Genomic DNA, 57310 nt, shown 5'->3' on the forward strand with positions numbered 1-57310 from the left:
GCGTCCGGCGCGTCCGTCCCCGAGGGTTCCGCCGTGTCCGCCCCCCCGGGACCCAGGGCTCCCACCGCGTCCGGCGCCGCCGTCCGCTGGGCGACCAGGGCCGCCTCCCTGCTCGTGGCGGCCGGCCTCTGGCAGGTGCTCACCGCCGCCGACGCCCGCCTGTGGCTGAGGTTCGACCGCCTGCCCTCGCTCGGCGAGATCGCCGGGCGGTTCGCCGAACGGCTGGCGACCCCCGTCTACTATCTCGACCTGGCCCAGAGCCTCGTCCGCATCCTCACCGGCTTCACCCTCGCCGCGCTCGCCGGCGTCGCGGTGGGCGTCGTGGCCGCCCGCTCCCGCCGCGCCGCCGACGTGCTGCTGCCGCCGCTGGAGGCGGTCCGGCCGATCCCCGCCATCGCCCTGGTGCCGATCGCGATCCTGCTCTTCCCCGCCGACGAGCAGGGGATCGTCTTCATCACCTTCACCGCGGCCTTCTTCCCCGTCATGGTCAGCACGCGGCACGCCGTACGGGCGCTGCCGACGATCTGGGAGGACGCGGTACGGACCCTCGGCGGCGGCCGCCGTCGCGTCCTGTGGCACGTCGTCCTGCCCGGAGCGCTGCCCGGCGTCTTCGGCGGCCTCTCGGTCGGCATGGGCGTGGCGTGGATCTGCGTGATCTCCGCGGAGATGATCTCCGGCGAGTTCGGGGTCGGCTACCGGACCTGGCACGCCTACACGGTCGTCGACTACCCCGGGGTGATCGTCGGCATGGTCACCATCGGCGTCCTCGGCTGGCTGACCTCGGCCCTCGTCGAGCTGGTCGGCCGGCGGGCCACCCGCTGGCTGCCCCGCGCGGAAGGAGCCGGCGGATGACGGCGCTCACCGGGAAGACCGGCCGGCCCGGCCGGGCCGCGACGCGCCCCGCCACCCGTCCCCCGGGCCTGGGGTTCCGCCTGGAGCGGGTCGCCCTCGGCTACGGTCCGGACACGGTGCTGCGCGACGTCGAGCTGGACGTCGCCCCGGGCGAGGTCATGGTCGTCGTGGGCGCCTCCGGATCCGGGAAGTCGACGCTGTTGCGCGCCCTGGCGGGCCTGCTGCCACCGCGCGAGGGACGCATCCTCGCCGGCGGCGAGCAGGTCACCGGCCCCTCGGCGGACCGCGCCATGGTCTTCCAGGACGACGGGCTGCTGCCGTGGCGCTCGGTCCGGCGCAACGTCGAGCTGCCGCTGGGCATCCGCGGCGTCCCCAGGAACGAGCGCGGGAACGCCTCACGGGAGTGGATCGAGCGGGTCGGGTTGTCCGGATCCGCCGGCCGCCTGCCCCGGGAGCTGTCCGGCGGCATGCGCCAGCGCGTGCAGCTGGCCCGCGCCCTGGTCGGCGCGCCGCGCGCGGTGCTGATGGACGAGCCGTTCGGCGCGCTGGACGCGCAGACCCGCGCCGGGATGCAGCGCCTGCTGCTGGACGTGCTGCGCGACACCTCCGCGACGGTCGTGTTCGTCACCCACGACGTGGACGAGGCGCTGCTGCTCGCCGACCGCGTGGCGGTGCTGGGCCGTACCGGGGTGCGGGCCGTCCTGGACGTGCCGCGCCGCCCGGACGGCGACGACGCACCGGCCGGCGGCGAACCGGCTTCCGCGGCCGGACCGGCCGCCCTCGACGACGCGGTCCGCGCCGAACTGCGCGACCGCATCCTGAAGGAGCTTTGATGGACGTCCCCCCGATCGAGGACCGCCTGGAGCTGGAGTGCGAGGTGCTCGTCGTCGGCGGCGGGACCGCCGGCACGATGGCGGCGATCACCGCGGCCGAGCGCGGCGCGCGGGTCCTGCTGCTGGAGAAGGCCCACGTACGGCACAGCGGCGCGCTGGCCATGGGCATGGACGGCGTCAACAACGCGGTCATCCCCGGCAAGGCCACCCCCGAGGACTACGTCGCCGAGATCACCCGGGCCAACGACGGCGTCGTCAACCAGCGGACCGTCCACCAGACCGCCACCCGCGGCCACGAGATGGTCCGCAGGCTGGAACGCTACGGCGTGAAGTTCGAGAAGGACGAGTACGGCGAGTACGCTGTCCGCCGCGTGCACCGCTCCGGCAGCTACGTGCTGCCCATGCCCGAGGGCAAGGACGTCAAGAAGGTCCTCTACCGGGTGCTGCGCCGCCGCGACCTGCGGGAACGGATCCGCATCGAGAACCGCGTCATGCCCGTCCGCGTTCTGACCGACGGCGGCCGGGCCGTCGGCGTGGCCGGGTTCGACACCCGCAGCGGGCGGTTCGTCACCGTCCGGGCCGGAGCGGTGGTCCTGGCCACCGGCGCCTGCGGGCGCCTCGGCCTGCCCGCCAGCGGCTACCTCTACGGCACCTACGAGAACCCGGCCAACGCCGGCGACGGTCACGCCATGGCCTACCACGCCGGCGCCGAGCTCAGCGGCATCGAGTGCTTCCAGATCAACCCGCTGATCAAGGACTACAACGGTCCCGCCTGCGCCTACGTCGCCAATCCGTTCGGCGGCTACCAGGTGAACAACCGCGGCGAGCGGTTCGTCGACTCCGACTACTGGTCGGGTCAGATGATGTCGGAGGTGGCCGCCGAGATCGCCTCGGCCCGGGGCCCCATCTACCTCAAGCTCACCCACCTGTCCGAGGAGACGATCAGCGCGGTGGAGGGCATCCTGCACTCCACCGAGCGCCCCACCCGCGGCACCTTCCACGCCGGGCGCGGCCACGACTACCGCACCCACGACGTCGAGATGCACATCTCGGAGATCGGCCTGTGCGGCGGCCACTCCGCCTCCGGCGTGTGGGTGGACGAGAACGGGGCCACGACCGTCCCCGGCCTGTACGCGGCCGGTGACCTGGCCTGCGTCCCGCACAACTACATGATCGGCGCGTTCGTCTTCGGCGACCTCGCCGGGGCGCACGCCGCCGCGCACCACGCCGTCCCCGAGACGCTGCCCGGGGAGCAGGTCGCCGCCGCCCACGAGCTCGTCTACCGTCCGCTGCGCAACCCCGACGGGCCGCCGCAGCAGCAGGTCGAGTACAAGCTGCGCCGGTTCGTCAACGACTACGTCGCCCCGCCCAAGACCGGCGCCAAGCTGGACATCGCGCTGGAGTCCTTCGAGCGCATGCGCGGCGAGATCGCCGCGATGGGGGCGCGCACCCCGCACGAGCTGATGCGCTGCGTCGAGGTGGACTTCATCCGCGACTGCGCGGAGATGGCCGCCCGCTCCTCGCTGGTGCGGACCGAGAGCCGCTGGGGCCTGTACCACGAGCGGGCCGACCTGCCGGAGCGGGACGACGCCGGCTGGCTGTTCCACCTCAACCTCCGCAGGCGGCCCGACGGGGCGATGGAGTTCGTCAAGCGCCCCGTCGAGCCGTACCTGGTGCCGGTGGAGGAGTTCCGTCCGGTCCCGGGGGAGCCCGTGGTCCTCGGCGCCCACACGACCGCCGCGGTGCGCCGTGCCGCCGGGACCGGCGCGGCGCGGGCGGCGGCGGTCGGGCACTCCCCGCGGATCCTGGAACTGCAACGGCTCGCCGAGGAGCAGCCGTCCGCGGACCGGTTCGCCCCCTACCTCGCCGACCCCGACCCCAAGGTCCGCAGGGCGGCGATCGCGGCGCTCACCGAGGCCGTACCTGAGGGAACCGGCGAGGCGCTGGTCACCGCGCTCGCCGACGACCGGGGGACGGTACGGCGCGCCGCCGCGGCCGGCCTGCGGGAACTGGTCGAGGTGCTGCCCGCCGCCCCGGGCCTGGCCGCGGGACTCACCGCGCAGTCGGGCAGCCCCGACCCGGTGGTCCGGAGCGCCGCGCTGGACGTCCTGCGCGCGCTGCGCCTGGGCACGCCGGAGATCTTCGCCGCCGCCATCGGGGACGGCGACCACCGGGTGCGGATCGAGGCGATCCGCGGCCTGGTCTCGCTGGACGAGTCCGGGCTCGTGGCCGCGGCCGCGGGCGACCCCTCACGCGAGGTCCGCGTCCGGGTGGCCACGGGCCTGGGCACGATCGGCAAGCCCTCGGCGGCGCTGGCGGAGCTCGCCGGCGACCCCGACCCGCTCGTCAGGGCCGCCGCGCTGGAGTCCTCGGGAGCCACCGGCTCCCCGCTGACGGCGCACGCCGTACGGGCGCTGGGGGACGACGCCTGGCAGGTGCGGGTCGGCGCGGCGCGCTGCCTCGGGGCGTGCGACCCCGACGAGGCCACCGGCCCGCTCGCCGCCGCCCTGGCCGACGGCAACCTCGACGTGCGCAAGGCGGCCGTGCTCGCCCTGGCGCCCTGGGCGGCCAGGCCGGGCGTCGCCGAGGCGCTGCGCGCCGCCCTGACCGACACCGACGCCGACGTACGGGCCCACGCCCGCCGCGCCCTGACCGGCTGAGGGGCCCACCGGTCCGGCCCCGGACCGGTGGAATCCGGACGAGGCGGACGAGACGGCCGGTGCGGGCGGCGGCCTCTCCCGCCGCCTCTCCCGCCGCGCGGATCACCTCCCGTAGGCTCCACGAAGGATCTCGCGAGGAGCCCCGCATGAGCGCAGTGAACACCGTCCGCGGCCCCGTCGAGGCGGACGCCCTGGGCCGCACGTACATGCACGAGCACATCTTCGTGCTCACCGCCGACGTCCAGCGCAACTACCCGGGGGAGTGGGGGGAGGAGGACCGGCGGGCCGCCGACGCGGTGGACAGGCTGCGGGCGCTGGCCGCGCAGGGGGTGCGCACCATCGTCGATCCCACCGTCGTGGGCCTCGGGCGCGACGTCCACCGCGTCCGGCGCATCGCCGAGCAGGTGCCCGAACTCAACATCGTCATGGCGACCGGGCTCTACACCTACGACAGCGTCCCGTTCTTCTTCCGCCACCGGGGACCGGCCCTCAACGAGGCGCTGGGCGCCGACGTGCCCGACCCGATGGTCGAGATGTTCCACGCCGACATCACCGACGGCATATCCGGCACCGGCGTGCGGGCCGGGATGCTCAAGTGCGCGATCGACCGGCAGGGCCTGACGCCCGGCGTGGAGCGCGTGATGCGCGCCGTCGCCCGCGTCCACCACCTGACCGGCGTCCCCGTCACCGTGCACACCCACCCGGAGTCACGGACCGGCCTGGACGTCAGGCGGGTGATGTGCGAGGAGGAGGGCGTGGACCCGGGCCGGATCGTGCTCGGCCACAGCGGGGACACCACCGACTGCGACCACCTCGCCGAGCTGGCCGAAGCCGGTTTCGTGCTGGGCATGGACCGTTTCGGCCTCAACCTCGACACCACCTTCGAGGCCCGCGCCGGCACCGTCGTGGAGATGTGCCGGCGCGGATACGCCTCCGCCATGGTCCTGTCCCAGGACGCCGCCTGCTACATCGACTGGATCGACCCGGACGTGATGGCGTTCCTGCCGCAGTGGCACTACCTGCATCTGGACCAGGAGGTCCTTCCCCACCTGCGCCGCAGCGGCGTCACCGACGAGCAGCTCACCGCCATGCTGGTGGACGTCCCGCGCCGCGTCCTGTCCCCGGCGGCCCCGTGAGCCGTCGTGCCTCGCCGGATCCTCGGGGAGGATGGCGGGATGTCGCATATCAGGATTCCGGCGGCCGGCATGGCGTCCGGCGCCGCGCAGACGGTCGACGAGACGACCCTGGTGCGCGCCTGCCGGGAGGGGCGGGCCGTACGGGCGCGGAACGGAGGGAGGCTCGTCGTCGAGGCCCGGCTGGTGCGCGAGCTGTGCCGGCGGGGACGCGAGGAGATCGACCCGCGAGGACTGACCGTCGAGGGCGCCAGGATCACCGGGGATCTCGACCTGACGGGGATGGAGGTGCCCTTCCCGCTGCGCTTCACCGGCTGCGTGTTCGACCGGCCCGTCGACCTGGACGGCGCCGACCTGCACCTGCTGGCACTCGACGGCTGTACGGTGCCCGGCCTGCGGGCGAACGGGTTGCGGGTCCGCCGTGACCTGGACCTGTCCAGGTCACGGATCACCGGCGACCTGCGGACCACGGCCAGCACCTCCCGCGTCGCGGCCGTGTGGCTGTGCGAGTCGGAGATCGGCGGACGCCTGCTCTGCCTCGACACGGTCATCGAGTCCTCGGACCGGGCGATCCAGGCCGACCGGATGCGGGTCGGCGGGACGGTCCGGCTGCTGCACGGATTCGAGGCGCGCGGCGGACTGCGGCTGCTGGGAGTGCAGGTGGCGGGGTCGCTGGACCTGACCGGCGCCCGGCTGACCCGCCCGGACCGGGGACTGGCGCTGGACCTGGGGGACGCGCAGATCGGCGGCAGCGTCTTCCTCATCGACGACCAGACCGGCCGCCGTCCGCTGGTCCGCGGCTGCGTCAACCTCGGCAACGCCCGGATCTCCGGGCGGCTCCTGATCCGCCACACCACCTTCGAACCCGCCGAGATGGTCAGGGGCGCCGGGTACGCCGGCGGACGCGACGGGGGAGACGCGATCAGCGCCCCGGGGCTCTTCGTCGGCGGCGAACTGAGCGTCGAGGGCGAGTGCCGGATCGGTGGCGGCGTGGACCTCGCGATGGGCTCCTTCGGCGCCGTCCGGATCCACCGGGGAAGCTCGTTCACCGTCGGCGGCGGACGCGCCCTCGACCTGACCAACGCCGAACTGCGCTCCGGTCTGCTCATCCAGGCGGGGACGGCGGTCGAGGGCACGCTGAGGCTGGCCGGGACGCGCATCAGGGGCGATCTGGTCGTCCGGGACACCCGGTGGAGCCGGCCGGAGAGGGACACGCTCATCGCCGCCCAGGGCGTCATCGTCGACGGCGTGGCCGACCTGCGCGGCGTCGAGACCGACGGCGGCAGGGCGGGGTTCCGCTCCGCGACCCTCGGCGGCGTCCTGGACGTCCAGGGCGCGCGCCTGCGCAATCCGGGCGGCGAGGCGCTCGCGCTGCAACAGGCTCTGGTCCGCGGTCCGGTGCTGCTCGGCGGCGGGTTCGCCGCCGAGGGCAGGGTGACGCTGAACCGGTGCACGGTGGAGGGCCGGCTCGACTGCGACGGCGGCACGTTCGCCGGAGGGCTGGACGCGGTCTCGGCCACGGCGCGCAGCGGCATGCGGCTGCGCTGGGCCGAGATCCCGCCGCGGGTGAACCTGACCGGCGCGTCCACCACGGTGCTCGCGGACGACCCGGCCCGGTGGCCGCGGGATTCGGCGATCTCCGGTTTCGTCTACGACCGGTTCGACGGCGGGTGGGACTGGCGGGCCCGCCGCGACTGGCTGCGCGCGGTCGTCCCCTTCGACGCCGGTCCCTACGAGCAGGCGGCCAGGGTGTTCCGTCAGCACGGACGCCCGGTGGAGGCCGAGAACCTGCTCATCGAGCAGCGGAGGCAGGCCAGGAAGACGCCCCCGCCGGGCGGCCCCTCGCCGAGCCGGTGGATCAGGAACACCCGTGACACGCTCTACGGCCTCACCGTCGGCTACGGCTACCGTCCGGGCCGGGTGCTGTGGATGCTGGGCGCCCTGCTCGCCCTGGTGGGCGTCATGACGATGAGTCCCGCCGTCCAGCAGACCCTCCGGGCCACCGACCCGCGCGGGAACGTCTACGCGGTGGACGGACGGCTGGTCACCGTGGACGAGGTGTCGGCGGCCCGGGACGGCACCGCGACCGCCGCGCCGCGCGGAGCCCGTCCCGGGCCGTGCGGGGACGGGCAGGTGCGCTGCTTCGACCCGCTGTTCTACACCGTCGACACCGTCATCCCGCTCGTCTCCCTGGGCCAGCGCGCGACGTGGTATCCGGAGACGCGCAGCGCGGCGGGGCGGTGGGTCTCGGCGTCGCTGAACGTGGCCGGCCTGCTGGGCTGGCTGCTGTCGACGGTGGTGGTGCTCTCCTTCGCCCGGCTCGCCCGCCCGGCCTGAGGCCGCCGACGCGCCGTCCCGCCCGGCCGGGAACCGCCGGGAACCGCCGCCGGTCCTCCGTGCCTTCGCCCGCCCGATCCGGGACCACCGTCCACGTCCTTCCTCACCCCCGCACGGACGCCGCCAGGCGCAGCACCTCCGGGTGGTCGGGGCCGAGGGCGAGGCGCTTGACGCGCAGGGCGTCCCGCCGCCGCCGCGCCGCCTCGCCGGCGCGGCCCCGGAGGGCGTCCAGGCGCGCCAGGTTCACCTGGCACACCGCCACCTCGTAGTGGTCGCCGCCCAGGTGCTCGCGAAGGATGCCCTCGGCCCGGCGCAGCGCGTCCTCCGCCTGGTCGAGGTCGCCCCGCTCGGTCAGCAGCGCGCCCAGCACGGTGAGGTCGGCGGCGACCTGGACGTGCCGGGGACCCAGCACCGCGCGCCTGATGCCGATCGCCGCCCGGATATGCCGTTCCCCGTCGCCGTCGCGCCGGGCGTGGGCGAGCCCGGCGAGGTTGTGCAGCGCGTCGGCCCGCGCCAGCGGGTCACCGCCGTGCCGCTCCAGCAGGGTCAGCGCCTCCCGGTAGAGGACCTCCGCCTCGCCGTACCGTCCGGTCTCCTTGCACAACACCCCCAGGGCCAGGCGCACCGCCACGAGCCGCCGCCGGTCGGCCCCGCCGGCCGCGCGGGCCGGTTCCTCCGCGCGGCGCAGGTACGCCTCGGCCCGGTCGTACCGGGCCAGCCTGCGCTCGACGTCGCCCAGCAGGACCAGCGCGTCGGCGAGCGGTCCGTCGCGTCCCGGGCCCGGCGGCGCGGCGGACAGCGGGCCCGCCGCCCGCAGGGCGCACTCGCGCGCCGGCCGGTGGCGGTGGAGCCCGTGCCACAGCGACGCGAGCTCCACCATGAGCGCCGGGTGCGCGGCGGGATCCATCCGGTGCGCGACCTCCTCCGCGCGCCGCGCCCACCGCTCGCCCTCGGCGTACCAGCCGCGTCGCAGGCAGTAGGCCCCCCGGAGGACGCGCCGCCGGGCCACGCGGGCCCGGCGGCGGCCCAGGAGACCGTCAGTCCTCGGCAAGGGACGGCTCGCAGTGGTTGGCGATGCGGATGCCGGCCTCCACGACATCGCTCGTCATGACCGCCAGGAACGGTACGGCCAGCACCGCGGCCGCCATCCGGACACCTCTGATCACTCGCATGGCTGCTCCTCGTCGTCGGGGATGTTCCTCCTCACGGTGGCCGCGGGGACTTGTGACCCGGTTGGAAACGGCTGTCACGTCCGACGCCGGTGCTCCCCGGGGGCCGGCGGCGTCCCGTGCCCGGGCCCCCGGCTTTCCACGGTCCCGGCTCCCGGCGGTCCGTCCCCGGCTGCTTTTCACGGCCCTCGGCCCCCCCGTCCCCGGCGGCCCGGTGACGGGGGAGGAGCCAGGGGAGCCGCCGTGCCCCGCGGCCTGCGGCGACGTACGATCGACCAATGACCGAAATGACCGAAACAACGCCCGGTTGGCTTTCCCGCGAGGAGCTGGAGCTGACGCGCGAGCGGATGCCCATCCTCTACGTCGACGCCGTGCCCGTGCGCGTCGACGACACCGGGGTGGTCACGCACGTCGGCCTGCTGCTGCGCATCGGATCGGACGGGACGGTCAGCCGCGCCCTGGTCTCCGGGCGGGTCCTCCACCACGAGCGGGTCCGTGACGCGCTGCTGCGCCACCTGGAGAAGGACCTCGGCCCGGTGGCGCTGCCCCGCGTCCCGCCCTCGCCGCAGCCCTTCACCATCGCCGAGTACTTCCCGACCGAGGGCGTCACGCCCTACCACGACCCCCGCCAGCACGCGGTCTCGCTGGCCTACATCGTGCCGGTCGCCGGGGACTGCCGTCCCCGCCAGGACGCCCTCGACCTGGTCTGGTTCACCCCCGAGGAGGCGGCGTCGCCGATGGTGCAGCAGGAGATGGCGGGCGGCCAGGGTGTCCTGCTGAAGCAGGCGCTGGCGCACGTCGGCTGCCTCACCTGACATCCCGGCGGCGCGGGCCGGGCACGCCAGGCAGGGAGGGAGCGACTTGATAGGTAGGGGATTTCCTACCTATAGTGGGCGCGTGACCGACACACGCGCCGGGTCCGCCCGGCCAGGCGGCGGCGTGCCGTCGAAAACCGCGGACGCGGCCGGGGACCGGGTCTTCTCGGCGCTGGCCAGCCCGGTGCGCCGGGAGGTGCTGCGACTGCTGCGCGAGGAGGGGCCCCAGCCCGTCCAGCGGATCGCCGGCCGCTTCGACATGGCCCGCCCCAGCCTCTCCGAGCACCTGAGGGTGCTGCGGGACGCCGGGCTGGTCAGCGAGCGCAAGGCGGGCAGGCAACGGCTCTACCGGCTGGAGGCGGTCCCGCTGCACGAGGTGCGCGAGTGGCTGGACCCGTTCGAGCGGTTCTGGCGCGAGAGGCTCACCGGGCTGCGCGACCTGCTCGACGACATGGACGAGTCTTGACCGCCCCCGGCCGTCCCGCCGGCCGGGAGCGGCGGGCTCCCCGCCGGAGGCACCGATGACCGGCGACGACCCGACCGCCCTCCACCTCGACCAGTTCCTGCCGCACCCTCCGGCCAAGGTGTGGCGGGCGCTGACCGAACCGGAGCTGATCGCCAGGTGGCTGATGCCCGGCGACTTCCGGCTGGAGGTCGGGCACCGCTACACCATGCGCGGCGTCGCGATGCCCGGAACCGGGTTCTCCGGCGTCGTCCAGGCCGAGGTGCTGGCCTTCACCCCCGGGCGGATGCTCCGCCTCGGCTGGCGCGACGCCGCCCCCGGAGACGGAGCCTGCGTCGACTGGACGGTCACCTGGACACTGGAGCCGGAGGGCACCGGCACCCGGCTGTTCCTGACGCACGAGGGCTTCGACCCGGACGACCCCCTCCAGCGGCGGGCCCACACGATCATGGGCGGCGGCTGGCGGTCCCGCGTCGTGCCCGCCCTGGCGGACCTCCTGGACCGCCTCCCCTTCCCGGACCCTTCCCGGGTGAGGTGAAGAGTCCCCCGGATGACCTGGGCGCCGACCTCGCGGCGGGACGGCCGGAGTCAGGACTCCCGGCTCCGGGCGGCTGGAACCCGAGTCTCCCGGTCCCGGACGGCCGGGGCACGGATTTCCCCGCCCCGGCAGTCCGGGGCGCGAACCTCCCCGCCCCGGACGGCCGGGGCGTACGAAAGGATGACGATGTCTGACATCGCGGAGAGATACGGCCGGCTCGCGGACGGCTTCCTGGCCCGGATCGAGGCGACGCCCGGCGACCGATGGGACGCCGTCAGCCCCTGCCAGGGGTGGACAGCCCGTGACGTCGTCGCGCACGTCGTCAACGGACACCGCGGGATCATCGCGGCGGTGCGCGGCACGCGCCCGGAACCGGCGCACGGCGTGGGCGTCTCGGGCATGGCGGGTGCCCCGGAGGTGGCTCCGGGCGCGGACCTGGCCGCCGCCTTCGCGGAGTGCCGGGCGGGCGTGCTCGCCGTACTCGCCGATCCGGACCTGGCCGCCGCGGGCTTCCGCGCCCCCGTCGGCTCCGTCACCGTGGCGGAGGCGGTCGACACGATCGGCGCGCTGGAACTGCTCGTGCACACCTGGGACCTGGCCCGCGCCGTCGGCGGGGACGAGACCCTGGACGCCGAGGCCGTCGTGCGGACCTACGAGGCCCTGCGTCCCCACTACGCCGCGCTGCAGGCCACCGGCGCGTTCTCCCCGGCGGTCGATCCTCCGGCCGGCGCCGGCCCGCAGACGAGGTTCCTCTGCTTCGCCGGCCGCCGGCCCTGACGGCGGACGCTCTTCCGGCCGCCGCGCCCGGCGAAGGGCGTTCCTCCGGCCCTTGCTCCCGGCGGCGGAGCGCTTCCCGGGGCAGGCGCCTGCGGGTCGCCGCCCACGTCAGCCGCCGTGCACGGTGAGGGCGTAGCCCTCGGGGCCGGTGAAGGTGAACATGCGGCCGAAGGGGCCGTCCTGCGGCGGGACGAGGATGGGCACGCCTGCGGCGGCGAGGCGGTCGTGCACGGCCTGGGCGTCGTCGGCGGCGAGCCACAGGGCGACGCCCAGGCCGGGCCGCCCGCCGTCGAGGTCGGTGCCGGGCAGAGGCTCGCGGACGGCGAAGGGGATCGGCCGGGTGTCGAACACGATGGCGTGCGGGGGCGCGGCGGGCGCGCGGACGAGGCCGAGGTGCTTCTCGAAGAAGGCGGCGGCGGTCTCGATGTCGCGGACCTGCAGGGCGAGGAAGTCGGGGCCGGTGACGGTGGCGCTCATGGGGTGCTCCCGGGCGGTTTCGAACCGGAGTCCTTATGTCAGGACTTTGACATGACCCAAGGTACACGCACCCTGTTGCCTATGTCAAAATATTGACATGAAAGAAGAGGCGCCGAATCAGACCGAGAAGGTCACGGACCATGTGGGATACCGGCTCAAGCGGGCCGCGGCGGCGTTGCGGTCCGCGATGGACCAGGTGCTGCGCGATCACGACCTGACCGTGCCGCAGTACGCGTGTCTGGAACTGCTGGACGAACGCCCGGGGATCTCCGGGGCCGAGCTGGCCCGGAGCACCTTCGTCACCCGCCAGTCCTCCAGCGTGGTGCTGCGCGGCCTGCAGGAGGCGGACCTGGTCACCCGGCCCGCGACCGCCGACCACGGCCGGGCCCTGCCGGTCCACCTCACCGATGAGGGACTGGCCCGCCTGGAGGCGGCGCGCGCCGCGGTCTACGCGGTCGAGCGGCGCATGATCCAGGCGGTCCCGCCCCGGCGCCTGGACGCCCTGCTGGCCGACCTCGACCGGATGGCCGCCGCCCTCGACGGCTGACCGGCCCCCGGCGGACGGAGCGGGCCGCTCACGGCCGGGCTCCGTCTCCGCGCCGCTCCATCATGGCCCGTGCGGTCCCGCCGGCTCCCGGAGGACGGCGGGGCTCAGCCCTCGATGGTGATGCCCATCGCGCCGGCCAGGGCGTGGACGAGCCCCTGGGCGTCCCGGTCGCTGACGGTGGCGCCCGCGAAGGCGGTCACGCCGCCGATGCCCAGCAGCACGCAGTCGGTGAAGCGGGCGCCGTCCATCCGGGCGCCGGAGAACTGGGCCCGGGTCAGGTCGCACCGCTCGAACCGTACTCCCCGCAGGTCGGCGTTCTGGAAGGTGGCCTCGGGCATGACGCAGTCACGGAAGACGACGTTCTTGAAGGAGGAGAAGCGGAAGCCCGCCAGATCGGCGCGGCAGCCGTCGAACGTCACCTCCCGGAAGACGCATTCGGTCCACCCCATGCCGGTCAGCCGGCTCGCCGACACCCGCGCCCGGTGCATCGACGACGTCACGGCCCGCATGTTGGACAGGTCGCACCGCTCCAGCTCCACGTCGGCGAACCCGCCACGCATCCGCGTGCCGGAGAACCTCGTGTCGGCCAGCCGGCAGCCCTCGAAGTCGACCGCCTCCACGTCGAGGGACGACAGGTCCGCGCCCTTGAACTCCAGTGCCCGGTAGGTGCCGTCGTCCACCAGGCCGTGCTCCGGCAGCCGCGCGGCGGCGAGCGGCACGGGCAGCCTGGGCGCGGCCGGCTCCTTCGGTCCGCCGGGCCGCGCGGACCGGTCACGGGAGGGGCGGGAAGGCATGGGAGGGAGCCTATAGCCGGCGCGCCCCCCGGGGGAAAGCCCGCGCCGGCCCGGCCGGCCCGTCCCCGGGACCCGTACGGCGGGCCGCGCCCGCCGTACGCCGGCGGTCCGCCCCATGATCTTGCGAAGATCACGAAGAGGTGTAAACCTGGTGCGCCGGTCCCCGTACCGAGGAGGCGTCCATGACCGAACCCGACCCGATCACCACCGCGGACCTGTGGGATCTGAAGGCCGATCCGGCGCGCCTCGACACCCTGGCCGGCACGTGGCGCGGCCTCGGCACCAAGGTGGGGAACGCGGAGGGCCTGATCAACGAGGCCGCGCACGCGGTGTTCTCCAAGGAGGACTGGACGGGGGACACCGCCCAGTCGTTCAACGACTATCGCAAGAGGCTCACCGCCGACGTGGAACGGTTCGGCCGCTGGGCCGCCAACGTCGCCGACCTCCTCTCCTACACCGCCACCGTGCTGCGTGTGCAGCAGGGACTCCTTGACGACGAGCGCAGAAAGCTCGGTGCGGTGCCCGTGGCCACCGACCTCGACGCCCTGACCTTCCGCCCGCGCGACGCCGGACAGACGAGCCTGGTCACCGGCGCGATCAACACGGCGAAGGAGATCCGCAGCCGGGTGGACGAAGTGCTGGCGGAGAAGAAGCGCGACATGAAGTTCTACGAGGACCAGTTCGAGCTGATCGCCAAGGAGTGGAAGCCGCGCATGGTGCGCATGCTCAACCTCAACATCGGCCAGGGCGCCGGCAACTCGCCCGGCGACTCGAAAGGCACCGACTCCGGTGACATCCCCAGAATCGCTCAGGTGATCGCCGACCAGGACGCGGACGTCGCCACCATCCAGGAGGTCTTCCGGCATAACACCTTCGACCTGGAGGAGGAGCTGGAGAAGCGGACCGGCGACAACTGGGAGGTCAGGTTCGAGGAGGCGAGCAAGAAGTACCACGCGAGCGACGACTGGCCCATCATCGGAGACGTCATCAACGCGCCGTTCGGCAACGCCGTGCTCGTCCGCGAGGGCGACGTCATCGAGGGGGCCGGCGACAACGAAAAGGTGAAGCTGGACGTCGACGGCGGCAACATCACGGTGCCCGCCAACGAGCCCGGCGCGGGCGACAGGCGGATCGACGACGGCGAGGGCCGATCCGCAGCCAGGACGGAGGTGCGGATCAGGCCCCGGTGACGCCGCCTACCAGTTGGGGACGTCCACATCGACCCGCTGCGCGTCATGGTCGGAGGTGGCCCCGTCGACCAGGACGGGCTGTCCGCTCAGGGTGAAGGCCGGCGAACCCGCGACATGGTCGATGCGGGTCCCCGAGGGAGACGTGCCGACGACCTCGCCGTTCCCGTCGACCGCGCCCGAGTAGACCGTGTACCCCTCCCTCTTGAAGTCGTGGATGGCGTCGCCGGAGGAGTTGTTCTTCGGGTTGTCCCCGTTGTTCGTCACGATGTTGAGGTCGCCGCCCAGCAGCGACGGCCCGCGGTTCATGGCATCGTGGAGCCGGTCGATCTGGCCGGTGCGGACGAAGTCGTCGTACTCGTGCAGGCCGTGGCTGTGCACGTGCGCGCTGTAGACGTCGAATGACTCGTTCGCCCCGGCGAACAGCCGGTCGGCGATCTCGTCGTCCAGCTCCCTGAACGCTTTGATGACCCTGTGGAGCCTTCCCTCGTCGGAACGGAGCACGCCGATGAGGATCTCCGCCAGGCCGTCGGCCGACGCCTGCAGGTCGGCGTGCGCGGAGCCGGCGGAGGTGGCCCCGCTTGTGCCGCCGAACGCGTTGGAACCCGGCATGCCGGGCACGGGAATGTAGGTCACGGCTCCGGGACCGCCGGCGAGGGCCACCCGCCCCCGTGTGACGGCCTTGTGGGCCTCGCCGACCTTCCCGGCCAGCTTGCCGACCGCGCCGAAGTCCATGCTCGCTTCGCTGCTCATGGCCGGACAGCGTAGAACAGATGATCATCCTGGCGCGAGGGGTTGTGGGCGCGCCGCCCACGGTGGCCGATGTAAGATCATTTGTGGTTGTCGTTGGGACGAAGGGGACACCGGATGGCAGAGGTGCTGCGCTTCGACAGGTCATCGCTGATCGGTGCCGGTCAGGGCATGCTGGACGCCGCGGCCGACTTCGAGCGGCACGCCGGCGGCCTGCTGGCGACCGTGCGCGGCACGGGGGGCACGGCGTGGGGCGGAACCTCCACGGGTGCGGAGATGGACCTGCTCGGCGACCTGCTCGGCGACGTCTGCCGTCTGCTGCACTCCCACCTCCACCAGACCGGCGGCGGCATCCGCGCCGTGGCCGACGACCTCCGCTGGACGGAGGCCGATACCTCCGCCGTCGTGCAGGGCTCCGGCGCCCCCGCCGTCGCGCACGGCCCCGGCGCCGCTCGCGCCGGCCGGCCGGTCTGACCGGCCGCATGCCCACATGGCACTGACCCTGCCCCCGGAACTGCAGGCCCCGTTCGGCCTGCTCGGCGTGCGCTGGCCACCGGAGGACGAGGACCACATCCGCGCCTGCGGGGCGGCCCTGCGCACGTGCGCCGTCGCCCTCGACGGCCAGACGATCCCGACGGCGCACGGCGCCGTCAGCCACGCGGCCCGGCACAACACCGGCGACCACATCGACGCGCTGACCGGCCACTGGGCCGACTACCACGCCGACGACGCGCGGTCCGGCCACCTGCAGAGCCTCACCGTCTCCCTGCATGCCCTGGCGGACGGCTGTGACCTGTTCGCCAAGATCGTCGAGATCGTCAAGGCCGTCCTGATACTCCTGGCGACCTATGTCCTGCTCGCCCTGGTCTGGGCGGCGTCCATGGCCGTCGTCTCCGGCGGGCTCGCCGCGCTCAGGGCGCGCGGCTTCGTCATGATGCTGCGGACGTTCGCCAGGAAGGCCGTGGCGACACTGCGCGGCAGGCTCGAACGATACTTCGGCAGCAGGCTGATCCGTGCCGTGGAGACCCGCCTGCGCCGCATCCTGCACGCCAAGCCCCCGTCGTTCCCGGCCCGGCCGGCGGGCTCGCCGCTGCGCCGCGCGTACGGGGTCAAGGGCCTGGCCGCCTCGTCCGCGGGCGTGGCCTGGCTGGTCGAGGGGCAGCCGGAGAGCCGCCCGCGCCCACCCCTGGACATCCCCGAGAAGGGCCCGCGTGACGGCCGGTACGACCTCGGCCCGGCCCGGGACCCCGGCATCCCCTACGACGACCCCTGGCCGTACGACCCGGACGCCGAGCCCTCGCTCGGTGACCACGCGGCCTGGCACAGGTGGCGGGCGCTGCAACTCGCCGAGGAGGCGACTCCGGGGTTCGACGAGGCGGCCGCCACCTTCAAGCACTACCTGGACGGGAATGGCGGCGACTACCACATCGACTACGACAAGGCGTACCGCGACGACGGACTGATCCGCGACGCCGTGGACGCGGAGATCCGTCGCGCCCAGGAGAACGCCGAGCGCGTCCACCGGGAGACCGGACGGCGGGAGTTCCAGATGACCGGCGAACCGGCCGCCGTCAATCAGACGGGGACCAAGAACTGGGAGTTCGCACTGGGCCGCCACTCCATCTGGGGCAGCGCGGACGTCCGGGTCGACGGCGACCGGGCCACCATGGAGATCACCGTCCACGCCTACGACCGCTACAACTTCAACCGCGAGGACAAGTGGATCAACCAGGAGAACGGCCGGTTCGAGACTCTCGGCTGGGCCAGGTCCTATGACACGCACGGATCCCTGAAACGGAAGATCACCTGGACTCTGCCCTGACCGGCCCGTACTCCGCGGCCGGGAACCGGCACGGTCCCGGCGCCGGGCACAATGGGGGCGTGTCCCGACGCAGCTCACGCTCCCCGCGCCCGTCCGCCGCCTCCGCCGGTCCCTGCCCGTGCGGGCTGCCCGCGCCGTACCGCGACTGCTGCGGACGGCCGCACCGGGGGGAGACCGCCGCGCCCACCGCGGAGGCGCTGATGCGCTCGCGGTACAGCGCCTTCGCCGTCGGCGACACGGCGTACCTTCTGCGCACCTGGCATCTGCGGACCCGCCCGCCGCGTCTCGACCTCGACCGCTCGCTGCGGTGGACCGGCCTGGAGGTCCTGGAGACGACCGGCGGCAGCGCGTTCCACACCGAGGGCACCGTGCGCTTCCGCGCCTGCTACGTGGAGGGCGGAGCCGAGGGGCGGCTGGAGGAGCACAGCCGTTTCGTCCGCGAGGAGGGCGCCTGGGTGTACGTCGGGGCGCTCCCGGACCCGTCCGCGAGTCCGGTGGGCGATCCGCGGCTTTAGCGGGGTTCACGAAACCGGCCGCCGGATGGGTTCCGGGCCGCCGCGACGGGACGACCGGCCCGGCGGGCCGCGTGATCGGAAGATGTCGGTGGCCGCTGCCATAATCCCGGTCCATGACAGTTGAGAGAGTCGTGCTCACCGGCGCCGCCGGCCGGGTCGGATCCGTGCTGCGCGAGCCGCTGCGGCGCCGGTTGCGCCGGCTGGTCTCGGTCGACCGGGAGCCGCTGACCGCCCAGGGGCCGGACGAGGAGATCCGCCGGGCCGACCTGGCCGACATCGAGGACGTGGCCTCGGTCATCGAGGGCGCCGACGCGGTCGTGCACCTGGCCGGGGTGCCGGACGAGGCGCCGCTCGCCGACCTCCTGGCCGGCAACGTCCTGGGCACCCACCACGTGCTGGAGGCGGCGCGCCGTACGGGGGTCGGGCGCGTGGTGCTGGCGAGCAGCAACCGGTTGACCGGCTGCTATCCGGCCGCGCAGCCGGTCTCTGCGTCGGCGCCGCCCCGCCCCGACGGGCTGTACGGCGTCAGCAAGGTCGCCGTGGAGGCGCTGGGCCGGCTGTACGCCGACAAGTTCGGCCTGTCGGTGGTGTGCCTGCGCATCGGCAGCCTCGAACCCGAGCCGAGCGAGCCGCGGCACCTGGCCACCTGGCTGAGCCCGCGCGACTGCGCCGGGTTCGTCTGGGCCGCGCTGACCCGGCCCGGCGTCACCTTCACCGCCGCGTACGCGGTCTCGGCCAACACCCGCCGGTACTGGGAGCTCGACGACGGGCTCGGCTACCGGCCCCTCGATGACGCCGAGGCGTACGCCGGCCGGATCCCCGGGGTGGCGGAGTACTACGCCGTCGGCCCGCTCCAGGGCGGCGACTTCGCCACCGCCGAGTACACCCTTCGCCACGCCTTCGGCCGGGAGCCGGCCGAAGGGTCCTGAGGGCGGCCGCCGGGCCGGCCGGTTCGGGTCGCGGGCCGGCCGGCCCGGGGCGCGCCGCCCGAGACGGCGCGGCGCCCGATGGAGGGCCGGGCGGCTGACGCCGGCCGTCCTCCGCCGTCCCGGCGGGGTTGTGAGGAGGGCCGGCCTCTGCTTTGGGAGCGCCGGCGATCAGGAAGTCGGGCAGGGGCATCGTCGTCCCTCGGCACGCCGTGATGAATACCGGTCTTCCCTACCAATTTTGTGGGATAGTTTGACCATGGGCCTGGATCCGACGCGCTCATCGAGCGCCCGCGCCGAGACGCCCCTGACCGCCGCCATCATGGCCGGCCGCTGGATCCGATCGGCGGCCGTCGACGACGGGCGAGGGCGGTACTGGCGGGCCAACCCCGACCCGCGCGGCAGGTCGGCGCTCTCCCCGGAGCCCGGCTCGCTCTACGCCGGGGCGGCCGGGATCGTGCTGTTCTTCCTCGAACTCGCGGCCGCCACCGGCCACGAGGCCTACCTGGACGACGCCCGGGCCGGGGCCCGCCGCCTCGCCGCCACCTGGCGGGAGCAGCAGGACGTCTCCCTCTACCACGGTCTGGCCGGAACGGTGTTCGCGCTGGCGCAGGCGGGCTGGGTGCTCGGCGACGAGGAGTTCGAGGAGGCGGCCCTGGCCGCCGCCGGCCGGATCGTCCGCGCCGCGCGTCCCGTGCGCGGCGGCCTCGGCTGGTCGCGCGAGCCCGCCCAGCGGGGCGACGGCGGGGTGGTGCTGGGCCTGCTGCACGCCGCCGCCGTCCTCGGGGCTCCCGCCCTGGAGGAGACGGCCGTCGAGGCGGGCGAGCGCATCGCCGGGCAGCCGGTGCCCGGCCATCTCTTCGGCGACTGTCCCGGCCTGCCCGCCGACGCGGTCACCCCGGGCTTCCTGTCCGGTACGGCCGGCACCGCCTTCCTGCTCGCCCGGCTGTACGGCGTCACCGGCGACGTGCGGTTCCTGGAGGCCGCGCGGCGGGGGGCGGACTTCGTCCGCGCGGTCAGCGTCGTCAGCGGCGAGTGCGCGGTCGTCCCGCACCACCTGCCGGAGGGCCGCGGCCTGCACTACCTCGGATTCTGCTCCGGCTCGGCCGGTGTGGCGAGGATGTTCCACGAGCTGTACCGGGTGACGGGCGAGGCGTCCGACCTGGAGTGGGTGGAGCGGCTGGCGCGCGGCGTCATGCGCAGCGGCGTGCCGTACCGGCGCGCGGCCGGGTTCTGGAACTCGGCCTGCCAGTGCTGCGGTACCGCCGGCCTGCTGGAGCTGTTCGTCGGGCTGTGGTCCGAGACCGGGCGGGAGCCGTACCTGGAGTTCGCCCGCGGGCTCGCCGACGACCTGATCGGCCGCGCGGACGGCCACGACGGCCGGGGCCTGCGCTGGTACCAGGCGTACCGGCGGCTGCGGCCGGGGGAGGTGTCGGCCGACACCGGCTACATGGCGGGCGCGGCGGGCATCGGCGCAGCGCTGCTGCACCTGGACGCCGCGCTGCAGGGCGGGACCCGGCGGCTCATCCTGCTGCCCGACAACCCGTTCCCGGCCATCCCCGCGCCGGCCGCGGTGCTGCGCCGCGAGGGCGGTCACGGCGGCTGAGGGGCCGTCACGGCCCCGGGTGAGGAGCGGTCGCGTCTCCGGGCGGGGAGCGGCCGCGCCGGCCGGGTGAGGGCATCGGCCACGGGACCTCCGGCGCGCGTGGGCGCGTCATCATGGGCAGGCCCACCCCTATTTCCTGTAATTCTAGTAGGAAAAGTTGACTTATCCGGCGGGGGATCGTAGGTTCGAGGACATGAGCCTGGGGCTTCACCTGACGCGCCGCTCGCACGTGGACTTCTGCCACGTCGCCAGCGCGCAGTGTCGTTGATCGCGGACCATCACCGTCGTTCCAATCGCACTCCACGAGGGCGTACGGCCGGCCTGCCGCCGCATCCGAACCCTCGCGTCCCCGCGTGGCCGACGACGCCCACGCGTCCTTCCCCTCACTTCTCTCCGGCGCGCCCCGCCCGCGGCACGGCGCCGCACGAGCGCGCCCCTCCACGAGGAACCACCCCCGTGATCAGAGCCAGACACGCCCTTCTGTCCCTCCTCCTCGTCGCCGCCCTCGCCGGCTGCGGCTCCGCCTCCGCCTCCGGCTCCTCCCAGCCGGGCGCGCCGGAGGTGACCGAGCTGCGCTACCAGGGCAGCGTCGGCGCCGTCACCTTCCCCGAACTGGCCGAGTCGCTCGGCTACCTCGGGCCGATCAAACTGAAGTGGATCGGCAACACCATCTCCGGCCCGCAGGACATCCAGGCCGCCGCCACCGGGCAGACCGACTTCGGCGGCGCGTTCAACGGCGCGATCGTCAAACTCAAGGCCGCCAAGGCCCCGATCAAGGCCGTGATCGGCTACTACGGCAGCGACGCCGACAGCTACATCGGCTACTACGTCGCCGGCGACTCACCGATCAAGGGCCCCCGTGACCTGATCGGCAAGAAGATCGGGGTCAACACCCTGGGCGCCCACCTGGAGGCCGTGCTCAAGGAGTACCTCAAGCGCGGCGGCCTGACCCCGCAGGAGATCGACAAGGTCGAACTCGTCGTCGTGCCGCCCGTCAACACCGAGCAGGCGCTGCGCCAGGGCCAGATCGACGTGGCCGCGCTGTCCGGCATCCTGCGGGACAAGGCCCTGGAGCGCGGCGGCATCCGCCCCCTGTTCAAGGACATCGACCTGTTCGGCTCCTTCACCGCGGGCAGCGTCGTGCTGACCGAGCGGTTCATCCGGAGCAACCCGAACACCACCCGGAAGTTCGTGGAGGCGTTCGCCAAGGCCGTCGAGTGGACGCAGACCCACTCCCGCCAGGAGGTGATCGCCAGGTACCGGGAGATCATCGCCCGGCGGGGCCGTAACGAGGACCCCTCGACGGTCGGCTTCTGGAAGAGCAGCGGCGTGGCCGCCCGGGGCGGGACGATCGCCGACAAGGACTTCCAGACCTGGATCGACTGGCTGGGACGCGAAGGCGAGATCAGGCCCGGCCAGGTCAGGGCGTCCGACGTCTACACCAACGAGTTCAACCCCTTCGCGAACGGGAGGACCTCGTGAGCGCGCACCTCACCGACAGGGACACCGCGGAGGACATCCCCGCGGACGGCACCGCCGCACCGGCCGCCCCCCGCGCCGCCGCGGAGCGCACCGGGACGGAAGCCGGCGTGCGGCACGCCGGGACGGGGACGGCCGTACGGCCGGTGAAGATCGGGATCCGGGACGTCGGGAAGGTCTTCCGCACCCGCGGCTCGGACCGCCCGTTCACCGCGGTCACCGGGGTGGACCTGGACGTCCGCGAGGGGGAGTTCCTCACCCTCGTCGGCCCGAGCGGCTGCGGCAAGTCCACCCTGCTCGACCTGATCGCCGGACTGACCACGCCGACCAGCGGTGAGATCCTCATCGACGGCCGCGCCGTCGACGGTCCCGGCCTCGACCGGGGCATCGTCTTCCAGCAGTACGCGCTGCTTCCGTGGCGTACGGCCCTGACCAACATCGAGTTCGGGCTGGAGGCCAAGGCCGTCCCGCGGCGGGAACGGCGCGAGCGGGCCCGGCACTACCTGGACCTGGTCGGGCTGACCGGGTTCGAGCACCGCTACCCCCACGAGCTGTCGGGCGGCATGCGCCAGCGCGTCGCGATCGCGCGCAGCCTCGCCTTCGACCCCGACGTGCTGCTGATGGACGAGCCGTTCGCCGCACTGGACGCCCAGACCCGGGAGTCGCTGCAGGAGGAGCTGCTGCGGGTGTGGGAGAAGACGCACAAGACGGTCGTGTTCATCACCCACGGAATCGACGAGGCCGTCTACCTGGGCCAGCGGGTCGCCGTCATGACCTCCCGCCCCGGCCGGATCAAGGAGATCGTCGACGTCCGGTTCGACTCGCGCGAGGGCGACCTGCGCGCCGACCCGGTGTTCGGCGAGTACCGCCACCACGTCTGGAGCCTGCTGCGCAACGAGGTCGCGGCCGGCCGGGAACAGGAGCGGACCGTTGACTGACATCCTCGCCGCACCCGCGACCGGATCCGCACGGGGCGACGCCCCGGCCATCGCCCCGGCTCCGGCGTCAGCCGTCACCCCTGCCGCCACCCCGATCGCGATCCCGGCCCCGAGTCCGGCGTCGGCCGTCACCCCTGCCGTCACCCCTGCCGTCACCTCGGTCCCGGGCCCGATGTCGCCCGCCGTCCCGGAGACCCCTGAAACCCCTGAGAACCTGGAGACCCCGGAGACGCGGGAGAACACCGCGGCCTCGCGGTCCACCCGGCTCGGCGGCCTGGCCCGGCTTGGCCGCCGCGTCAGGCCCGGCCGCCTCGTACGGCGGGCGCCGGCCGTGGTGCTGCTCGCCGCGATCTGGGAGGTGCTGCCCCGGACCGGGGCGGTGGACCCGGTGTTCGTGCCGCCGCTGTCGGAGGTGCTGCGGGCCTGGTACGACCTGCTGCTCGGCGGGCAGCTGCTGGAGCACTTCCAGGCGTCGCTGGTCCGCTCCCTCGCCGGGTTCGGCCTGGCCGTCGTGCTGGCCGTACCGCTCGGGCTGGCCATCGGCTGGTACCGGCCCGTCGCCGACTTCCTCAACCCGGTCCTGGAGATCTTCCGCAACACCTCGGCGGTGGCCCTCCTGCCGGTGTTCATCCTGATCCTCGGCCTGGGGGAGCCGTCCAAGATCGTATTCGTGTTCTACGCCTGCTCCTGGCCCATCCTGCTCAACACCGTCAGCGGGGTCAGGACCGTGGAGCCGCTGCTGGTCAAGTCGGCCCGCTCCCTGGGGCTCGGCCCGCTCAGCCTCTTCCGGAAGGTCATCCTCCCGGCGGCCGTCCCCACCATCTTCACCGGCATCCGGCTGGCGGGCGCCTCCTCGATCCTCGTCCTGCTGTTCGCCGAGATGGTCGGGGCCAAGGCCGGACTCGGCTACCTCGTACAGGACGCCCAGTTCAGCTTCCGCATCCCCGATATGTACGCCGGAATCATCACCATCTCCGCCCTCGGCCTGCTGTTCAACCTGCTCCTGCTCGGCGTGGAGCGGCGATTTTCCACCTGGAGGACCACCTGATGCCCATCCGGACGCTCCACCTCAACGCCTTCCTCATGGGCGTCGGCCACCACGAGGCGGCCTGGCGCCACCCGAGCACCGAACCCGCCCGCCTCACCGACGTCCGGCACTACCAGCAGCTCGCCAGGATCGCCGAGCGGGGCCGGCTCGACTCGGTCTTCCTCGCCGACGGCCTCGCCCTCCAGGGCGACGTCCGGCACAACGCGCTGGGCGGCCTGGAACCGCTGACCCTGCTGGCGGCGCTGGCCGCGGTCACCGACCACGTCGGCCTGATCGCGACGGTGTCCACCACCTACAATGAGCCGTTCCACGTGGCCCGCAAGTTCGCCTCGCTGGACCACATCAGCGGCGGCCGGGCCGGCTGGAACATCGTCACCTCCGCGGGCGAGGCCGAGGCGCGCAACTTCGGGATCGACCGCCCCGCCCACGCCGACCGCTACGCCCGGGCCACCGAGTTCCTCGACGTCGTCACCGGGCTGTGGGACAGCTGGGAGGACGACGCCGTCGTCGGCGACCGCCTCGGGGGCCTCTACGCCGACACCGGCCGGATCCACCCGCTCGACCACGAAGGACCCCACTTCCGGGTCCGCGGCCCGCTCAACACCTCCCGCCCGCCGCAGGGTCACCCGCTGCTGGTGCAGGCCGGCTCCTCCGAGGACGGCAAGGACTTCGCGGCCCGGTACGCCGAGGCGGTCTTCACCGCCCAGCAGACCCTCGCCGACGCCCAGGCGTTCTACACCGACCTCAAGGGCCGCCTCGCCCGGTACGGCAGGGGCCCCGGCGACCTGCTGGTCCTCCCCGGCATCTCCCCGATCATCGGCTCCACCGAGCGGGAGGCGCGCCGGCTGGAAGAGGAGCTGCAGGACCTCATCATCCCCGCGTACGGTCTGGCCCAGCTGTCCCACCTGGTGGGCATCGAGCTGACGGAGGACGCGCTGGACCGCCCCCTGCCGGACGTCTCCGCCGAGACGGAGGGGGCGCAGAGCCGCCGCAGGCTCGTCATCGACCTCGCCCGCCGGGAGAACCTGACCGTGCGGCAGCTCCTCGGCCGCCTCGCGGGCGGCCGGGGGCACCGGGTCGTCGCCGGGACCCCCGAGCGGATCGCCGACGAGATCCAGCTCTGGTTCGAGAACGGCGCCGCCGACGGCTTCAACATCATGCCGCCGGTCCTGCCGTCCGGCCTGGAGGACTTCGTCGACCACGTCGTGCCGGAACTGCAGATCAGGGGCCTGTTCCGGCGGGAGTACGAGGGTCGCACCCTGCGCGACAACTACGACCTGCCCCGGCCGGCCTCCCGCCACGCGCGGCCCTCCGGGGCGGCCACGGTGGGCTCAGCGGGCTCGGTGGAGCCGGTGGACGCGGTGGTGGCCTCGTGACCTCCATCGTGACGCTGGTCGGCAACCCCCGCGGAGGGTCCAGGACGCGGATCGCGGCGATCGCGGCGGCCGAGGCGGTCGGAGAGCGGATCGGGCACGACGGCGCCCACGAGGTCGTGGACCTGTCGGCGCTCGGGCCGCAGCTGCTCGCGCCCGGCCCGTCCGCGGGCGTGGAGGTGGCGCTGGAGCTCGTCGGGGGCGCGGACGTGCTCGTGGTGGCCAGCCCCACCTACAAGGGCACCTACACCGGCCTGCTCAAGGCGTTCCTCGACCGGCTGCCGCCGGCCGCGCTGGCCGGGGTCGTGGCGCTGCCGGTGCTGGTCATGGGCGACCCCCGGCACGCCCTCGCCGTCGAGGTGCACCTGCGGCCCCTCCTGGTGGAGCTCGGCGCGCACGTCCCCACCCCGGGGCTGGCGCTCCTGGAGGCGGAGATCCCGGACCTCGGCGAGGTCCTCGCGCGCTGGACCGGCGGGGTCGCCCCCCAGGTGGCGGCGGCGCTCAGGGAGGGAGCGGGAACATGACGGAGAGCTCGCGAAACCGGTCCCCATCCCAGGGCGGGACCGCGACGAAGACCCCGCGGCGCCGGCCCGTGCCCGTTCCGGTGAGCGGGGATGTGCCGGAGCCATCCCGGATCGTGCCCGTTCCCGTCGGCGGAGGAGCGACGGAAACCCCGTGGGGCGGGCCCGTGGACCACGACACGTTCCGGCGGGCTCTCGCCGTACACGCCGCGGGCGTCGTCGTGATCACCGCGCAGAGCGAGGGCATCCCCGCCGGGCTGACCGCGACCTCGTTCTCCTCGGTCAGTCTGGAGCCGCCGCTGGTCTCCTTCTGCGTGGACCGGGACTCGGCCACCTGGCCCCGGCTGCGGGCGGCGGACCACTTCGCGGTCAACATCCTCGCCGGCGACCAGGCGGCACTGGCCGCCCGGTTCGCCGGCAAGGGCGTCGACCGCTTCGCCGAACCCACCCGGTGGCGTCCCGGGCCGCTCGGGGCGCCGCTGCTGCAGGACGTCTCCGCCCACCTGGTCTGCCTGCCCCACCGGACGGTCGACGTGGGGGACCACATCCTCGTCGTCGGCCTGGTCGCCGAGGCGAGCGTGCACGACCCGGACCTGCCGCTGCTGTACCACCGGGGCCGGTTCGGGCGGTTCGTCGCCCACCCCTGACCCGGTACGGCGCCCCGGAGGGGAGGTCTCCCCCGTGAAGGTCTCCGGCGGCGCCGTCACCGGACGGCCGGGACGCCGCCCGCCGGACTGGGGCGGGCGGCGTCCCGTGGCCGTCATCCCGGGCTGGGGCCGGTCCGTCCCGGTGGATCCGGGCCCCGGCCCCGGCCGTCATCCGGGGCCGGGCCCGCTTCCACCGGCCCCGGCCCCGGCCTCGTTCCCCCGGCCCGGACGCCGGGCCCGGCCGGTCCGCCATCCGGGATCGGTCACCTCACCGATCGCCTCATGAACTTCGCGGTCGGCCGGCTCCCCGACCGCCTTCATCGCTCCGGGGTGATCGGGAAGGATGGCCGGATGACACACGTCGAGGACTCATGGGAGCCGGCGCCCCTGACGGAGGTCGTCCGGCTGTTCCGGGAATCGGCCGTGCCCTGGTGGGTCGGTGGAGGCTACGCCGTGGAACTGGCAGTCGGCCGGTCCTGGCGGGAGCACGCCGACGTCGACATCGGCCTGCTGCGCCGCGATCAGCACGCGATCCGTCGCGTGCTGTCCGGCTGGGACTGTCACGTCGCCGACCCGCCGGGCACCCTGCGGCCCTGGCCGGTCGGGGAGACCCTGCCGGTCGATGCACATGACGTATGGGTGCGCGAACACGCCGGAGGCCCTTGGCGCTTCCAGCTGATGCTGGACGAGTCCGACGGAGACGAATGGGTCTACCGCCGCGACGGACGCATCCGCCGTCTACTGGACTCCCTCACCGTCGCCGACGACGGTTTCCGCCGGCTGGCTCTGGAGGTTCAGCTGCTCTACAAGGCCAGGGGGCGGCGGGCCAAGGACGAGGCGGACTTCGCCGAGGCGCTGCCCACGTTGACCGCCGTGCAGCGGTGCTGGCTGAACGAGGCGCTGGCGATCGAGCACGGTGCCCACCCCTGGCGTGCCTGGCTGGACGACCGGAGCACACGGAACGGCTGAGCGGGCGGGGCAACGGTGCCGGACCGGCCCCGGCCCCGGTCGTCAGCCGGGGCCGGGGCCCGGTGTCAGTCGTCGCCCCAGTCGCCGCCGCCGAAGTCGGCGTCGTCGTCGCCCTCGAAGGCGTCGCCGATCTCGTCGACGATCTCGGCCGCCACGAAACCGCCGACCAGCCCGGCCGCGCCCGCCGCGGCGACGGCCCCGAGGCCGGGCCCGCCGTGATGACCATGGTGCCCGCCGTGCCCGCCGTGCGCGTACGGGTCGTGATGGCCGCCGTGCGCGTAGGGATCATGGTGCCCGCCGTACCCGTGCCCGGCGTGGCCGTGCTGGGACAGGGCGGCCAGCCAGCCGTTGATCTCGGCGGCCCAGTCGCGGTGCGCGGCCTCGTCGTGGCCGACGCGCCAGCGGCCGAAGGAGTCGCCGCCCGAGCCGTGGAAGCCGCCGCGCCGGTCAGCCTCCAGGACGACGTCCATGCCGCCGGGACCGGAGACGAAGGTCAGCTCCACCTCGTTGACCAGGCCCGAGTAGGCGGGCGGCGGGTAGAACTCGATCTCCTGGTAGAACGGCAGCCGCTGGTCGGCGCCGTAGATGTGGCCCTGCTCCAGGTCGGCGCTCTTGAACTGGAAGCCGAGCCGGCCGAAGGCCCCCAGGACCGCCTCCTGGGAGGGCAGCGGCTCGATCTCGACCGGGTCCATGTCGCCCTTGTCCACCGCGCCGGCGACCGCCAGCTCGGTGCGCACGCCCATCGCCATGCCGTGCAGGCGCTGACCGTGGATCTCGGTGATCGGCGCCTCCCACGGGACGGAGAGCTCGAAGGGGATGACGCGGTCCTCGCCGGCGCGCAGCCGGAACGCCCCGGAGACCTCGGCGCGCAGGAACTCCATCAGCCCGACGTGCTCGCCCTCGCCGTGCTCCGCCTCCACCCGGGTGACCAGCCCCAGGGCGACGTACTGGATGTCGGTGTCGAAGTCACCGCCCTTGATCCGCACCTCGCCGCGCAGCGGCCCGCCCGGCCGTACGCGCGGCGTGGCCAGGACCGTGTCCACTGACGGACCCCCGACCCCCAGGGCCCCCAACATGCGCTTGAAGATCACGGCTTCCTCTCCCTGTGACGTCCTGCGTGGTGAACCGTACGCTGAAACGATCAACCGGGGAGCGCGGTTCCCGTCTTTCCCGCCGAGATTCCACCGGGAGGGCGGAGGCGCGGCCGTCACGCCGGGCCGGGGCGGGCGATGCGTTCGAGCCAGCGCAGCAGGAGGGTGGTCTCGGCCGGTTCGAGGGCTTCGGTGCCGGAGAGGAGAAGCTGCGCGTGCAGGCGCAGCGCGGCGGTGCGCAGCGGGTCCGCGTCGTCCTGGACGCCCGTCTCGGCGAGCACGTGCGAGAAGACGGCGTCGCGCATGCGGTGTGACAGCGCGGGGTCGTCGAACAGGTCCGGCCTGGCGATGTGGTCGAGGGCGATCCCGACGGTGGCCGACAGGACCAGCTGGGCGGCGGTCCGCGGCTCGACCCGCAACGCACCCGTCGCGGCGCACCGTACGAGCGTGGCCTCCAGCAGGTCGAAGACGCGGTCACGGGCGGTCGAGCGGGACCACGGCCGGGGGGTGAACATCAGCTGGTACAGCGCCGGGTTCTCCCTCGCGAACGCCATGTGGCCGTCCCAGCCGGCGAGCAGGTCGGCCACCGGGTCGTCCGTCCGCTCCTGGGCGGCCTTGAGCGTGGCGTACCGCTCGTACCCGTGGTCGGCGACGGCGTCGAGGAGTCCTCGCTTGTCACCGAACAGGCGGTAGAGCACGGGCTGGCTCACCCCGACCGCCTCGCAGACCGCGCGGGTGGCGATCTCGTGGTCCGAGGAGGACGCGAGCTGCCGCTCCGCGGCCTCGATCATCGCCGCGCGAAGCGAGTCCGTTCCCATCATGGAATCAATGATAGCGCCCTCTGCTATCAACGATAGGAAACTGTGCTATCTTCATGGCTTAGCGATGATATGTCGGATTCATATCGTTGATACGACCGGGAGGTTCTCATGAGTGAGCAGCGTGTGGCCATCGTCAGCGGCGGCTCCCGTGGCATAGGCCGGGCGGTCGCGAGGACGCTCGCGACGAGGGGCCACGCGGTCGTCGTCGGATATCAGGGGTCGGCCCAGGCCGCGGCGGAGGCCGTACAGGAGATCACGGCGGCCGGTGGCCGGGCGATCCCGGCGCGGGCGGACGTGGCGGACGAGACGGCGGTCGCGGCGATGTTCGACGCGGCGCGGGATGCCTTCGGCGGGGTCGACGTGGTCGTCAACGCGGCGGGGCGGATGTCGCTGTCCCCGATCGCCGACCTCGACCTCGACGACCTGGACGCCCTGCACCGCACCAACATCCGCGGCACGTTCGTCATGGCGCGGGAGGCCGCGCGCCGCGTCCGCGACGGAGGCGCGATCATCACCTTCTCCACCTCCGTCGTCGGCCTGCAACTGCCGGGCTACGGGGCGTACGTCGCCGGCAAGGGCGCCGTCGAGGCGATGACGCTCGTGCTCGCCCGCGAGCTGCGCGGACGGGACATCACGGTCAACGCGGTCGCGCCCGGCCCGACCGCCACCGACCTGTTCCTCGACGGCAAGGACGAGGCCACGATCGAACGGCTCGCCAAGCAGCCCCCGCTGGAACGGCTCGGCACCCCCGGCGACATCGCCGAAGTCGTCGCCTTCCTGGCGGGCCCGGCCGGGCACTGGGTCAACGGGCAGGTCGTGCGCGCCAACGGCGGGATCGTCTGACGAGGTCCGGCCGCCGCCGTCCGGCGGGGACGGCGGCGGCGCGGAGGAGGACCGGAGGGTCAGTCGCCGTAGGCGAGGTTGGGGCGCAGCCAGCGCTCGATCTCGGCGACCGGCAGGCCGCGCCGTACCGCGTAGTCCTCGATCTGGTCCCTGCCCAGCCGCCCGACGGTGAAGTACCGTGACGCCGGGTGGGCGAACATCAGCCCGCTGACGCTGGCGGCCGGGGTCATCGCGAAGGACTCCGTCAGGTCCATGCCGATCCGCCGGGCGTCCAGCAGGTCGAACAGGTCGTGCTTCTGGCTGTGGTCGGGGCTCGCCGGGTAGCCGAACGCGGGCCGGATGCCGCGGAACCGCTCGGCGTGCAGTTCGGCGAGCGACGGGGCGGCGTCCGGTTCGAACCACTCGCGCCGGGCCCGCAGGTGGACCCACTCGGCGAACGCCTCGGCGAGCCGGTCGGCGAGGGCCTTGACCATGATCGACCGGTAGTCGTCGTTGCGGGCCTCGAACCCGGCGGCGAGCTCCTCGGCGCCGTGCACGGTCACCGCGAAGCCGCCGAGGTGGTCACCGGCCGGGGCCACGTAGTCGGCGAGGCACCGGTTGGGCCGCCCCTCGGGCTTGGCGGTCTGCTGGCGCAGCATCGGCAGCCGTACGGCGCCGCCCGTGGTGTCACCGGCGTCCACCACGAGGTCGTCGCCCTCGGAGCGGGCCGGCCAGAAGCCGTAGACGCCCCGCGCCCGCAGTGTGCCCACGGCGATGATCTCGTCGAGCAGCGCGTTGGCGTCGTCGAACAGCTCGCGGGCCACCGGCTGGTCGAGGATCGCCGGATACTTGCCCTTCAGCTCCCAGGCCAGGAAGAAGAACTGCCAGTCGATCATCTCGCGGAGCTCGGTCAGGCTCGGCTCGACGACGCGGACGCCGGTGAAGGCGGGCACGGGCAGGTCGTCGAAGGAGACCCGCTCGGGGTTGGCGCGGGCCCGCGCCAGCGTCAGCATCGGGCTGCGCTCCCGGGAGGCGTGCTGCTCGCGCAGCCGCTCCTGCTCGGCGCGGTTGGCCACGTCCAGCTCCTCGGCGCGGCCCGGGTCCAGCAGGTCGGAGACCACGCCGACCACCCGGGAGGCGTCGAGCACGTGGACCACCGAGCCGCCGTAGGCGGGGGCGATGCGCACCGCGGTGTGCTGGCGCGAGGTCGTGGCGCCGCCGATCAGCAGCGGCAGCCGCATCCCGCGGCGCTCCATCTCGGCGGCGACCGAGGTCATCTCGTCCAGCGACGGGGTGATGAGCCCCGAGAGGCCGACGGCGTCGGCGCCCTCGGCGATCGCGGTGTCGAGGATGAGCGAGGCGGGAGCCATCACGCCGAGGTCGATGACCTCGTAGTTGTTGCAGCCCAGGACGACGCCCACGATGTTCTTGCCGATGTCGTGCACGTCGCCCTTGACGGTCGCGAGCACCACCTTGCCGCTGCCCCGCCCGGCATCGCCGGCCATGCCGCCCGTGCGGGTCGCGGCGCCGCCGGCCACGGCGCCTTCCGTGTCATCCGAAGCGGCCTCGCCCGAAGCCGCGCCGTCCGCGCCGCCTGTGCCGTCCGCCTCACCGGCCTCGGCCGCCGCGAGCCGCGCCCGCTCCTTCTCCGCCTCCATGAACGGCTCCAGGTAGGCGACCGAACGCTTCATCACCCGCGCGCTCTTGACCACCTGCGGCAGGAACATCTTCCCCGAGCCGAACAGGTCGCCCACGATCTTCATGCCGTCCATGAGCGGGCCCTCGATCACGTCGAGGGGCCGGGCCGCCTGCCGCCGGGCCTCCTCGGTGTCCTCCTCGACGAAGTCGGCCACGCCGTGCACGAGCGCGTGCGCCAGGCGCTTCTCCACCGGCGCGTCGCGCCAGGACAGGTCCACCGTACGGCGGGTGCCGCTCCCGCTGACCGTCTCGGCGAACGCGACCAGCCGGTCGGTGGCGTCGGGACGCCGGTCGAAGATGACGTCCTCGACGAGCTCCAGCAGGTCGGCGGGGATGTCCTGGTAGACGGCGAGCTGCCCGGCGTTGACGATGCCCATGTCCAGCCCGGCGCGCACGGCGTGGAAGAGGAACGCCGAGTGCATCGCCTCCCGCACGACGTCGTTGCCGCGGAAGGAGAACGACAGGTTGGAGATGCCGCCGCTGGTCCGCACCCCGGGGCAGCGCTCCTTGATGAGCGGCAGCGCCTCGATGAACGCCTTGGCGTAGCCGTTGTGCTCGGAGATGCCGGTGGCGACCGCCAGCACGTTCGGGTCGAACACGATGTCCTCGGCGGGGAAGCCCGCCTTCTGCGTGAGCAGGTCGTAGGCGCGGCCGCAGATCTCCACCTTGCGCTCGACGGTGTCGGCCTGCCCCTGCTCGTCGAAGGCCATGACGACCACGCCGGCGCCGTGGTCGCGGATGTGCCGCGCCTGCGCCAGGAACGGCTCCTCGCCCTCCTTGAGGCTGATCGAGTTGACCACGCCCTTGCCCTGCACGCACCTGAGCCCGGCCTCCAGCACGCTCCACCGCGAGCTGTCGATCATGATCGGGACGCGGGCCACCTCCGGCTCGGTCGCGATCAGGTTCAGGAACGTCGTCATGGCCCGCTCGCTGTCGAGCAGGTCGGCGTCCATGTTCACGTCGAGGAGGTTGGCGCCGCCGCGCACCTGCTCCAGCGCGACGTCCACGGCGGCCTGGTGGTCGCCCGCCTCGATGAGGCGGCGGAACCGCGCCGAGCCGGTGACGTTGGTGCGCTCGCCGATCATCACGAAACCGGTGTCCTCACCGATCTCGAACGGCTCCAGCCCGCTGAGACGGGTCCGCGCGGGCGGCCCCGGGACCCGGCGCGGGTCGAGCCGGGACACCGCGCCGGCGATCCGCTCGATGTGGCCCGGCGTGGTCCCGCAGCAGCCGCCCACGATGTTCACCGTCCCGGCCGCGGCGAACTCGCCGAGCAGCCCGGCGGTCTCCTCAGGCGTCTGGTCGTAGCCGCCGAATGCGTTCGGCAGCCCGGCGTTGGGGTGGCAGGCCACGTACGTGCCGGCCAGACGTGACAGCTCGGCGACGTGCGGGCGCATCTCCTCGGCGCCCAGCGAGCAGTTCACCCCCACGACAAGGGGGTCGGCGTGCGCGACCGAGGTCCAGAACGCCTCCACGGTCTGGCCCGACAGCGTGCGCCCGCTCAGGTCCACGATCGTCACCGAGATCCACAGCGGCAGGTGCGGGGCGACGTCGCGGGCCGCGGCGACCGCGGCCTTGGCGTTGAGCGTGTCGAAGATCGTCTCGATCAGCAGCAGGTCGACGCCGCCCTCGGCCAGCGCGCCGATCTGCTCGGCGTAGGCGGCGTACACGTCGTCGAACGTGACCGCCCGGTAGGCGGGGTCCTCCACGCGCGGCGACAGCGAGAGCGTGACGTTCAGCGGGCCGACCGAGCCGGCCACGAACCGGCCGCCGGCCTCGTCGGCGGCCTGACGGGCGATCTGGGCGCCCCGCACGTTCATCTCCCGCACCAGCGACTGCAGGCCGTAGTCGGCCTGGCCGATGCTCGTCGCGGTGAAGGTGTTGGTCGTGGTGATGTCCGCGCCCGCGGCGAGGTAGCGGCGGTGGACGTCGAGGACGAGGTCGGGGCGGGTGAGGTTCAGCAGGTCGGGGTCGCCGGTCACGTCGAGCGGGTGGTCGCCCAGGATCTCGCCGCGGTAGTCGGCCGGGGTGAGCCCGGCGCCCTGCAGCATCGTGCCCCACGCCCCGTCGAGCACGGCGATCCGCCGGTCCAGCAGCTCGCGCAGCGCGCGGGTCCGGCCGGCCGCCCGGGTCACCGCCGCGTCCGGCGCGCCGCCGGACGCGGGGGCGGGGGCGTCCGCGGGAGCGCCGGGGGCGGTGTCGCGAGCGTTTCCGAGGGCGTTCTCGGGGCCGTTCTCGCCGGCTGAGGACATGTTCATAGGCTCACCTCCGTTGTCGGAGGCGCCCTTGTCGAACAGGTAGGGGACCGAGCGTGGCGGGTCTTGGCCCGTTGCAGCGCCTCTCGGCCTTTCCGGATCAAGGTTAGCCCGGTCGCCCCCGTCCGGGCCAACTCGTTCCGGTCCGCGGGACGAGATTCGCACGCCAGCGGAAACCGGCGACGCCGTACGGCGGGCCCGGACCGCTCCGGACCGCGCGCGGTCCCGACCCCATACGGCCCGAACCCCATACGGCCCGAACCCCATACGGCCCGAACCTCGCACGGCCCGGAACCCGCTCGGCCGGGACCCGCGCGGGAGGAACCGGGCGGTCAACCCTGGAGCGCCAGGGCGAGGCGGCGGGCGAGGCCGGTGTTGCGGCGCCCGCCGAGCCGGTGGACCGCCGTCTCCAGCGCCTCGCGCCGGCCGACCAGGACCACCCACGCCTTCGCCCGGGTGACCAGGGTGTAGAGCAGCCGGCGGCGCAGCATGACACCCCCGGCCTCGGCGACGATCGGCGCCACCACGAACGGGTACTCGCTGCCCTGCGAGCGGTGCACGCTGACGGCGTAGGCGTGGGTCAGCTCGTCGAGCTCGTCGAAGCCGTACTCGACGACCTGGCCGTCGTCGGTGCGGATCTCGACGATCCGGCTCTCCGGGACGACCTCGGTGACCGTGCCGGTCTCACCGTTGAAGACGCCCTTGTCGTAGTTGTTGCGGATCGGCATGACGCGGTCGCCGACGCGGAAGACCGTGGAGCCCGCCCAGTGCTCGGCCGTGCCGTCGCGGGCGGGGTTGAGCCGCTCCTGGATCATCCGGCCCAGCTCGACGGTGCCGGTGGGGCCCCTGCGCATCGGGCACAGCACCTGCACCTCGCCCGGGTCCACCTTCTGCTTGCGGGGGATCGCCACCGTCGCCAGGTGGACCACCCGCTCGGCGACCTGCTCGGGGTCGTCGAGCTCCTCGAACCAGAAACCGCCGCCGCCGGGGACCGCCGGCACCTCACCGGCCCGGATCCGGTGGGCGGCCTCGATGATCCCGCTGCCCTCGGCCTGGCGGAAGACATGCGTCAGCCGTACCCGCGGGATCTCCTCGACGCGCAGCAGGTCGGCCAGCACGCTGCCGGGGCCGATGCTGGGGAGCTGGTCGCCGTCGCCGACCAGCAGCAGGTGGCTGCCGGAGGGGATGGCCGCGGTCAGGCGGGTGGCCAGGTGCAGGTCCAGCATGGACGCCTCGTCGACCACGATCAGGTCGGCCCGCGCGGGCGTCTCCTGGAACAGCGTGCCCTCCTCCTCGTCGGGCCGGTGGGCCAGCATCCGGTGCACGGTCATCGCGGGCATGCCGACCAGCTCCGACAGCCGCTTGGCGGCCTTGCCGGTCGGCGCGGTGAGGGTCACCGAGCCGCCCGCGGCCCGCACCACCCGGGCGATGGTGCGGACGGTGTGGCTCTTTCCGCAGCCGGGACCGCCGGTGATGATCGAGACGGTGCTGGTCAGCGCCATGTTCACCGCCATCCGCTGGTCCTCGTGCAGCGCGGGGTCCTCGTGGAAGGCGCGCAGGGGGAGCTCCGAGGGCGCCTGCCAGAGCCGCGTCAGGTGGGTGGTCAGCCGCAGCTCGCGGTCGTGGAGGTAGGCGAGGTAGGCGACGGTACGGCCGGCGCCGTCGAGGGACGCCTCGACCACCACCCGGCGGTCGGCCACCAGGGCGTCGACCATCCGCCGGACGACGTCCTCGTCCTGGCCGACCAGCTCCATCGTCTGGGTGACGAGGGCGGTCACCGACAGGTAGCAGTGCCCGCCGCCGGCCGCCGCCGCCTCCAGCCGGTCGAGGATCGCCGCCCTGATCCGCTGCGGGCTGCACTCCGGCACCCCCGACTGCAGGGCGATCTTGTCGGCGGTGGCGAACGCGACCCCCCTGACCTGGCCGATGAGCTGGTAGGGGTCGGCGGACAGGATGGCGGCGGAGTCGGAGCCGAATGCCTGGTAGACCTTGGCGGCCAGCAGCGGGCTGATCCCGAAGCCCTGCAGGACGACCATGAGCGCGGCGATCGCCTTCTGCTCGCGCCACGCCTCGGTGATCTGGCCCTGCCGGGTCGGGCCGATGTTGACGACCTCGCGGAGCCGCTCGGGCTCGGCGTCGATGATCTTCAGTGTCTCCTCGCCGAAGTGGTCGACGATGGCATGGGCCAGCCGCGGCCCGATACCGCGGATCAGGCCCGAGCCGAGGTAGAGGCGGATCGCCCGGACGCCGGACGGCGTGATCCGCTCGCAGCCGTCGACCACGAAGCGCCTGCCGTGCCGGGGGTGCTCGTCCCACCGCCCGGTGAGCCGGAGCGTCTCCCCGGGCTGCGCCCCGGCCAGGGCGCGGCCCGAGGCGACGAAGCCCGAGCCGTCGTCGGCGCTCATCCGGGCGACGGTGTACTCGTCCTCGCGGACGTACACCAGCTGCTCGACGGATGCCTCCATGAGCAGACACTTTAGGCAACGGCACCGACAGGCCGCCGCCGGAGCGGGCCGCGGGTCCGCACCCGGGCCGCGTCACCGAAGCCGTACCGGGGTACGGCCGGCACCCGGCGGGCGGGTGTCAGGCGCGGAGGGCGGGTGTCAGACGGAGGGCGGGGGAGGGGCGGTGCTGGCCCGGGGGGCGAGCCGGGACGCCTCGTCCTCGATCGCCGGGGCGTGCTCCCCGGCGATCAGCGAGAGCAGGGTGCGCGCGGCGTGGGCGCCGTAGGCCGGGATGTCACGGGTCAGCGCGGTCAGCGCCGGCCGCACGACCTGGGACAGGGGCGAGTCGTCCCAGGCCACGATCGACAGGTCGGCGGGCACGTCCAGGCGCATCTCCTGGGCGACGGACAGCCCGGCGACGGCCATGATGTCGTTGTCGTAGATGATCGCGGTGGGCCGTCCGGGGGAGCTGAGCAGGCGGCGGGTGGCGCGGGCGCCCTCCTCGCCGGTGTAGTCGGTGTGCACGATGACCTGGTCGTCCAGGCCCAGCTCCGTGCAGACGGCGGTGAACGCCCGGTCGCGCAGGACGGTGTGGACCAGCCGGGGCAGCCCGGCGACGCGGGCGACGCGGCGGTGGCCGAGCGCCGCGAGATACCGGACGGTCTCGTGGACGGGGGCGGCGTCGTCGGACCAGACGGGGACCAGCGAGCCCGCCTCCGAGGGGTGGCCGAGCACCACGGCGGGCATGCCGAACGTCTCCAGTTCGGGGATGCGCGGGTCGGCGAAGTGCAGGTCGACCAGGATGGCGCCGTCGACGCGGCCCTCGCCCCACCAGCGGCGGTAGGTCTCCATCTCCTGCTCGTGGTCGGTCACCACCTGCAGCATGAGCCCGTAGGAGCGGGCGGACAGCTCGCTCTCGATGCCGCTGATCAGCTCCATGAAGAACGGCTCCATGCCGAGGACGCGCGCCGGGCGGCACACGGCCAGCCCCACGCTGCGCGCCCGCGCGCCGTTCAGCGCCCGCGCGGCGCTGTTGGGCCGCCAGCCGATCTCCTGGGCGATGGCCTTGATCATCGCCCGTTTGGCCTCCGACACCCCGGGGCGGTCGTTCAGCGCGTAGGAGACCGCCACCTTGGAGACACCGGCCCGGCGGGCGATGTCGGCGATCGTCGGCCGCTTCACGACGCCCTCCTGACTGAATCGGTTCGGTTCTGATGTCCACGCGCACCCTACTACCTGCGCGCCCGTGCCCACAGACGGGCCGGACCGCCGCCCCGGACGGGCGGACGGGCGGCGGATCGCCCGGCGTCACCGCTGTTCGGCGTGCGTGACCCGGCCGGGCGCGGACGGGGGCGCGCGGCGGGACGTCTCGAAGGAGTCACGGCTCTTGACATGCCGGACACGCGGAATTTACGTTCTCGGTACTTATCCGGTTCAGTCGCATCCCGGAGCGGTCCGGCCCGCAGGCCGGCACGTCGGCGGGTGTGGCGCGGGTTGCGACACCATCCACCGGCCCGAAGACGGGGAGCGTGTTTTCGCGGCGCACTGGGAGCGCTCCCACAAGGCCCGCGGGAGCGACGCTCCCGCGGGCCGATCCATCGGGGGCCTGAAACGACGTTCAGACCTCCGCCGGGCGGCGGAGGAAGGAGAGACAGATGCGAAACCGGGTGCGGATCATCCTCCCGCTCCTGGCGACGGGCCTGGCCGTCGCCGCGTGCTCCGGTGGCGGCGGTACCACGCCCGCCGCACAGGGCTCCGGGGCGGCGAGCGCGCCCGCCGCGGCCCCCGGCGGTGGCGACAGCGGTTCGCTGCCCCGCAAGGAGACGCTCTACACCACCGGCTCCCAGTGGGGGCCGCCGGCCAACTTCAACCCGATCCGCGAATGGGACTCCGCCACCGGCACCAAGGGCCTGGTCTACGAGACGCTGTTCCACTACGACCCCAACGCCGCCAAGCTCGTCCCCTGGCTGGCCGAGAGCGGGAGCTGGACCGACGACAAGACCTACGAGGTCAAACTCCGCTCCGGGGTGAAGTGGTCGGACGGCAAGCCGCTGACCGCCAAGGACGTCGTCTACTCCTACGAGCTCGGCAAGATGGAGACCATCCCGTTCCACAACATGTGGGACTGGCTGAAGAGCGTCGAGGCGGTGGACGACCAGACCGCGCGCTTCACCTTCTCCGAGGCCAACTACCAGGAATGGGATTTCAACCTCTACGGCCGCGCCATCGTCCCCGAGCACGTCTGGAACGGCAGGTCCGAGGAGGACGTGCTCAACGGGGTCAACGAGAACCCCGTCGGCACCGGCGCCTACACCTACAAGAGCCACAGTCAGGACCGCGTCGTCTGGCAGCGCCGCGACGACTGGTGGGGCAAGACCGCCCTGAACATGGAGCCCAAGCCCAAGTACATCGTCGACATCGCCACCCCCAGCAACGAGGTCGCGATGGGCATGCTGCTGCAGAAGGGCCTGGACCTCAGCAACAACTTCCTGCCGGGCGTGGCCAACCTCGTCAAGGGCAACTTCGGCATCACCTCCTTCTACAACGAGCCGCCGTACATGCTCTCGGCCAACACCGCCTGGCTGGTCCCCAACACCACCAAGAAGCCGATGAACGACGCGGCCTTCCGCAAGGCCCTCGCCTCCTCGGTCGACACCAAGAAGATCGTCGAGGGCGTCTACGGCAACCTCGTCAAGGCCGCCAGCCCCACCGGCCTGCTGCCGCAGTGGGAGCAGTTCGTCGACCAGGCCACGGTGTCGTCGGCCGGGTTCTCCTTCGACACCGGCAAGGCCAAGAAGCTGCTGGCCGACGCCGGCTACAAGGACCGCGACGGCGACGGGCTGGTGGAGAACAAGGACGGCTCGAAGATCAAGCTGACCCTCATCGTGCCGTCCGGCTGGACCGACTGGATGGAGGCCGCCCGCGTCATCGCCTCCAGCGCCAAGGCCGCAGGCATCGACGTCACCGCCGACTTCCCCGACTTCAACGCCCTGGTGGAGAAGCGCGGCAAGGGAGATTTCGACCTGGTGCTCAACAACGAGCGCCAGCTGTCCAACACCCCGTGGACGTACTACGAGTACGTCTTCCAGCTCCCGGTCCGCAAGCTGCAGAACACCGTCAACTTCGGCCGCTACGAGAACGAGAAGGCCTGGAAGCTGGTGCAGGAGCTCGACCGGGTCAAGACCGACGACATCGCCGGCATGAAGGCGAAGATCGCCGAACTCCAGAAGATCCACCTGGAGGAGCTGCCGGTCATCCCGCTCTGGTACAACGGCCTGTGGGCCCAGTCGAGCACCAGCGTCTGGAAGAACTGGCCCTCCTCGGCCCCGAACGCTCCCAAGTACGCGCCGGCCATGTGGCGTAACTGGATGGAACTGGGCGGCTTCGAGACGCTCACCCAGCTCCAGCCCGCCTCCTGACCGTCGGTTCCGCCCCCTCCTCCCCCTTTCCTCCTTCCGGGGGGAGGAGGGGCCCTTTTCGGGAGTTCTCTCGTGCGTCGATACTTCGGCAGGAAACTGCTGGTCTACGGGCTGACGTTCGTCGTCGCCGTCACGGTCAACTGGATGATCCCGCGGTTCATGCCCGGCGACCCGGTCGCCAGCATGGTCGCCCGGGCCAACGTCAGCCAGCCCGCGGCCGTCGAGGCGATGAAGCAGTACTACACCGGTCTCTTCGGCTTCGACCAGCCGCTGTGGCGGCAGTACCTCAACTTCTGGGGGGCGCTGCTGCACGGCGACTTCGGCATCAGCATCTGGGTGTTCCCCACCCCGGTGAGCGACGTCATCATGGGCGCCGTGCCGTACACGCTGGGGCTGATGATCCCGTCGGTGCTGCTGAGCTGGGTCGTCGGCAACCGGCTGGGGGCGTACGCGGCCCGGCGCAAGCTGATGGACAACACCGTCCTGCCGATCGGCTACGTCCTGACCGCGATGCCGTACATGTGGCTGGCGGTCCTGCTCGCCTGGGGATTCGGCGTGGTCGCGGGCCTCTTCCCGATCGCCGGCGGCTACAGCTTCTCCATGCAGCCCAACTGGTCGGCGGAGTTCCTGCTCGACCTGCTGCACCACTGGGTGCTGCCGTTCGCCTCGCTGTTCCTCGTCGCGCTCGGCGGCTGGGCGATCGGCATGCGCAACATGATCATCTATGAGCTGGAGTCCGACTACTCCACCTACCTCGCCGCGCTCGGCGCGCCGCAGCGGCTGATCCGGCGCTACGCCTTCCGCAACGCGGTGCTGCCGCAGATCACCGGCCTGGCGCTCCAGCTCGGCGTGCTGGTGGCCGGCGCCCTGGTGACGGAGATCGTCTTCTCCTACCCGGGCCTGGGCAGCCTCATCCTCAAGGCCATCCAGAACCAGGACTTCTTCCTGCTACAGGGCACGTTCATGTTCATCGTCCTCGGCGTCCTCGCCGCGAACTTCATCATCGACATCGTCTACGTCGTGGTCGATCCTCGGACGCGGGCGGGAATGGCGGGTGCTGAGGCATGACCGCGCTCCAGGAAGTCGCCACCCGCGACGTCGCCGCCCCGGCCAGCGGACGCCGCGAGGCGCTGCACTTCGCGCTGCGCAACGGCAAGCTCCTCGCCGGCGCCGCCGTGATCATCGTCCTGCTGCTGCTGGGCCTGATCGGCCCCCTCACCATCGACGCCCCGCCCAACGAGTACGTCGGCCCGCCCATGCAGGGCCCCTCGTCGGAGTACTGGTTCGGCACCACCACCTTCGGCCAGGACGTCTTCGCCCAGTTCGTGTACGGTCTGCGCACCACCTTCGCCGCGGGCCTGCTGGGCGGCGTGGTCGCCTCCCTCATCGGGATGGTCGTCGGGTTCCTGGCCGGCTTCCGCGGCGGGCTCGTCGACGAGATCCTGAACATGCTGACCAACATCATCCTGGTCATCCCGACGCTGGCCGTACTGCTCATCATCAACGCCTACCTCGGCATCCGCAGCGTGGCCGCGCAGGCGGTCTTCATCGGCCTGACGTCGTGGCCGTGGGCGGCGCGGGCCATCCGGGCGCAGACCTTCTCGCTGCGCGGCCGGGACTTCGTGGACCTGGCCAGGCTGAGCGGCTCGAACACCTGGAAGATCATCACCAGGGAGATCGCGCCGAACATGAGCTCCTACCTGCTGCTGACGTTCATCCTGCTGTTCGGCAACTCGATCCTGATCGCCTCGTCGCTGGACTTCATCGGCCTCGGCCCCACCGAGGGCGTCTCGCTCGGCCTGATGCTGCAGAACGCCGGCCAGTGGAGCGCCATGCAGCTCGGCATGTGGTGGTGGTTCATCCCGCCGGGCGCCGCGATCACCGCGATCGTCGGAGCCCTGTACGTCGCCAACGTCGGCCTCGACGAGGTCTTCAACCCGAAGCTGAGGGAGACATGAGCCTGCGGGTCAGCGATCTGAAGGTGCACTACCGGACCCTGCGGGGCGACGTGCGGGCGCTCGACGGCGTCTCCTTCGAGCTGGGGGACGCCGAGATCCTCGGCCTGGCCGGCGAGTCCGGCTGTGGCAAGACCACCCTCGGCAAGAGCCTCATCCGGATGGACGGCCGCATGCGCCACGTCGGCGGCACCGTCGAACTCGACGGCGTCGAGCTGCCCATCGGCGACGACCGGAGGATGAACGACTTCCGCTTCCACCAGGTCTCGCTCGTCCCGCAGTACTCGATGAGCGCGCTGAACCCGACCCGCAAGATCGGCAAAATGGTGGGCGAGCTGCTGCGCTCCCGCGGCGTCACCCCCGACACCGCCAAGCTGCTCGGCCGCCTGGACGCGGTCGGCCTGCCCCACGAGGTGCTGGACCGCTACCCGATCGAGCTGTCCGGCGGCATGAAGCAGCGCGTGGTCATGGTCGTCTCCACCCTCCTGGACCCCTCGCTGCTCATCGCCGACGAGGTCACCTCCGCCCTCGACGTCTCCACCCAGAAGGCGGTGGCCAAGGCGCTGGCCGGCTTCCGCGACAACGGGTTCGTCAAGAGCATGGTCTTCATCACGCACGACATCTCGCTGACCTACCAGATCGCCGACACGATCATGGTCATGTACGCGGGGAAGCTGGCCGAGAAGGCGCCGGCCAAGACGATCGTCGAGGCGCCCCGGCACCCCTACACCCGGATGCTCATCGACTCGCTGCCCGAGGTCGGCGTGCGCCACGCCGACCGGAAGCTGTCGGGCATCGCCGGAAGCCCGCCGTCGCTGCTGAACCCGCCCAAGGGGTGCCGCTTCCGGGACCGCTGCCCGCTCGCCTTCGACCGGTGCGCCGAGGAGCCGCCGGCCGCCGAGGTCGCGCCCAACCACTTCGTCGCCTGCTGGAAGGCATGATGCTCAGACTCGACAACGTCACGAAGGTCTACAAGGTCGGCGCCTTCGGCGGCAAGACCCTGACCGCGGTCGGCGGGGTGAGCTTCGACGTGCCGGAGGGCCAGGTCGTCTCGTTGATCGGCGAGAGCGGCAGCGGCAAGAGCACCCTCGGCAAGATGATCCTCGGCCTCGTCCCGGTCACCGCCGGCTCGATCACCCTCGACGGCGCCCCGGTACGGCCCGGCAAGGAGTACTACCGGCACGTCCAGGGCGTCTTCCAGGACCCCTTCAGCTCGTTCAACCCGGTCTTCAAGGCCGACCGGGTGTTCCAGATGATCAGGGAGGCGTACTTCCCCGCGACGTCCGCCGAGGAGTGGGACGAGCGGGTGCGCACCGCCCTGCGGGACGTGCGGCTCGACCCCGACCAGGTCCTCGGCAAGTATCCCCACCAACTCAGCGGCGGCCAGCTCCAGCGCGTCCTCATCGCCCGGGCGCTGCTGCTGGACCTCAAGCTGCTGGTCGCCGACGAGATCACCAGCATGCTCGACGCCTCCACCCGCATCGACGTGCTCAACCTGCTCGCCGAGATCAAGGGCCGCGGGCTGGGCGTGCTGTACATCACCCACGACCTGTCGCTGGGCAACTACCTGGCCGAGCGGACCGTCGTGCTCCGGCACGGGACGGTCGTCGAGATGGGCACGACCGACAAGGTCTTCGGCAACCCGATGCACCCCTACACCCGGCAGCTGCTGTCGGCAGTGCCGCGCCTGCACGACCCCTGGGAGGACGCCGAGCCGGTCACCTCCTGCGTCTACCACGACGGCGGCGCCGCCGGTGCCGTCACCGGCGGCCTCGCGGAGGCCGAGGAGGACCACTTCGTGGCGTGCGCCAGGCTCGAAGGCTGCGGCGAGGACCGGCCCGGAGGCGGCGGCGAGGACCGGCCCGGAGACCGCGCCGAAGGCCGCCTCAAGGGCCGCGTCGAAGACCGCTGAGAAGAACGTCCGGCGGCCCCGGGGGCCGGAGACCGCCGCGAGAAGGAGAACCGCTTGAGCATCTACCGTCCGCTGCACGACGGCTGGACCCTCACCGCCGTCCCGCGTGACGCCGAGGCGGCCACCGCACCGCCCGGCGCCGGGACGGCCGGGGTGGCCGCCGCGCCGTCCGGCGCCGAGGTGGCCGGGGTGCCGGCGACCGTACCGGGCTGCGTGCACACCGACCTGCTGGCCGCCGGGATCATCGACGACCCCTACCTGGACGACAACGAGACCCGGCTCACCTGGATCGGCCGCACCACCTGGCGGTACGAGACCGCCTTCACCTGGACGCCGGACGGGCACGAGCGGACCGACCTCGTCTGCGAGGGCCTCGACACCGTCGCCACGGTCGTCCTCAACGGCGTCACGGTCGGCGTCACCGCCAACCAGCACCGCTCCTACCGCTTCCCCGTACGGCACCTGCTGCGCGAGGGGGGCAACACCCTCACCGTGGTGTTCGGCTCCGCCTACGACTACGCCGAGGAACGGCGGGCGGCCCTGGGCGACCGGCCGGGCGCCTACGCCGAGCCGTACCAGTTCATCCGGAAGATGGCGTGCAACTTCGGCTGGGACTGGGGGCCGACCGTGGTCACCGCCGGGATCTGGCGGCCGATCGGACTGGAGAGCTGGAGCGGCGCGCGGCTGGCCGAGGTGCGCCCGCTGGTCACCCTCGACGGGACAGACGGCCGGGTGGACGTGCACGTCAGGGTCGAGCGCACCGGCGAGGAGCCGCTCGCGCTGGACGTCGCCGTGGCGGGCGCCGCGGCACAGACGTGGCTCGCCGCCGGTGAGCGGGAGACCACGGTGACGCTCACCGTGCCCGAGCCGGACCTGTGGTGGCCGCGCGGGTACGGCGGGCAGCCGCGCCACGACCTCACCGTGCGCCTGGGCGACCAGGAGTGGAGCCGGAGGATCGGATTCCGCGCCGTCGAGCTGGACCGCGAGGCGTTCGGCCTGCGGATCAACGGCGAGCCGGTGTTCGTGCGCGGCGTCAACTGGATCCCCGACGACTGCTTCCCGAACCGCGTCACCCGCGAGCGCCTCCGGGAACGCCTCACCCAGGCCGCCGGAGCGAACGTGAACCTCCTGCGGGTCTGGGGCGGCGGCCTGTACGAGAGCGACGACTTCTACGACCTGGCCGACGAGCTCGGCCTGCTCGTCTGGCAGGACTTCCCGTTCGCCTGCGCCGCCTACCCCGAGGAGGAGCCGTTCCGCTCGGAGGTGGAGGCCGAGGCCAGGGAGAACGTCACCCGGCTGGCGAGCCACCCCAGCCTGGTGCTGTGGTGCGGCAACAACGAGAACATCGAGGGCCACGCCGACTGGGGCTGGCAGGAGAGGCTCGAAGGCCGCAGCTGGGGCGCGGGCTTCTACTACGACCTGCTGCCGCGGGTGGTCGCCGAGCTCGACCCGACCCGGCCCTACTGGCCCGGCAGCCCCTACTCCGGCGCCCCCGATCTGCCGCCCAACGACCCCTCACGCGGCACCCTGCACATCTGGGACGTGTGGAACCGCGAGGACTACACCCGCTACGCCGCCTACCGCCCCCGCTTCGCCGCCGAGTTCGGCTTCCAGGGCCCGGCGACGTACGCCACGATGCGCAGGGCGATCAGCGGCGAGCTGGCCTCCGACGCGCCCCTGGTGCTGCACCACCAGAAGGCGATCGACGGCAACGACAAGCTGCTGCGCGGCCTGGGCGAGCACCTGCCCCGGCCTCGGGACTTCGACGACTGGCACTACCTGACCCAGCTCAACCAGGCGCGGGCCATCGAGTTCGGCGTCTCCCGCTTCCGCGCGCTGGCCCCGCACTGCACCGGCAGCGTCGTCTGGCAGCTCAACGACTGCTGGCCGGTCACCTCCTGGGCCGCCGTCGACGGCGACGGCCGCCGCAAGCCCCTGTGGTACGCGCTGCGCCGCGTCTACGCCGACCGGCTGCTCGCCGTCATCGACGGCGAGGTCGCGCTGGTCAACGACTCGGCCGAACCGTGGCACGGCGAGCTGTCGCTGGTCCGGCACGACGTCTCCGGGAAGGTCCTGGCCGAGGAGACCGCCGGGGTGACCGTCGCCCCCCGCTCCGTCACCCGCCTCCCGCTGCCCGCCGCCGTGGCGGACCCCGGCGACCCGGCCGCCGAACTGCTCGTCGCCCGTCTGGGCGAGACGCGCGCGGTGTCCTTCTACGACGAGGACACCCGGGTGGCCTTCCCCGAGGCGGCGTGGGACGCGCGCGCCGAACCGGCCGGGGACGGCTACCGCGTGACGGTCACCGCCCGGACCGTCCTGCGCGAACTGGCGCTCTTCCCCGACCGGCTCGACCCCGGCGCCCGGGTGGACGACCTGCCGGTGACGCTGCTGCCGGGGGAGAGCGCGGTCTTCCACGTCACCGCCGGGAACCTCCCCGACCCGGCCGCGCTGACCGCCTTCCCGGTGCTGCGCTGCGTGAACGAGCCCCGCCGGTGACCGTCCTCGCCCTGGACATCGGCGGCACCAAGTTCGCCGCCGCGGCCGTCACCGCCGACGGCGGCATGACCGCCCGCGCCGAGGTGCCGCTGAGCGGCGCCGGCTCGCCGGACCGGGCGCTCGCCCAGGTCGTCGAGCAGATCACCGCCCGGGTGCCGGCCGACGCGATCGAGGGGGTCGGCATCGGCTCGGCCGGCCCCCTGGACGTGCGCGCCGGGACGGTCAGCCCGGTCAACATCCCCCGCTGGCGGGACTTCCCCCTGGCCGGCGCCGTCGGCCGGATGCTGCCCGGCCGTCCGGTACGGCTGGCCGGCGACGCCCAGTGCATGGCGCTGGGGGAGTGGTGGCGGGGGACCTTCCCGGCGGACCCCGAGACACCGGAGGAGCCCGGAGCGGCGGCCGGGACGCCGCCGGGGACACCGGGAGCGCCGGGGACGGCGACCGGGGCGGCGCCGGGATCACCGGGAGCGCCGGGGACGGCGACCGGGGCGGCGTCCGGACCGGGGGAGGAGCCGTGGCGGCCCGGATCCCGCGCGGTGCTGGGCGTGGTGGTCTCCACCGGCGTCGGCGGCGGCTTCGTCCTGGACGGCGTGCCGTACCTCGGTCCGACCGGCAACGCCGGGCACATCGGTCATATCACCGTCGATCCCGGCGGCGATCCCTGCCCGTGCGGCGCGTCCGGGTGCGTGGAGACCGTCGCCAGCGGGCCCGCCATGGTCCGCTGGGCCCGCGCGGGCGGCTGGACCGGGGCGGACGCCCGCGCGCTCGCCGCGAGCGCCCGCGCCGGATCCGAGATCGCGCAGGCCGCCTTCAGCCGCGCCGCCGACGCGCTGGCCACCGCCTTCCACACCGCCGCCGCCCTGCTCGACCTCGACCGCGTCGTCGTCGGAGGGGGAGTGGCCGCCGCCGGGCCGGTGCTGTTCGGCCCGCTCCGGCAGGCGGTGGCGGAGAACGCCGGACTCGGCTTCACGCGCCGCCTGCGGGTGGACGCCACCTCCCTGGGGCGCGACGCCGGCCTGCTCGGCGCCGCCGCCCTCGTCCTGCCTCCGCGCCCTCCGGCCCCCCGGGCTCCGTGACCCGGGAACCGGACGCCTGCCCCTGCGCCCCCGGCTCCGTGACCCGGTAACGCCCGGACCTGACCCGAGGAGACCCACGTGCACCTGCTGGCCAACCCCGTCAAGGACTACGCCTGGGGCTCGCGGACCGACATCGCCGCGCTCACCGGCAGGCCGGTCCCCGCGCCCGGCCCCGAAGCGGAGATGTGGCTCGGCGCCCACCCCGCCGGGCCCTCGCGGCTGGACGGCGACGGGCGCTCGCTGGCCGAACTCGCCGCCGCCGATCCGGCCGGCGTCCTGGGGGCTGCGACCGCGGACAGGTACGGCGGCCGCCTGCCGTACCTGATGAAGCTCATCGCCGTCGACCGGCCGCTGTCCCTGCAGGTCCACCCGACCGCCGAGCAGGCCGCCCACGGCCACGCGCGGGGCGTCTACGGCGACCCCTGGCCGAAACCGGAGCTGGTGTGCGCGATCACGCCGTTCACCGCGCTGGCCGGGTTCCGCGACGGAGGCCAGGCCGCGATGCTCGTCGGGCGGCTGGGCGTCCGCGAACTACGGGAGGTGACGGAGCTGCTCGCCGCCGGGTCCCTCCTCGACGCCCTGGCGGCGCTGCTGGAGCGGCGGGAGGCGGCCGAGCGGATCGCCTGGGCGGCCTCGGCCGTGCACCACCCCGACTACGCGCTGGTCGCGCGGCTGGCCCGCCTGTACCCCGGCGACCCCGCCTGCCTGGCCCCGCTCCTGCTGCGACGTCACGAGCTGGCCCCCGGGCAGGCGCTCTTCCTGGGGGCCGGCGTGCTCCACTGCTACCTCAGGGGGTTCGGCGTGGAGATCATGGGAGCCTCCGACAACGTCATGCGGGCCGGGCTCACCCCCAAGCCCCTCAATGTGCCGGAGCTGCTGCGCGTCACAGACCCGGGGGCGGCCCCGGCGGCGGTCGAGGCGGGCCCCGGCGGGCTCTATCCCACCCCGGCGCCGGAGTTCGGGCTGCGCCGGATCGAGGCGCGCACCGAGCGGCCGGGGAACGGCGGACCGGACGGGGACGGCAGGCGGGACGGGGACGCGCGGCCGGCGGGCGGCGAGGGGGCGGGCGGTGTCACCCGGCTGACGGGCGGCCTGCCCCGGATCCTGCTGTGCACCCGGGGCACGGCGACGGCGGACGGCCTGCGGCTGGAAGCCGGGCGGTCGGCGTTCGTCCCCGCGGCGCGCGCCGAGGTCGTCGTGGACCCCGGTGACGGCGTGGTCTTCTGCGCCGAGCCCGGCGGTCCCGAGGGCTCTTCCTGAGGGTCCGCGGCGGGCGGCACCGGAAGCCCCCGGGGAAGGCGGCGCCGGGCCCTCCCCGAAGATCCTTCCGGGAGATCCGCGGTCCCGCGTGCCGTCGCGCGCCGCCGTAGAGTGGTCCGGGCTCGCAAAGGACTCGGAAAAGGCCGGAAAAGACGGAAAGGGCCGCCCCCGGCCACGCGGGCCACCTGTGACGGAAGACGGAAGGGTCGAAGACTGATGGACCAGCTGACGCTGATGGCCGTGCACGCCCATCCCGACGACGAAGTGATCGGGACCGGCGGCATCCTGGCCAGGTGCGCGGACGAGGGCGTCCGCACCGTCCTGGTCACCTGCACCAACGGCGAGCAGGGCGACGCCCCCGGAGGGATCAAGCCCGGCGAGGACGGCCACGACGAGTCGGAGGTGAGCGCCCTGCGCCTGGCGGAGCTGCGCGAGTCCGTGACCCACCTCGGGATCGACCACCTGGAGCTGCTCGGCTACCGCGACTCCGGCATGGTGGGCTGGGCCGCCAACCAGGCGCCGGACGCCTTCGCCAACGTCCCCGTCGAACGGGCCGCCGCGCGGCTGGCCGAGCTGATGGAGCGTTACCGCCCGCAGGTCGTGGTCACCTACGACGAGAACGGCGGGTACGGTCACCCCGACCACATCCAGGCCCACCGGATCACCGTGGCGGCGGCCGAGGCGAGCGGCGTCCCCGCCAAGCTCTACTACACCGCCGTTCCCCGCGAGCGGATCGCCGAGCTGTTCGAGTTCCTCCGCTCGACCGGTGCGGCACCGGAGGAGTTCGAGCTGCCCGACGACTTCGGCGTCCCCGAGGAGCAGATCACCGCCATGGTGGACGTCGCCCCCTACGTCGAGCGCAAGCGCAAGGCGCTGGAGGCGCACGCCAGCCAGGGCGAGAACATCTTCCTGCTGCGCATGCCCGCCGACGCCCAGCACCGGGCCTTCTCCCACGAGGCGTTCATCCGCGTCTTCAGCCGCGTTCCCGCCCCGGACCGCGAGGAGAACCTCTTCGACGGCCTGCGCTGAGGGCGGCCTGCGCTGAGGGCGGCCTGCGCTGAGGGCGGCCTGCGCTGAGGGCGGCTCGCGCCGGTGGCGACCCGCGACGGTGGCGGCCTGCTCCGGTGAAGGCCTGGCGGCCCGGTCACAGGGCCGCCGGGCCGCCGTCAGCCGCCGAGCGGCACGCGCCAGGTCAGCAGGGTCCCGCCGCCGGGGGCCGCGCCCGCCTCGAAGGAACCGCCGAGCTGCCGGGCGCGGTCCTCCATGTTGCGCAGGCCGCTGCGCCTGCCCTCACCGGACAGCCCCACGCCGTCGTCCCGGACGCTGAGGAGCAGCCCGTCGCCGGCCGCCTCGACCAGCACGTCGGCCCTGGAGGCCCTCGCGTGGCGCACGACGTTGGACAGGGCCTCGCGCAGCACGGCGGTGAGCTGCTCGGCGACCGGGGCCGGCACCCCGCTGTCGAGCCGGCCCTCCAGGCGCAGGCCCGGCATGAACCCCAGGTGCCCGCGGGCCCCCTCCACCAGCTCCACGACCTGCGCGCGCAGACCGGGGGCGGTGTCGCGGGGGGCCTGCAGGGCGAAGATGGTGGAGCGGATCTGCCGGATGGTCTCGTCCAGCTCGTCGATCCCGTGCCGCAGCCGGGAGGCCGCCTCGGGGTGCTCGACGAGGCGGACGATGCTCATCAGCGTCATGGCGACGGCGAAGAGCCGCTGGATGACCACGTCGTGCAGGTCCTTGGCGATGCGGTCGCGATCCTCCAGCAGCCCCAGGCGTTCGGCGTCCCGCCGGGCCTCGGCCAGCTCGAGGGCGAGCGCCGCCTGACCGGCGAAGGACCGCAGGGTGTGCAGCTCGCCGGTGCTGAACGGGATCCGGCCGGTGCGCTTGCCGAGCTTCAGCACCCCGCGGACGGCCCCGGCCCGGCCCAGCGGCACGGCGGCCACCGGGCCGATCGGCGTCTCCCCGCCGAGGGTGAAGCCGGCGGCGGCGTCGGCGATGAAGGAGTCGTCGTCGGCGTCGCGTTCGCTCGCCGTCACCGGCTCGCCGCTGAGGAAGGCCCGGCCGGCGAGGGTCCCGGAGACGGGGAGTTCGGCCCCGGCGGGCCGGACGCCGGGAGCGCCGTCGCTGATCTCCCACCGCAGCGTCTCGCCGGAGGGGCCGGGGAGCAGGACCGCCACGACGTCGGCGCCGGCCATCTCCCGGGCCCGGCGAGCCACCAGCGTGAGCACCTCGGTGGGCTCGGCGCCCGACAGCAGGGCCGTGGTGACGTCGGAGGAGGCCTGCAGCCAGACCTCCCGGCGGCGGGTCTCCTCGTACAGGCGGGCGTTCTCGATGGCGACGCCGGCCGCGGTGGCCAGGGCCACCACGATCGCCTCGTCCTCCTCGTCGAACTCCCCGCCGCCGCGCTTCTCGGTGAGGTAGAGGTTGCCGAACACCTCCTCGCGGACCCGTACCGGCACCCCCAGGAAGGAGCCCATCGGCGGGTGGCCGGGCGGGAAGCCGTACGACTCCGGGTGCCGGGACAGGTCGGCCATGCGCAGCGTCTGCGGTTCCTTGATGAGCAGGCCCAGCAGGCCCAGGCCGTGCGGCCAGTGCTCGATCCGGGCGATCTCCTCCTCGCTCAGTCCCACGGGGACGAACTGCACGAGCGTGCTCTCCTCCCCGATCACGCCCAGCGCGCCGTAGCCGGCGTCGACCAGGGTGGTGGCGGTCTCCACGATCCGCCGCAGCACCGTCTCCAGATCCAGGTCGCTGCCCACCGACACGACCGCCTCCAGGAGGGCGTGCACACGGTCGCGGGTGGCCAGCACCGCCTCCAGCCGCACCTGGAGTTCCGCCAGCAGCTCGTCCAGCCGCATGTTGGGCATCAGGGAACGGGGCTCCTTCTGCGTCATATGGGAAGTGTGGCACCTGGAGGCGCCGGCCCGCCGCGGTGGGCCGCCGGAGCGCCGAGCGCCGTCTCGACGAGCCGGCGGGCCAGCAGGCGGGCGGGGTCGAGAACCGGGACGGGGACGAGGGAGCGGTCCAGGGCCAGGACGAGCTCGGTGCACGCGGTGACGACCCGCTCCGCGCCGCGATCGGCGAGGGAACGGGACAGCTCCGCCAGCGCCCGTCGGTGGGCCGGTCGCGCGCCGCCGCCCTTGACGGCGGCGATGGCGGCCGTGACCTGCCGCTGACCGGGCTCGTCGGGCTCGATCACCGCCACGCCGCGCCGTCGCAGAGCGTCGGCGTACAGGCCGGCGTGCAGGGTGCCCGAGGTGGACAGGACTCCGGCCGCGCGGACGCCGTCGGCCGCGAGGGCGTCGGCCGTGACCTCGATGATGCTGACCAGTTCCAGCCCGGCCTCCTCCGCCAGGCGGGGGACGAAGGCGTGGGCGGTGTTGCAGGGCACGGCGAGCACCTCGCACCCCGCCTGTTTCAGGCCCTCGACGCCGCGCCGCAGGTACGGGGTCGGGTCCTCGCCGCCGCCGAGCAGGCTGAGGGAACGGTCGGGGACGCGGGGGTCGCCCCAGATGACGACGGGCACGTGTGCCTGGTCGCGGGTGGCCGCGGTCTCCTCCACCAGCTTGCCGTAGAAGTCGACGGTGGCCGCCGGACCCATGCCGCCGAGGACGCCGACCAGCCGGGTCCTGCTCGCCGGGCGCCGGTGGTCCGCCTCCCCGGCCGGTGCCGGGGCGTGATCGTGGAGCTGGGTCATCGGGAGGCGTCCTCTTCCGTGCGGTGAGCCGGGGTGAGCGGGGGTGAGCCCTGGGAGGACCAGGGGCGGCTGCCCGCACAAGGATCGAGGTATAAGGTGCATTTGGTCTTTAAACGCAGCAATGTGACATTGAAGGACCGATCATGCAGGATTCCGGCATCGAGCCCCGGCGGTTGCTGTCGGAGGCCGACCTCGAACTCATCGACGCCCTCCAGATCAACCCGCGGGCGAGCTGGGTGGAGGTCGGGGCGGCGATCCGTGCCGACCCGGTGACGGCGGCACGGCGCTGGCAGCGGCTGAACGGCGCGGGGGAGGCGTGGACCACCGTCGCCCTGGGGCGGCGCCAGATGCACGCGATGAGCATGGCCTTCCTGGAGATCGACTGTGAGGCCGGGGCGGCGGTCGAGGTCGCCGGCGCGCTCGCGGCGGCGGGTCACCTCATCACCGTGCAGCACGTCGCCGCCGGTCACGACCTGTTCGTGATCGCCGTCGCCGCGTCGATGCCCGCGCTGGCGGACTACCTGCTCACGGACCTGCCGCGGGTGCCCGGCGTGGCGAAGGTACGCACCCATGTCGCCACGCGCGTCTTCGAGGCCTCGTGCCGCTGGCGGCTGCGGGTGCTGCCGCCGCGATCCGCGGGCGCGCTGGCCAGTCGGCCGGGGGCGGGGGCGGGGCCGGCGGAGTCCACCGGGCAGATGGACGGGATCGACCGGCTGCTGTTCAAGGCACTGCTCGCCGACGGCCGCGCCGGCTACACCGAGCTCGCGCAGGCCGTCGGCATGTCCGAGCGCACGGTGCAGCGCAGGCTGTCACGCCTGGTCGCGACCGGCGACATCGACTTCCGCTGCGACCTGGCGCGCCCGCACGCGGGCTGGCACTCCTCGGCGGTGCTGTGGCTGCGGATGCCGGACGGCCTGCTGGAGGAGACGGGCCGGGCGTTGCTCGACTGGCCGGAGACACGGACGTGCGCGGCGCTCGCGGGCGCCCGCAACATGCTCCTCACCGTGGGCCTGCACGGGGTCTCCGACCTGCATCCGCTGGTGATGCGCCTTGAGGAGCGCTTCCCGTACGTGAGCATCGCCGACCGGCAGATCGTCCTGCGGCAGTCGAAACTCTACGGGCGGCTCCTCGACCCCTCCGGCCGCTGCACGGGCGTCGTCCCGATCGACCCGTGGAGCCTGTCGCCGCACGCCTGACGTTCAGCGCGGCGCGGGGATCGCGCCTCCGCGGGACTCCCGGCACAGGCCGGCCCGCAGCACGTCGGCCTCGCTGCGCCCCACCACCTGCAGGTCTCCGATGGCCAGCGCGGGCAGGCCGAGCGCGGACACGACGGAGGTGATCCGGCCGACCTCACCGCGGACGGCGGCCTCGTCGCAGCCGGCCCGCGGCGCGGGACCGCCGAGCGTCGGCATGATCAGGACGTCGACGCCGGCCGTCTCCGCCGAGAATCCGGCCCGGAAGGCCGAGAGCTCCTCCACCGCCCGGCGGTACTCCCGATGGCCGATCCCGCCGGCGTCGTCCAGTTTCCGCCGCACGCCCGCGCTGTAGCTCGCGGCGTTCGCCGGGTAGGTGGCCTCGTGGGTGCGCCGGGCCTGCGCGCCCACGATCGTCCAGTACGGGGACAGGATCCCGTACGGCAGGGCGATCTCGCGGACCTCGGCCCCCAGGTCCGCGAACTCCCCGGCCTGCGCGCATCCCTCGGCGACGCCGACGACCATCCCCGACAGCGAGCGCGGCGGCTCGACGGCCTCTCCGGAGAGCACCTCCCACACCCGCGCGCAGTCGGCGACCGAGACGGTCATCGGCCCGACCACGTCGAACATCGGGGCGAGGGGCGCGACCCCCTCGGAGGAGACGGCGCCGGCCCTGGGACGCAGGCCGACCACGCCGCAGCAGGCCGCCGGGATCCGCACCGAGCCGCCGGTGTCGGTGCCGAGGCCGAACCGGGCGATCCCGGCGGCGAGCGCCGCGGCCGTGCCGCCGCTCGACCCGCCGGGGGCCAGGTGCTCGTGGCGTGGGTTGCGCACATCGCCCCAGTGCGGGTTCTCGCTCGTGACGCCCCAGGCGAACTCGTGCTGGTTGGCCTTGCCGACCAGGAAAGCCCCGGCGCGCTCCAGCGATTCGACGCACGGCGCGGTGGTCAGCGCCTCCTCGCTCCCGTACAGGACGGACCCCCGGGTGGTGGGGAGCCCGGCGACGTCGATCATGTCCTTGACCACGAACGTCCAGGCCCACAGCTCGGGCGGCGAGGCGGGCGCCGGGCGGTCGCGGCGCGTGAGCCGGTCGATGACCGGCTCGGCGCCGGCCTCGATGAGGATGTTGTGCTCGCGGTGGAGGCGTATGGCCTCGGCGGACCTGGCGATCGCCGCCTCGTGTTCCACAGTCAAGGATCTCCTAACGCCCGCTCCGGTCACGGGGGAGCCCGGGCGGTGACGGTCGGCGCGCCGGGTCCGTCGCCGGCCGCGCCCGTGATCCGGCACATGCTGGCAGATCCGCCGTGCCCCGTCGAGTGCGCGGGACCGGTCAGAGCGTCAGCGCGTCCAGCAGGGACTGCAGCCGGGCGGTCTCGCGGTCGGGGTGGACGAGGGTGAAGATGCTGCGGCTGATGTTCAGCCACGGCACGTCGGCGACCACGATGTCGGGGCCGTGCCCGCGCAGCGCGAGCTCCGGGACGAGCGCCGCGCCCATCCCCGCCCCGATCATGGCTATGGTGATCTTGAAGTCGTCGGAGTGACAGGCCACCCGGGGATGCAGCCCCCAGTGGGCGAACAGGCCCTCGAAGATGGCGGCGTCGCTGGTCCCCGGGTGGTGCATGATCCACGGCAGGTCGACGAGGTGCTCGACCCGGTGGGGCGCCAGATCGGGCCAGCTGCGCGGGAGGACGAGTCTGTAGCGGTCCTCGGCGATCCAGCGCCGGCCCAGTGCCGACGGCCACGACAGGCCGGAGTTCCCCACCTGGTAGATGATCGCCGCGTCCATCTCGCCGCCGGCGCCCAAGCGCGGGATGAGCTGGGATGACTCGGCGACGGAGACCCTGACGCCGGCGCGTTCCCCGGGCTCCATCCGTCGCAGCACGCCGGTCAGCACGTCGGTGAAGCTGGGGAAGACGCCCAGGCGGATCTGCCGCTCGCTGTTCCTGTGCACGGCCTGCACGGTGGTGACCATGCGCTCGATGTCGATGAGCACGGTCTCGGCCTGCCTGGCCAGCACCTCGGCGGCGCTGGTGGGCAGCGCGCTGTGGGCGGAGCGGGCGAACAGCCTGACGCCGATCTCCCGTTCCAGCGCGGCCATCTGCTGGGAGACGGCCGACGCGGTGTAACCGAGCCGGTTGGCGGCGGCGGCGAAGGACCCCAGCTCAACGACTTCACGGAGAGTTCGCAGGTGTTCCGGCTTCAGCATAAGAGCTCCTTATGCTCAGAGGTGCTGAATGTCGTGTTTATAGCGCTTCCGACTTCTTTCTGCCACTTCTACAGTGATGGCCACCGCCAATCGATTCGAGCCCTAGAGAGTCACATGAGCATCCGCGTATACCGCAACGCCGCCATCCGCACAGGAGACAGCGGCAACCCGTTGGCCCAGGCCATGGCCGTGGACGGTGAACGGCTACTGGCCGTCGGCGGGGAGGCGGAGGTACGCGAGGCCGCGGGCCCGGGAGCGGAGCCGATCGACCTGGAGGGCGCCGCGGTGCTCCCCGGGCTCTACGACGCCCACATCCACACCGCGCAGTACGCCCAGAGCCTGGACGCGGTGGACCTGCGTGACGTGCGCTCCCTGGACGAGGCGCTGACCAGGGTGGCCGCGCACGCGGCGCGGCTGCGACCCGGCGCCTGGCTGTTCGGCGGCCGGTGGAACAGCAACACCTGGGACCCGCCGGCGCAGCCCGACCGGTACGCGCTGGACTCGGTCTGCCCCGAGCTGCCGGTCGCGCTGCCCAGCGTGGACGGCCACACGGTGTGGGCCAACTCCGCGGCCCTGCGGCTGGCCGGCATCGACGCCGGAACCCCCGACCCGGTGGGCGGCGAGATCGTCAGGGACGCGAGCGGGGAGCCCACCGGCATCCTGCGCGAGTCGGCCTCCTACCCGCTGCGCGACCTCATGGTCTCCGCCGACCTGCGCGACCAGCTCCGCGCCGCGCAGGAGGAACTGCTCGCCCTCGGCCTGACCAGCCTTCACGACATCGACGGCGAGGACTGCCGGGCCGCCTTCCTGGAGCTGCGCGACGCCGGCGAGCTGAAGATGCGTGTGCACAAGGCGATCCCGATGATCCACCTGGAGGCGGCCATCGCCGAGGGGCGCCGCACCGGGCAGGGCGACGACTGGTTCCGCACCGGACCCGTGAAGATCTTCAGTGACGGGGCGCTCGGCTCGCACACCTGCCACATGGGCGAGTCCTTCGCCGGCGAGCAGGGCAACGTGGGCATCGCGGTCACGCCGTACGAGGACCTGGTCAGGCTGTTCGGCACGGCCGCCGGGGCCGGTATCGCGGTGGCCACGCACGCCATCGGAGACCAGGCCAACCACCTGGTCATCGACGCCTACGAGGCCCTCGGCCGCACGGCCGGGCTGCGGCACCGCATCGAGCACGCCCAGCACCTGCGGGTCGACGATCTTTCCAGGATGGCCAGGCTGGGCATCGTCGCCTCGATGCAGCCCGTACACTGCACCAGCGACATCGACCTGGTCGACACCCTGCTGGCCGGGCACGAGCTGGCCTCCTACGCCTGGCGCGGGATGCTGAACGTCGGCGTCGCGCTGGCCTTCGGCTCCGACGCCCCGGTCGAGCACCCCAACCCCTTCGCCGCGCTGTACGCCGCGGTGACCCGTACCCGCGTCGACGGCACGCCCGCCGGCGGCTGGCAGCCCGAGCAGCGGCTGAGCATGGGCGAGGCCCTCACCGCCCACACCCTCGGCGCGGCCTACGCCGCGGGTGAGGAGAACCACAAGGGCGTCCTCGCACCCGGCAAGCTCGCCGACTTCATCGCGGTGGACACCGACCCCTTCGTGGAGTCGCCGGCCGCTGTGCTGCGTACCAAGGTCATGACCACCGTCGTCGGCGGCGAAGTCCGCTGGCAGCACTCCTGAAGGAGCCCCCTTGAACACCCGGATCCTCACCACGCTCGCCGCCGGCGCGCTGCTGGCCGCCACCACGGCCTGCGGCGCCCAGTCCCTCGACGACGGCGCGTCCACCGCG

50 protein-coding genes (2 of these 50 only partly in view) are annotated in these 57310 nt (G+C 73.4%); 36 read left to right on the plus strand and 14 right to left on the minus strand.

Translation table 11 applies throughout. The features are described from left to right. The 5 genes from ACZ6W9_RS22600 to ACZ6W9_RS22620 all read left to right on the plus strand — a co-directional run. Window positions 1-852: the 3' portion of an ABC transporter permease gene (locus ACZ6W9_RS22600; RefSeq protein WP_470119470.1), read on the plus strand. It extends 111 nt beyond the left edge of the window; the window shows 852 of its 963 coding nt (coding positions 112-963); its start codon lies beyond the left edge, outside the window; the stop codon is at window positions 850-852. Then, the gene (locus ACZ6W9_RS22605) at window positions 849-1685 is read left to right on the plus strand and encodes an ABC transporter ATP-binding protein (RefSeq protein WP_389964248.1); all 837 of its coding nucleotides are present in this window, start codon (window positions 849-851) and stop codon (window positions 1683-1685) included. Before ACZ6W9_RS22600 ends, ACZ6W9_RS22605 begins: the two co-directional genes overlap by 4 nt. Then, complete coding sequence (locus ACZ6W9_RS22610; protein ID WP_470119472.1) at window positions 1685-4345, plus strand: fumarate reductase/succinate dehydrogenase flavoprotein subunit; 2661 nt, start codon at window positions 1685-1687, stop codon at window positions 4343-4345. The genes ACZ6W9_RS22605 and ACZ6W9_RS22610 overlap by 1 nt, the downstream gene beginning before the upstream one ends. 146 nt (window positions 4346-4491) lie before the next feature. Then, window positions 4492-5481, plus strand: coding sequence for a phosphotriesterase family protein (locus ACZ6W9_RS22615; protein ID WP_389964243.1), 990 nt, complete (start codon window positions 4492-4494; stop codon window positions 5479-5481). A gap of 39 nt (window positions 5482-5520) precedes the next feature. Further along, window positions 5521-7815, plus strand: coding sequence for a hypothetical protein (locus tag ACZ6W9_RS22620; protein WP_470119475.1), 2295 nt, complete (start codon window positions 5521-5523; stop codon window positions 7813-7815). A gap of 103 nt (window positions 7816-7918) precedes the next feature. Here ACZ6W9_RS22620 and ACZ6W9_RS22625 read toward each other — a convergent pair whose 3' ends face one another. After that, window positions 7919-8866: a tetratricopeptide repeat protein gene (locus ACZ6W9_RS22625; RefSeq protein WP_470119477.1), complete on the minus strand. Its 948-nt coding sequence runs from the start codon at window positions 8864-8866 to the stop codon at window positions 7919-7921. Continuing rightward, the gene (locus ACZ6W9_RS22630; RefSeq protein ID WP_389964234.1) at window positions 8853-8987 is read right to left on the minus strand and encodes a hypothetical protein; all 135 of its coding nucleotides are present in this window, start codon (window positions 8985-8987) and stop codon (window positions 8853-8855) included. Before ACZ6W9_RS22630 ends, ACZ6W9_RS22625 begins: the two co-directional genes overlap by 14 nt. A 275-nt stretch (window positions 8988-9262) precedes the next feature. Here ACZ6W9_RS22630 and ACZ6W9_RS22635 point away from each other — a divergent pair, with 275 nt between their 5' ends. The 4 genes from ACZ6W9_RS22635 to ACZ6W9_RS22650 all read left to right on the plus strand — a co-directional run bounded on the left by ACZ6W9_RS22635 (window position 9263) and on the right by ACZ6W9_RS22650 (window position 11577). After that, window positions 9263-9799 (plus strand): NUDIX hydrolase family protein, encoded by a 537-nt coding sequence (locus tag ACZ6W9_RS22635; RefSeq protein WP_389964231.1) that lies wholly within the window; start codon window positions 9263-9265, stop codon window positions 9797-9799. Window positions 9800-9881: 82 nt separating this feature from the next. Then, window positions 9882-10265: an ArsR/SmtB family transcription factor gene (locus ACZ6W9_RS22640; protein WP_470119479.1), complete on the plus strand. Its 384-nt coding sequence runs from the start codon at window positions 9882-9884 to the stop codon at window positions 10263-10265. Window positions 10266-10320: 55 nt separating this feature from the next. After that, window positions 10321-10800 carry an SRPBCC family protein gene (locus tag ACZ6W9_RS22645; protein WP_470119481.1) on the plus strand — a complete coding sequence of 160 codons (480 nt, stop codon included), beginning with the start codon at window positions 10321-10323 and terminating at the stop codon, window positions 10798-10800. Window positions 10801-10986: 186 nt separating this feature from the next. After that, window positions 10987-11577 (plus strand): TIGR03086 family metal-binding protein, encoded by a 591-nt coding sequence (locus tag ACZ6W9_RS22650; RefSeq protein WP_470119483.1) that lies wholly within the window; start codon window positions 10987-10989, stop codon window positions 11575-11577. A gap of 108 nt (window positions 11578-11685) precedes the next feature. Here ACZ6W9_RS22650 and ACZ6W9_RS22655 read toward each other — a convergent pair whose 3' ends face one another. Further along, window positions 11686-12054: a VOC family protein gene (locus ACZ6W9_RS22655; RefSeq protein WP_389964219.1), complete on the minus strand. Its 369-nt coding sequence runs from the start codon at window positions 12052-12054 to the stop codon at window positions 11686-11688. 97 nt (window positions 12055-12151) lie between these two features. On the opposite strand from ACZ6W9_RS22655, the gene ACZ6W9_RS22660 reads away from it, so the two are divergent. Further along, the gene (locus ACZ6W9_RS22660; protein ID WP_362932947.1) at window positions 12152-12601 is read left to right on the plus strand and encodes a MarR family winged helix-turn-helix transcriptional regulator; all 450 of its coding nucleotides are present in this window, start codon (window positions 12152-12154) and stop codon (window positions 12599-12601) included. A gap of 104 nt (window positions 12602-12705) precedes the next feature. Here the strand turns inward: ACZ6W9_RS22660 and ACZ6W9_RS22665 are convergent, their stop codons facing one another. Then, window positions 12706-13395, minus strand: coding sequence for a pentapeptide repeat-containing protein (locus ACZ6W9_RS22665; RefSeq protein WP_470119485.1), 690 nt, complete (start codon window positions 13393-13395; stop codon window positions 12706-12708). 182 nt (window positions 13396-13577) lie between these two features. On the opposite strand from ACZ6W9_RS22665, the gene ACZ6W9_RS22670 reads away from it, so the two are divergent. Then, window positions 13578-14585 (plus strand): hypothetical protein, encoded by a 1008-nt coding sequence (locus tag ACZ6W9_RS22670; protein WP_470119487.1) that lies wholly within the window; start codon window positions 13578-13580, stop codon window positions 14583-14585. A gap of 6 nt (window positions 14586-14591) precedes the next feature. Here ACZ6W9_RS22670 and ACZ6W9_RS22675 read toward each other — a convergent pair whose 3' ends face one another. Next, entirely contained in the window at window positions 14592-15335 is a 744-nt protein-coding gene (locus tag ACZ6W9_RS22675) for an endonuclease/exonuclease/phosphatase family protein (protein WP_389964209.1), read from the minus strand. A gap of 114 nt (window positions 15336-15449) precedes the next feature. Here ACZ6W9_RS22675 and ACZ6W9_RS22680 point away from each other — a divergent pair, with 114 nt between their 5' ends. From ACZ6W9_RS22680 to ACZ6W9_RS22735, 12 genes are all read left to right on the plus strand, one after another. Continuing rightward, the gene (locus tag ACZ6W9_RS22680) at window positions 15450-15806 is read left to right on the plus strand and encodes a hypothetical protein (RefSeq protein ID WP_389964206.1); all 357 of its coding nucleotides are present in this window, start codon (window positions 15450-15452) and stop codon (window positions 15804-15806) included. Between the two features lie 16 nt (window positions 15807-15822). After that, window positions 15823-17154, plus strand: coding sequence for a WXG100-like domain-containing protein (locus ACZ6W9_RS22685; RefSeq protein WP_389964203.1), 1332 nt, complete (start codon window positions 15823-15825; stop codon window positions 17152-17154). A 59-nt stretch (window positions 17155-17213) separates the two neighbouring features. Continuing rightward, window positions 17214-17669: a YchJ family protein gene (locus ACZ6W9_RS22690; RefSeq protein ID WP_470119490.1), complete on the plus strand. Its 456-nt coding sequence runs from the start codon at window positions 17214-17216 to the stop codon at window positions 17667-17669. A gap of 113 nt (window positions 17670-17782) precedes the next feature. Beyond that, window positions 17783-18598: an NAD-dependent epimerase/dehydratase family protein gene (locus ACZ6W9_RS22695; protein ID WP_470119492.1), complete on the plus strand. Its 816-nt coding sequence runs from the start codon at window positions 17783-17785 to the stop codon at window positions 18596-18598. 256 nt (window positions 18599-18854) lie between these two features. Next, window positions 18855-20201, plus strand: a complete 1347-nt coding sequence (locus tag ACZ6W9_RS22700) for a lanthionine synthetase LanC family protein (protein ID WP_470119494.1) — start codon at window positions 18855-18857, stop codon at window positions 20199-20201. Window positions 20202-20657: 456 nt separating this feature from the next. After that, window positions 20658-21683, plus strand: coding sequence for an ABC transporter substrate-binding protein (locus ACZ6W9_RS22705; RefSeq protein WP_389964191.1), 1026 nt, complete (start codon window positions 20658-20660; stop codon window positions 21681-21683). A gap of 143 nt (window positions 21684-21826) precedes the next feature. Next, complete coding sequence (locus ACZ6W9_RS22710) at window positions 21827-22618, plus strand: ABC transporter ATP-binding protein (RefSeq protein ID WP_389964478.1); 792 nt, start codon at window positions 21827-21829, stop codon at window positions 22616-22618. Further along, on the plus strand, window positions 22611-23666 hold the full coding sequence (locus ACZ6W9_RS22715) for an ABC transporter permease (RefSeq protein ID WP_470119496.1): 1056 nt from the start codon (window positions 22611-22613) through the stop codon (window positions 23664-23666). Before ACZ6W9_RS22710 ends, ACZ6W9_RS22715 begins: the two co-directional genes overlap by 8 nt. Continuing rightward, window positions 23666-25042, plus strand: coding sequence for an LLM class flavin-dependent oxidoreductase (locus ACZ6W9_RS22720; RefSeq protein ID WP_389964185.1), 1377 nt, complete (start codon window positions 23666-23668; stop codon window positions 25040-25042). Before ACZ6W9_RS22715 ends, ACZ6W9_RS22720 begins: the two co-directional genes overlap by 1 nt. Continuing rightward, the gene (locus ACZ6W9_RS22725) at window positions 25039-25563 is read left to right on the plus strand and encodes an NADPH-dependent FMN reductase (RefSeq protein WP_389964182.1); all 525 of its coding nucleotides are present in this window, start codon (window positions 25039-25041) and stop codon (window positions 25561-25563) included. The genes ACZ6W9_RS22720 and ACZ6W9_RS22725 overlap by 4 nt, the downstream gene beginning before the upstream one ends. A gap of 164 nt (window positions 25564-25727) precedes the next feature. Continuing rightward, complete coding sequence (locus tag ACZ6W9_RS22730; RefSeq protein ID WP_389964179.1) at window positions 25728-26207, plus strand: flavin reductase family protein; 480 nt, start codon at window positions 25728-25730, stop codon at window positions 26205-26207. Between the two features lie 351 nt (window positions 26208-26558). After that, complete coding sequence (locus tag ACZ6W9_RS22735; RefSeq protein WP_389964176.1) at window positions 26559-27176, plus strand: nucleotidyltransferase domain-containing protein; 618 nt, start codon at window positions 26559-26561, stop codon at window positions 27174-27176. A 65-nt stretch (window positions 27177-27241) separates the two neighbouring features. On the opposite strand, the gene ACZ6W9_RS22740 is transcribed toward ACZ6W9_RS22735, so the two are convergent. Beyond that, window positions 27242-28252, minus strand: coding sequence for a sporulation protein (locus ACZ6W9_RS22740; RefSeq protein WP_389964174.1), 1011 nt, complete (start codon window positions 28250-28252; stop codon window positions 27242-27244). A 131-nt stretch (window positions 28253-28383) separates the two neighbouring features. Continuing rightward, complete coding sequence (locus ACZ6W9_RS22745) at window positions 28384-29088, minus strand: TetR/AcrR family transcriptional regulator (RefSeq protein WP_389964171.1); 705 nt, start codon at window positions 29086-29088, stop codon at window positions 28384-28386. 108 nt (window positions 29089-29196) lie between these two features. On the opposite strand from ACZ6W9_RS22745, the gene ACZ6W9_RS22750 reads away from it, so the two are divergent. Beyond that, window positions 29197-29931 (plus strand): SDR family oxidoreductase, encoded by a 735-nt coding sequence (locus tag ACZ6W9_RS22750; protein ID WP_389964168.1) that lies wholly within the window; start codon window positions 29197-29199, stop codon window positions 29929-29931. A 59-nt stretch (window positions 29932-29990) separates the two neighbouring features. On the opposite strand, the gene metH is transcribed toward ACZ6W9_RS22750, so the two are convergent. The 3 genes from metH to ACZ6W9_RS22765 all read right to left on the minus strand — a co-directional run bounded on the left by metH (window position 29991) and on the right by ACZ6W9_RS22765 (window position 37489). Beyond that, window positions 29991-33866: a methionine synthase gene (gene metH / locus ACZ6W9_RS22755; RefSeq protein WP_470119500.1), complete on the minus strand. Its 3876-nt coding sequence runs from the start codon at window positions 33864-33866 to the stop codon at window positions 29991-29993. 329 nt (window positions 33867-34195) lie between these two features. Next, window positions 34196-36328 (minus strand): SF1B family DNA helicase RecD2, encoded by a 2133-nt coding sequence (recD2, locus tag ACZ6W9_RS22760; protein WP_470119502.1) that lies wholly within the window; start codon window positions 36326-36328, stop codon window positions 34196-34198. 138 nt (window positions 36329-36466) lie between these two features. Beyond that, window positions 36467-37489 carry a LacI family DNA-binding transcriptional regulator gene (locus ACZ6W9_RS22765; RefSeq protein WP_389964148.1) on the minus strand — a complete coding sequence of 341 codons (1023 nt, stop codon included), beginning with the start codon at window positions 37487-37489 and terminating at the stop codon, window positions 36467-36469. 473 nt (window positions 37490-37962) lie between these two features. Between ACZ6W9_RS22765 and ACZ6W9_RS22770 the strand changes: the two genes are divergently transcribed. The 9 genes from ACZ6W9_RS22770 (at window position 37963) to ACZ6W9_RS22810 (ending at window position 49454) form a co-directional block, all read left to right on the plus strand. Next, a complete protein-coding gene (locus tag ACZ6W9_RS22770) occupies window positions 37963-39726 on the plus strand; it encodes an ABC transporter substrate-binding protein (RefSeq protein WP_389964145.1) in 1764 nt (587 codons plus the stop codon). A gap of 72 nt (window positions 39727-39798) precedes the next feature. Then, the gene (locus ACZ6W9_RS22775; RefSeq protein WP_389964142.1) at window positions 39799-40794 is read left to right on the plus strand and encodes an ABC transporter permease; all 996 of its coding nucleotides are present in this window, start codon (window positions 39799-39801) and stop codon (window positions 40792-40794) included. Beyond that, window positions 40791-41684 carry an ABC transporter permease gene (locus tag ACZ6W9_RS22780; protein WP_470119504.1) on the plus strand — a complete coding sequence of 298 codons (894 nt, stop codon included), beginning with the start codon at window positions 40791-40793 and terminating at the stop codon, window positions 41682-41684. The genes ACZ6W9_RS22775 and ACZ6W9_RS22780 overlap by 4 nt, the downstream gene beginning before the upstream one ends. Beyond that, window positions 41681-42622 (plus strand): ABC transporter ATP-binding protein, encoded by a 942-nt coding sequence (locus ACZ6W9_RS22785; protein ID WP_362933009.1) that lies wholly within the window; start codon window positions 41681-41683, stop codon window positions 42620-42622. The genes ACZ6W9_RS22780 and ACZ6W9_RS22785 overlap by 4 nt, the downstream gene beginning before the upstream one ends. After that, window positions 42622-43593, plus strand: a complete 972-nt coding sequence (locus tag ACZ6W9_RS22790; protein WP_389964472.1) for an ABC transporter ATP-binding protein — start codon at window positions 42622-42624, stop codon at window positions 43591-43593. Before ACZ6W9_RS22785 ends, ACZ6W9_RS22790 begins: the two co-directional genes overlap by 1 nt. 54 nt (window positions 43594-43647) lie before the next feature. Continuing rightward, complete coding sequence (locus ACZ6W9_RS22795; protein WP_470119506.1) at window positions 43648-46089, plus strand: glycoside hydrolase family 2 protein; 2442 nt, start codon at window positions 43648-43650, stop codon at window positions 46087-46089. Continuing rightward, a complete protein-coding gene (locus tag ACZ6W9_RS22800) occupies window positions 46086-47165 on the plus strand; it encodes an ROK family protein (protein ID WP_470119508.1) in 1080 nt (359 codons plus the stop codon). Before ACZ6W9_RS22795 ends, ACZ6W9_RS22800 begins: the two co-directional genes overlap by 4 nt. Window positions 47166-47243: 78 nt before the next feature. Beyond that, window positions 47244-48425, plus strand: coding sequence for a mannose-6-phosphate isomerase, class I (gene manA, locus ACZ6W9_RS22805; protein ID WP_470119510.1), 1182 nt, complete (start codon window positions 47244-47246; stop codon window positions 48423-48425). 216 nt (window positions 48426-48641) lie between these two features. Beyond that, a complete protein-coding gene (locus ACZ6W9_RS22810; RefSeq protein ID WP_389964127.1) occupies window positions 48642-49454 on the plus strand; it encodes a PIG-L family deacetylase in 813 nt (270 codons plus the stop codon). Window positions 49455-49591: 137 nt separating this feature from the next. Here the strand turns inward: ACZ6W9_RS22810 and ACZ6W9_RS22815 are convergent, their stop codons facing one another. Both ACZ6W9_RS22815 and cuyB read right to left on the minus strand, forming a co-directional pair. Next, complete coding sequence (locus ACZ6W9_RS22815; protein WP_389964125.1) at window positions 49592-51316, minus strand: sensor histidine kinase; 1725 nt, start codon at window positions 51314-51316, stop codon at window positions 49592-49594. Next, window positions 51313-52119, minus strand: a complete 807-nt coding sequence (cuyB, locus tag ACZ6W9_RS22820) for a cysteate racemase (protein WP_470119513.1) — start codon at window positions 52117-52119, stop codon at window positions 51313-51315. The genes ACZ6W9_RS22815 and cuyB overlap by 4 nt, the downstream gene beginning before the upstream one ends. 143 nt (window positions 52120-52262) lie before the next feature. Here cuyB and ACZ6W9_RS22825 point away from each other — a divergent pair, with 143 nt between their 5' ends. Then, on the plus strand, window positions 52263-53315 hold the full coding sequence (locus tag ACZ6W9_RS22825) for an Lrp/AsnC family transcriptional regulator (RefSeq protein ID WP_470119515.1): 1053 nt from the start codon (window positions 52263-52265) through the stop codon (window positions 53313-53315). A gap of 3 nt (window positions 53316-53318) precedes the next feature. Here the strand turns inward: ACZ6W9_RS22825 and ACZ6W9_RS22830 are convergent, their stop codons facing one another. Both ACZ6W9_RS22830 and ACZ6W9_RS22835 read right to left on the minus strand, forming a co-directional pair. After that, a complete protein-coding gene (locus ACZ6W9_RS22830) occupies window positions 53319-54500 on the minus strand; it encodes an amidase (protein ID WP_470119700.1) in 1182 nt (393 codons plus the stop codon). 142 nt (window positions 54501-54642) lie between these two features. After that, window positions 54643-55518, minus strand: a complete 876-nt coding sequence (locus tag ACZ6W9_RS22835) for a LysR family transcriptional regulator (protein ID WP_389964117.1) — start codon at window positions 55516-55518, stop codon at window positions 54643-54645. 114 nt (window positions 55519-55632) lie between these two features. Between ACZ6W9_RS22835 and ACZ6W9_RS22840 the strand changes: the two genes are divergently transcribed. Beyond that, complete coding sequence (locus tag ACZ6W9_RS22840) at window positions 55633-57201, plus strand: amidohydrolase (protein ID WP_389964114.1); 1569 nt, start codon at window positions 55633-55635, stop codon at window positions 57199-57201. A gap of 10 nt (window positions 57202-57211) precedes the next feature. Next, window positions 57212-57310, plus strand: the 5' portion of a protein-coding gene (locus ACZ6W9_RS22845; protein ID WP_389964111.1) for an ABC transporter substrate-binding protein. Its footprint extends 858 nt past the window's final position; 99 of the gene's 957 nt are visible here — the first part of the coding sequence; the start codon lies at window positions 57212-57214; its stop codon lies beyond the right edge, outside the window.

The sequence above is a fragment of the Streptosporangium sp. NPDC053982 genome (assembly GCF_055585205.1).

Bases quoted from the DNA above. Each gene is read 5' to 3' on its own strand.
- ACZ6W9_RS22605 (WP_389964248.1), top strand. From the start codon at position 849: ATGACGGCGCTCACCGGGAAGACCGGCCGGCCCGGCCGGGCCGCGACG.
- ACZ6W9_RS22610 (WP_470119472.1), top strand. From the start codon at position 1,685: ATGGACGTCCCCCCGATCGAGGACCGCCTGGAGCTGGAGTGCGAGGTG.
- ACZ6W9_RS22615 (WP_389964243.1), top strand. From the start codon at position 4,492: ATGAGCGCAGTGAACACCGTCCGCGGCCCCGTCGAGGCGGACGCCCTG.
- ACZ6W9_RS22620 (WP_470119475.1), top strand. From the start codon at position 5,521: ATGTCGCATATCAGGATTCCGGCGGCCGGCATGGCGTCCGGCGCCGCG.
- ACZ6W9_RS22630 (WP_389964234.1), bottom strand. From the start codon at position 8,987: ATGCGAGTGATCAGAGGTGTCCGGATGGCGGCCGCGGTGCTGGCCGTA.
- ACZ6W9_RS22635 (WP_389964231.1), top strand. From the start codon at position 9,263: ATGACCGAAATGACCGAAACAACGCCCGGTTGGCTTTCCCGCGAGGAG.
- ACZ6W9_RS22645 (WP_470119481.1), top strand. From the start codon at position 10,321: ATGACCGGCGACGACCCGACCGCCCTCCACCTCGACCAGTTCCTGCCG.
- ACZ6W9_RS22650 (WP_470119483.1), top strand. From the start codon at position 10,987: ATGTCTGACATCGCGGAGAGATACGGCCGGCTCGCGGACGGCTTCCTG.
- ACZ6W9_RS22655 (WP_389964219.1), bottom strand. From the start codon at position 12,054: ATGAGCGCCACCGTCACCGGCCCCGACTTCCTCGCCCTGCAGGTCCGC.
- ACZ6W9_RS22660 (WP_362932947.1), top strand. From the start codon at position 12,152: ATGAAAGAAGAGGCGCCGAATCAGACCGAGAAGGTCACGGACCATGTG.
- ACZ6W9_RS22665 (WP_470119485.1), bottom strand. From the start codon at position 13,395: ATGCCTTCCCGCCCCTCCCGTGACCGGTCCGCGCGGCCCGGCGGACCG.
- ACZ6W9_RS22670 (WP_470119487.1), top strand. From the start codon at position 13,578: ATGACCGAACCCGACCCGATCACCACCGCGGACCTGTGGGATCTGAAG.
- ACZ6W9_RS22675 (WP_389964209.1), bottom strand. From the start codon at position 15,335: ATGAGCAGCGAAGCGAGCATGGACTTCGGCGCGGTCGGCAAGCTGGCC.
- ACZ6W9_RS22680 (WP_389964206.1), top strand. From the start codon at position 15,450: ATGGCAGAGGTGCTGCGCTTCGACAGGTCATCGCTGATCGGTGCCGGT.
- ACZ6W9_RS22685 (WP_389964203.1), top strand. From the start codon at position 15,823: ATGGCACTGACCCTGCCCCCGGAACTGCAGGCCCCGTTCGGCCTGCTC.
- ACZ6W9_RS22695 (WP_470119492.1), top strand. From the start codon at position 17,783: ATGACAGTTGAGAGAGTCGTGCTCACCGGCGCCGCCGGCCGGGTCGGA.
- ACZ6W9_RS22700 (WP_470119494.1), top strand. From the start codon at position 18,855: ATGGGCCTGGATCCGACGCGCTCATCGAGCGCCCGCGCCGAGACGCCC.
- ACZ6W9_RS22720 (WP_389964185.1), top strand. From the start codon at position 23,666: ATGCCCATCCGGACGCTCCACCTCAACGCCTTCCTCATGGGCGTCGGC.
- ACZ6W9_RS22735 (WP_389964176.1), top strand. From the start codon at position 26,559: ATGACACACGTCGAGGACTCATGGGAGCCGGCGCCCCTGACGGAGGTC.
- ACZ6W9_RS22740 (WP_389964174.1), bottom strand. From the start codon at position 28,252: ATGTTGGGGGCCCTGGGGGTCGGGGGTCCGTCAGTGGACACGGTCCTG.
- ACZ6W9_RS22745 (WP_389964171.1), bottom strand. From the start codon at position 29,088: ATGATGGGAACGGACTCGCTTCGCGCGGCGATGATCGAGGCCGCGGAG.
- ACZ6W9_RS22750 (WP_389964168.1), top strand. From the start codon at position 29,197: ATGAGTGAGCAGCGTGTGGCCATCGTCAGCGGCGGCTCCCGTGGCATA.
- metH (WP_470119500.1), bottom strand. From the start codon at position 33,866: ATGAACATGTCCTCAGCCGGCGAGAACGGCCCCGAGAACGCCCTCGGA.
- recD2 (WP_470119502.1), bottom strand. From the start codon at position 36,328: ATGGAGGCATCCGTCGAGCAGCTGGTGTACGTCCGCGAGGACGAGTAC.
- ACZ6W9_RS22770 (WP_389964145.1), top strand. From the start codon at position 37,963: ATGCGAAACCGGGTGCGGATCATCCTCCCGCTCCTGGCGACGGGCCTG.
- ACZ6W9_RS22780 (WP_470119504.1), top strand. From the start codon at position 40,791: ATGACCGCGCTCCAGGAAGTCGCCACCCGCGACGTCGCCGCCCCGGCC.
- ACZ6W9_RS22785 (WP_362933009.1), top strand. From the start codon at position 41,681: ATGAGCCTGCGGGTCAGCGATCTGAAGGTGCACTACCGGACCCTGCGG.
- ACZ6W9_RS22790 (WP_389964472.1), top strand. From the start codon at position 42,622: ATGCTCAGACTCGACAACGTCACGAAGGTCTACAAGGTCGGCGCCTTC.
- ACZ6W9_RS22810 (WP_389964127.1), top strand. From the start codon at position 48,642: ATGGACCAGCTGACGCTGATGGCCGTGCACGCCCATCCCGACGACGAA.
- ACZ6W9_RS22815 (WP_389964125.1), bottom strand. From the start codon at position 51,316: ATGACGCAGAAGGAGCCCCGTTCCCTGATGCCCAACATGCGGCTGGAC.
- cuyB (WP_470119513.1), bottom strand. From the start codon at position 52,119: ATGACCCAGCTCCACGATCACGCCCCGGCACCGGCCGGGGAGGCGGAC.
- ACZ6W9_RS22825 (WP_470119515.1), top strand. From the start codon at position 52,263: ATGCAGGATTCCGGCATCGAGCCCCGGCGGTTGCTGTCGGAGGCCGAC.
- ACZ6W9_RS22835 (WP_389964117.1), bottom strand. From the start codon at position 55,518: ATGCTGAAGCCGGAACACCTGCGAACTCTCCGTGAAGTCGTTGAGCTG.
- ACZ6W9_RS22840 (WP_389964114.1), top strand. From the start codon at position 55,633: ATGAGCATCCGCGTATACCGCAACGCCGCCATCCGCACAGGAGACAGC.